Consider the following 55,978-nt stretch of genomic DNA (forward strand, 5'->3'; position numbering starts at 1 on the left):
AGACTGCGTTCCGCGCTGCTGGAGGAGTGCGCCGAACGGCCGCTGGAGGAGGTGGGCGTCGCCGCGCTGGTGCGGCGGGCCGGGGTGGGCCGGGCCACCTTCTATGTGCACTACCCCGACCTCGAGGCGCTCGCGGTGGACGCCTGCGCGGATGTCGTGCGCGAGGCCGTCGAGGCCCTGCACGCCTGGCAGGGGCGGCCCGACCCGGTACGGGCTCCGACCGCGCTGGCCGGGTTCTTCGGCTCGCTGACGCCGCATGCCGCCCTCTACCGCACCCTGCTGGCGCCGGGCGGCGGCGGACCGCTCGGCCGCGTACTGCACCGGGACCTGCGCGCCTACAGTCTGCGGGAGCGGGAACGGGCGGGCGCCGCGGACGCTCCCCTGGTCGCCTCGGCCGTCGCCGCGACCTTCGCGGGGGTCCTGGCGGACTGGCTGCACGGCGATCTCGACGGCACACCCGCCGAGATCGCCGACCAGGTGTGGCAGTTGCTGGTCGCGCTGCACGCCAGCCGCTGACCGCGCCCACCGCCCGCACCTGCGCAGCGGTGCGCGACGATCAGCGGGCAGCGGCAGGCGCCCCTCAGCGGGCCGCCTGGAACGTCCTGCGGTACGCCTGCGGCGAGACCCCGACGGCCGCGTGCAGGTGCTGGCGCAGCGATGCGCCGGTGGCGAAGCCCACCCGGCCGGCGATCCGGTCGACGGAGAGGTCACTGACCTCCAGCAGGTGGCGGGCGTGCACGACGCGCTGCTGGATCAGCCAGCGGCCGGGGCTGAGGCCCACCTCGTCGTGGAAGCGGCGGGCGAAGGTGCGCGGGCTCATCCGGGCGTGCGCGGCGAGGTCGGCGAGGGCGAGGGGGGCGTCGAGGCGCTCCAGGGCCCACGCGCGGGTGGCCGCCGTGCTCGCCGCACCGGACTCGGGGACGGGCTGTTCGATGTACTGGGCCTGGCCGCCGTCGCGGAACGGCGGGACGACACAGCGGCGGGCCACCTTGTTGGCGAGTTCGCTGCCGTGGTCCTTGCGGACGAGGTGCAGACAGATGTCGACGCCGGACGCGGCGCCCGCCGAGGTCAGTACACGGCCGTCGTCCACGAAGAGGACGTCCGGGTCCAGGTCCACCTGGGGGTGCATGCGGCGGAACAGGTCGGCGACGCGCCAGTGGGTGGTGGCCCGGCGGCCGTCGAGGAGGCCGGCCGCGGCCAGGACGAACGCGGCGGTGCAGATGGAGACGACGCGCGCGTCGGGGCGGATCAGGGCGAGCGCCCCGGCGACCCCGTCCGGCAGTTCGGCGGTGACCCGCTCGGGCGCCACGGGGGCGATGACGACCGTGTCGGCGGTGGCCAGCACCTCCGGGCCGTGCCGCACGCCGATCGTGTAGTCGGCGTTGGTGTGCACAGGACGGCCGTCGACCGTGCAGGTCAAGGTCTCGTAGTGGCCGTCGGCCGCCCCGAAGATGCGGCTGGGGATGCCGAGTTCGAACGGGTAGACGCCGTCGAGGGCGAGGACGACCACACGGTGCGTACGCTGCTCTGCCTGCATGGCACGATCTTATCGAAGATTGGCAATCTTGCCATTTTCCGCGGGGGTGCGGCCCGGCAGGCTGGTTCACCATGAGGACTGAGAACACCATGCGCGTCATCGGCCAGGACACCCTCGGCGGCCCCGAGGTATTGAAGGAAGTGGAGGTGGAGCGGCCCGCGCCGCGTCCGAACGAGGTACTGGTCCGGGTGCGCGCCGCCGGCGTCAACCCGACCGACTGGAAGCACCGCGCCACGGGCGGATTCCTGGGCGAGCCGCCCTTCGTCCTGGGCTGGGACGTCTCCGGGACCGTCGAGGCGGTCGGTGTCGGCGTCGCCGTCTTCGCGCCGGGTGACGAGGTCTTCGGCATGCTGCCCTACCCCTTCGGCCACGGCTCGCACGCCGAGTACGTCATCGCTCCGGTCCGCGCCCTGTGGCACAAGCCGGCCGGGATCGACCATGTCCAGGCGGGCGCCCTGCCGCTGGTCTCGCTGACCGCCTGGCAGGCGCTGGTGGAGACCGCGGGTCTCGAGGCGGGGCAGCGGGTCCTGATCCACGCGGCCGCGGGGGGCGTGGGCCATGTCGCCGTGCAGATCGCCAAGGCGCGCGGCGCGTATGTGATCGGCACGGCGAGCGCGGGCAAGCACGACTTCCTGCGCGAGCTCGGCGCCGACGAGGCGATCGACTACCGGGAGAGCGACTTCACCGAGGTCGTGAAGGACGTCGACGTGGTCCTGGACACGCTGGGCGGGGACACCTCGGTGCGGTCCCTGCGCGTGCTGCGGCCGGGCGGGACCGTGGTGTCGATCCTGCCGGTGGGGTCGGACGAGTTCGGCCGGGAGGCGGAGCGGCTCGGCGTCCGGGCGGTGCGGATGCTCGTGGACGCCGACAGGGCGGGGATGCGGGCGATCGCCGAGCTGGTCGAGGCCGGAAAGCTGCGCCCCACGATCGCGGGGACGTTCCCGCTGGCCGATGCCGCCGAGGCCCACAGGCTCGGCGACACCGGCCGGACCAGCGGGAAGCTGGTCCTGACGGTCGGCTGACGGACGTCAGAAGGTGAGCACGGGCTTGATGGTCTTGCCCGCGGTCATGTCCCGCACCGCCTGGTCGATGTCGGCGAACGGATAGGTGCCGATCAGGCGGTCCAGCGGGAGCCGCCCCGCCTTGACGAGCTCGACCAGGGCCGGGATGAAGGTCTGCGTCTCGCTGTCGCCGAGGGTGAGGCCGACGACCTGCTTGCCGCCCAGCAGCCCGTTGACGTCCAGGGCGACCTCGCTGCCGAAGGGCGGTGCGCCCACGACGACGAGGGTGCCGCGGGCGGCGAGCGCGTCGACGCCCTGGCGCAGGACGGCCGTGCTGCCCGTGGTCTCCACGATGCCGTCGGCGCCCTGTCCGCCGGTGATCTGCGCGACGGCCTCGCCCAGCGCGCTCTGGCCGGCGTCGACGGTGTGCGTGGCGCCCAGCTCCTTGGCCAGGGCGAGGCGTTCGGCGACCCGGTCGACCGCGATGATCGTGGTGGCCGGGGAGAGGGCGGCCGCCATGACCGCCGACAGGCCGACGGCTCCCGCGCCGAGGACGACGATCGCGGCGCCGGCCACCGGCTTCAGCACGTTCCAGACGGCGCCGACACCGGTCTGGACGCCACAGCCCAGCGGGGCGATCGACTCCAGCGGTACGTCCGGGTCGACCTTGACGAGGCTGCGCTCGTCGACCAGTGCCCGTTCGGCGAAGGAGGACTGGCCGAAGAAGTGGCCGCCGAGGGGCTCGCCGTCCCGGCTGATGGTGCTGGTGCCGTCTGCGCGGCGGCCGCCGATGAGGTTCATCGGGAGCCAGGTGGCGCAGTAGGCCGGGTGGCCGCCGTGGCAGTTGCGGCAGTCGCCGCAGGAGGTGAAGGACAGCACGACGTGGTCGCCGGGGGCCACGCCGGTGACGGCGGACCCGACCGACTCCACGACGCCCGCACCCTCGTGGCCGAGGACTCCGGGCAGCGGGAAGGGCAGTCCGCCGCTCGCCACACCCAGGTCGGTGTGGCACAGTCCGGCCGCCACCAGCCGGACCACCGCCTCGTGCGGGGCGGGGTCGTCGAGGACGACCTCGGACAGGGTGAAGGGGGCTCCGCCGGACTCGACGACGGCGGCGCGGGTGGTGATGGGCATCGTTCGAACTCCCGGGATGCGGCGCTCAGTCGAGCGAGACGACGACGGACTTGACCTTGGTGTACGAGTGGAGCGCCTCGGGGCCGTACTCGCGGCCGAAGCCGGAGTCCTTGACGCCGCCGAAGGGGACGGCCGGGTCGAGCATCGCCCAGTCGTTGACCCAGACGATGCCTGCCTGGAGGCGGTCGGCGACGCGGTGCGCGCGGGCCAGGTTGCCCGTCTGCACGCCCGAAGCCAGGCCGTACGGCGTCGAGTTGGCGAGCGCGACGGCCTCGTCCTCGTCGTCGAAGGGCTGGACCGTGAGGACGGGTCCGAAGATCTCCTCCTGCACGACGCGTGAGTCGTTCGCGAGGTCGGCGATCACGGTGGGCTTGTAGTAGTAGCCGCCGTCGAGGTCGAGGCGCTCGCCGCCGCAGACGATGCGGGCGCCCTCCTTGCGGGCCAGTTCGACGTACTCCTCGACCTTGCGCAGGTGCTTCTCCCCCGCCATCGGGCCGACGACGGTCTCCGGCTGCCGGGGGTCGCCGACCGGCACGCCGGGGACGGCCTCGGCGAGGATGCTCAGCAGGGTGCTGTAGACCGGGCGGGCCACCAGCAGACGCGGGCCGCCCATGCAGAACTGGCCGGTGTTGAAGACGAAGCCCTTGATGACCGCGCCGACGGCCTTCTCCAGGTCGGCGTCCTCGAAGACGAGGTGCGCGGCGTTCCCGCCGAGTTCCATGGTGACCGGCTTGAGGTTCTCGCCGGCGATGCTCGCGGCGTGCCGGCCGATCGCGGTGGAGCCGGTGAAGGCGATCTTGTCGACGCCGGGGTGCCGCAGCAGCGCCTCGCCCGCGACCGGACCGGCGCCGGTGACGACGTTGACCACGCCGTCGGGGACACCGGCCCGCTGGAACAGCCCGGCCATGTACAGCGCGCTGAGCGGGGTCTCGTCGGCGGGCTTGTGGACGACCGTGTTGCCGGCCGCGAGGGCCGGGGCGATCTTCGAGCCGGCCAGGATCAGCGGGAAGTTGAACGGGGTGATCGCGGCTACCACGCCGACCGGGCCCCGCTTGGTGTAGGCGAGGGCGTTCATCGGGGTGTCGCGGTTCGCGCCGTCCAGGGAGAAGGCCAGGGAGGCGAAGTACTCGTAGTCGTTGGCCGCGTTCGTGACGTCGACCGCGTGGGCCAGCGTGATCGGCTTGCCGACGTCCAGGCTTTCCAGCCGGGCGATCTCGTCGGCCTCCGCGCGGATCAGCTCCGCCACCCGGAGCAGGACGCGGCCGCGCTCCCGGCCGCTGAGTGCGGACCAGTGCCCGGCGTCGAAGGCCGCACGCGCGGCCCGTACGGCGGCGTCGACGTCGGCGGCGCCCGCCTCCGCGACGGTGGTGACGACCGCGCCCCGGGACGGATCGACCACCTCGGTCCGCGCTCCGTCCGCGGCCTCGCGCCACTGTCCCCCGATGAACAGTCGACCGGGGTCGATCTCGAAGGTGGTCATCACCACTCCTCAGCATCGTCGCCAAGATTTCAACAAACAGGATTCCTGTTGGTCCGCAGTCTCATTACAGACAGGTTTCCTGTCAATGGTCTACGCTCGGACTCATGGCCGGCACCCAGACAACCAAGGCAGCGTCCGCACCTCAGCCCCTCAAGGCACCGCCGTCCCTGCTCTACATGGTGAAGCAGGTGGAGCTGGTCGTGCGATCCCATCTGGACGAGCTGGTCAAGCCGTCGGGGATCACCGCCCTCCAGTACACCGCGCTCACCGTGCTGGAGCGGCACGACGGCCTGTCGGCCGCCCAGCTGGCCCGGGACTCCTTCGTGACCGCCCAGTCCATCGCCGACCTGGTGCGCTCCCTGGAGGGACGCGGCCTCATCCGCCGCGAGCGCAATCCCCGCAACCGGCGCGAGCTCCTGATCATGCTCACCGAGGAGGGGCGCGAGCTGCTCGACCGGCATGCCGGACCGGTGCGGGAGCTGGAGGAACGCATGGTGCGCGAGCTCACCGCGCACCAGACGGAGCAGTTGCGCACATCCCTCTCCAAGGCGTGGCACGCGCTCTCCTGAGCGCCCGGCGCACCCCTTCGCTCACGACGCGAAAAAACTCCGGCAGATTGGTTGTAATTTCGAAGACATATGTCAATCGAACATGCTGGAATTCACTCCATCGGGGGTAACTTTGCGGGGCGGGGAACTGCTGTCTGCTCCCCGGCCGTTGGAGGCTCCCGACCGGTGGAGCGGGTTGGAGGCGATGTCGTCGTGCTGGAGGAACCCGCGGCGGACACCCTGCATCTACGCGTCCGCGAGGACCGGGGGTACACGGTGCTGGAGTTCCGGGGCGAGATCGACATCGTCGCGGCGACCGAGATCGTCCCGCACCTCGACGACGCCACGGGCGGCCCCGCCCCGCGGATCGTGATCGACCTGACCGGGATCGACTTCTTCGACTGCTCCGGGCTGCGCCTGCTGTACCGGGCGCGCAGCCGCGTCCTCGACCACGGCGGGCATCTGCACCTCGTCTGCACCCACCGGCTCACCCTGCGGATCCTGCGGGCCACCGGGCTGTACCGGCTCCTGCCGCCCGCCGCGACGCTGGACGCGGCCCTGGACCAACCGGAAGCCGCCTCCGGCACGTTATGACGGCGCTCGACGCGCTACTCGACCCCCCCGTCCACCCACCGCGAGCCGTCCGCTCACCAGGTGCCGTCTACTCACCGCGTGCCGCGTCGAACAGGGCGCTGACCGACTCACCGTTGTGGATGCGGCGCACGGCCTCCGCGAGGGCGGGCGCGATGGACAGGATCCGCAGTTTGTCGGTGTGTTCCTCAGCGGGCACCGGCACCGTGTTGGTGCACACGATCTCCAGCACGTCGGGCTGCTCGCTGAGCCGCTTGAGGGCCCCGGCCGCGAACAGGCCGTGCGTGCAGGCCACGCGTATCGACCTCGGCTCGGACTCGCGCAGCCGGTCCAGCAGCTCCAGAACCGTGCTGCCCTTGGCGATCTCGTCGTCGAGGACGATGACATCCCGCCCAGCCACCTCGCCGATCACCGCGCTGATGCTGACCCGGTCGTCGGCGAACCGCTGCTTGGCCCCCGCCGCCACCTGGGCGCCGATCATCCGCGCGAAGGCGGCGGCCTCCTTGGCGTTGCCGAGGTCGGGCGAGACCACGGTGGTGCGGGTGAGGTCGTAGCGGCGGAAGTGGGCGGCCAGCTCGCGGTGGGCGTGCAGGTGGTCGACGGGCATCGAGAAGAAGCCGTGCACCTGCGGCGAGTGCAGGGTCATGGCGAGGACACGGTGGACGCCGGCCGCCGCCATCAGGTCCGCGACCAGCCTGCCGCCCAGCGAGATGCGGGGCGCGTCCTTCTTGTCGGAGCGGGCGTAGGAGTAGTGCGGCATGACGACCGTGATCCGGCCCGCCGACGCCCCACGGGCCGCGTCGCACATCAGCAGCAGCTCGACGAGGTGCTCCTGCACGGGCCTGACCAGGGGCTGCACCAGGAAGACGTCCCGCTCCCGGCAGTTCGCCTGGAGCTGGACCTCCAGACAGTCGTTGGCGAACCTGCTGAGCCGGGTGGGGCTCAGGGGCACACCGAGGTGGGTACAGACCTCGGCGGCCAGCTCGGGGTGGGCACTGCCGCTGAACACGGAGATGTCTCGCACGATCGGCTCCTCGCTGATCATGTCCGGCTGGGGCGGGAGTTCTCATGCTACGGACCAGGTCCGTCCTGCCCACTCCGAGGACCCGGCCGCCGAGCGGACGGCCCCGCGTGGCCGCACTGTCACAGGTTGTCAACGGCGCGGTCTGACAAGGCAATCGGCGGGCATCCGGACAGTAGGAAGGAGGGCCGTCCGCATGACGACTTCTCTCAAGCCCGAAACGCCCACCAAGCGCCTCCCCCGGCGCATGCCCGGCTGGGCCAAGGTGCTCACCGCCGTCGTGGTCGTGCTCGTCGTGATGTTCGCCGGGATCCGGCTGAGCCTGCTGCCGGGACTGCGCGACTTCTTCGGCACCGAGACCCATGACCGCTCGGGCCCCGCCCTGCTGGAGTCCATCCAGGACATGAGCCGCTACGACGCGGCCTCCGGCAACTTCCAGGTCGTCGTGGACCTGGAGAAGGACGCCAAGTACCTCCCCGACGCGATCCGCGGCACGCGCACCCTGTACGTCGGGGCGGGCACCGTGGACGCCTACGTCGACCTCGGCAAGGTCGGCGACAAGGACGTGACGGTCGACGGCGACCGCACCTCGGCCACGCTCCGGCTGCCGCACGCCCTGCTCGGCAAGCCGGCCCTCGACCCCGACCGCTCCTACGCGGTCTCCAAGCAGCGCGGTCTCTTCGACCGCCTCGGCGACCTCTTCTCGGACAACCCGGGCGGGGAGCAGGCCGTCCAGAAACTGGCGGTCAAGCACATCTCCGAGGCCGCGAAGGAGAGTGAACTGACCTCGCGCGCCGAGACCAACACCACCGACATGCTCAAGGGGCTGCTGCACTCCCTCGGCTTCGTGGACGTGAAGGTGACGTACGGCCCCTGAGCCCGCCGCGGAGGAACACCGACCGCGCACCGCATTCCTCCGCCGTTCCGGGGTAACCGCCCCACCACGCTGGGAAGTTGAAGACTGGAGGACCGGATGTCCCGTGCAGCCCTACGTCCGCTTGCCGTGTTCCGCCCGCGCGCCGGCCGGACCGAGGAGCCCGCACCGCCGAAGAACGGGACCAGGAGGTCCGACCCGAAGGCCGCCTCGTCGAAGAAGGCCGCACACACCGAACGCCGTCCGTTGCCGCTCCCCCTGCGGGCGCTGGCGATGCTGTTCGCCTTCGCCTTCATGGTGGCGTTCGCCGTCGTCCTCGCCCGGCTCACCCTGGAGCCGTCGCCCGCCTCCGCGGCGCTGGTGCACTCCAACCTGCGTCCGGGCGACTCGCTGCGCGCCTACCTCGACCAGCCCGAACTGCGCGACGCCGTGAAGCAGATCGGCGGGAACGTGCTGCTGGGTGTGCCCTTCGGCGTTCTGGTGCCGGTGGTCGCTCCGCAGGCGCGGGGGCTGCTGCGTGTGCTGCTGCTGACCGCGGGCGTCATGCTGCTGGTGGAGTTCGCCCAGGGCGCACTGGTCACCGGACGTGCCTTCGACATCGACGACGTCATCCTCAACACCACCGGCGCCCTGATCGGCTACCTGCTCCTGGGACGCAGGGTGAGCCGCGCGGTGCACGCAAGGCGACAGCGGGTGTGACGGGCGCGGGGACAGGAAGCCGGACCGCCGTCACCGCGGGGTCCAGGTGTACCTGTCCCCGCCCACCCAGCGCACGGTGTCGGGGTCGTCCAGGTCATGGACCGTGATGCCGAACGCGGCGGCTATCTCGAGGACGTCGGTGACGTCCCTCGCCTCGCCGACCACTTCGCGGTCGATTTCCACGATGCGGAACGGCGCCGGTGCCGGCTGTACCCCGAGCACCAGGATCCGCGGTTGGGGGATACGGAAGCCCGCGATTTCGCTCATGACATAGAGGGTAGAGCGGAATCAAAGGGTATGAATCATCGAATAGCGCACTTCCGCCACGGGTGGGGCCGGGAACGCTCCGGCCCCACCCGTGGTGCGGTCCGCCCGCCCATGGAGAACTCTGGAGCCAGGAGGTGGCGATGGATCCCGTCGAGGCGCTGGACCGGATCGCCTTCCTGCTGGAGCGTTCCCTGGCGCCGACCTACCGGGTGCGCGCCTTCCGTACCGCGGCCCGGGTGCTGGCCCCACTGCCCGCGGCGGAGATCGGGCAGCGGGCGGCCGCCGGGACGCTGGAGTCCCTGAAGGGAGTGGGCCCCAAGACCGCGCAGGTCGTGCGGGAGGCCCTCGCCGGGCAGGTCCCGTCCTACCTGGAGAAGCTGGAGGGCGAGGCCGGCCGGCCGCTGACGGACGGCGCGGGGGCCGGGCTGAGGGCCCTGCTGCGCGGCGACTGCCATGTCCACTCGGACTGGTCCGACGGCGGCAGTCCCATCGAGGAGATGGGCCGGGCGGCCGCCGCGCTCGGCCACGACTGGACCGTGCTGACCGACCACTCACCGCGCCTGACGGTGGCCCGCGGGCTCTCCCCCGAGCGGCTGCGCCGGCAACTGGAGGTGGTCGAGGAACTCAACGCGACCTGGGCGCCGTTCCGGCTGCTGACCGGCATCGAATGCGACATCCTCGACGACGGGTCGCTGGACCAGGAGCCGGAGCTGCTGGAGCGGCTCGACGTTGTGGTCGTCTCCGTCCATTCCAAACTGCGCATGGAGTCCCGGGCGATGACGCGCCGCATGGTCGCCGCGGTCCGCGATCCGCACGCCGACATCCTCGGCCACTGCACCGGGCGGCTCGTCACCGGGAAGGGCCGGCCCGAGTCGCAGTTCGACGCGGACGAGGTATTCGCCGCGTGTGCCGAGTCAGGCACCGCCGTGGAGATCAACAGCAGGCCCGAGCGGCTCGACCCGCCGCGCCGGCTGCTGCGCCGGGCCGTGGAGGCCGGCACGCTGTTCGCCGTCGACACCGACGCGCACGCGCCCGGTCAGCTGGACTGGCAGATCCTGGGCTGCGCGCGGGCCGAGGAGTGCGGGGTTCCGGCGGAACGGATCGTGACGGCCTGGGAGCTCGCGGACCTGCTGGCCTGGACGCGGGAGGGGCGGGTGCCCGCGGGCGTGGCGGGCGCCTGAGGTGGTACCCGAAGTGTTCGAGAGAAAGGAACCCGTGATGACACGCGCTGCCGTGTTCGACGTCGACGGCACCCTGGTCGACACCAACCACCTGCACGTGATCACCTGGTGGGAAGCCTTCCGGCAGGCGGGCCACAGGGTCCCGATGCACGCCGTGCACCGGGCGGTCGGACTGGGCTCCGACGACCTCGTCGCCCACCTGCTCGGCGACGACCGGGACAAGGACCAGGACGCCGAGCTCAGCGCCGCTCACAAGGCCCTGTACGGGCAGTACTTCGACCGGCTGCCCGCGCTGCGGGACGCCGGTCCGTTGCTGCGCACGCTGCACGACGTCGGCTGGACGGTCGTGCTGGCCACCTCCGCGAGCGGGGCCGAGCTGTCCGCCCTGCGGGCCGCCATCGACGCCGACGACGTCATCGCGGCGACGGCGAGCGCGGACGACGTCGAGGAGGGCAAGCCCGCCCCCGAGCCGGTGGAACACGCCCTGGAACTGGTCGGGGCGTCCGCCGGGCAGGCCGTTTTCGTCGGGGACACCGTGTGGGACATGAAGGCCGGCCGACGGGCCGGAGTGCGCTGCGTGGGTGTCCTGTGCGGCGGCATCCCGCGCGCCGACCTCATGGAGGCGGGCGCGGAAGCCGTCTACGCCGACCCCGCGGACCTCCTGTCCTCCCTGTCGGACAGCCCGCTCGCCTGAGGCACGGCGGCCGGGGACGTAACGGGGGACACGCCGTAGCCCGGGCCCGGCTGGGCACCCGCAGCGGATGACGTGGGCGAAGGCCGTACAACGCAGGACGACGCGTGCCCTGGGCAGGGCCATGCGGCACGAGACGAAGCAGGACACCGACGACCGGCCCGCACAGCGGGATCCGATCCCGCCCGACCGGACCACCGGCCGGTCGGCGGGCGCCGCCGGGCAGGGATCGGACACCGGTGGCCCGCCCGACGCGGGCACCACCGGACACGGCACGGACACCGGTGGCCCGCCCGACCCCCGGATCACCGACACCACCGGACACAACACGGACGCCACAGGCCCGGCCCCCGCCCGGGCCACCGACACCACCGGACACGGCACGGACACCGGTGGCCCGCCCGACACACGGGTCACCGGCACCACCGGACACGGCACGGACACCGGTGGCCCGTCCGCCCCCCGGATCACCGACACCACCGGACACAACACGGACGCCACAGGCCCGGCCCCCGCCCGGGCCACCGACACCACCGGACACGGCACGGACACCGGTGGCCCGCCCGACACACGGGTCACCGGCACCACCGGGCGGGAGCCGGTCCCGGGCGGTCCTGGCGGCGGGCGGGCCACCGACGCCGCCGGGCGAAACGCGGAAAGCACCGGGCGGAACGCACAAGGCACGGGCGGTTCCGTCGTCGCGGGGGCCGCTCTCGGTGTCGTCCGGGCCGCCGGACGGGACCTGGCCGGTGCCGGGCGGGCCGTGCGGGCGGCCTGGCGGGGCCCGGGGCGCGAGCGGGATCTGGTGGTGCAGTCGCTCAAGGCGGCCGGCGCCGCGCTGCTGGCCTGGGTCGTGGCGAAGAACCTGCTGGGCGACCCGATGGCGCTGATGGCGCCCTGGGTGGCGCTGGTGCTGGTCCAGGCCACCGTCTTCGGGTCGCTGCGGCAGGCCGGACAGCAGTGCACCGCGATCTGCGCGGGCACTCTGTGCGCCTCGGCGGCTCAGGCGGTCACCGGCGACCCGCTGGGCGCGCTCGCGCTGTCCGTGCCGCCGCTGATGCTGCTCGCGAACTGGCCCCGCTTCGGCGACCAGGGCATCTACGCGGCCACCACGGCCGTCTTCACGCTCGCCTCCGGCACGGTCACGCCGTCGGCGGTGGGGCACCGGGTGGGGCAGGCGGTGCTGGGGGCGGTGATCGGGGTCGCCGTCAACGCGCTCGTGCTGCCGCCGGTCCATCTGCGGGACGTGCGCGAGAACCTGACCGCGCTGGCGCGGGAGGTCGGCGAGGTGCTGCACGCGGTCGCCGCCGGCCTGCGGGACGGGGAGTGGGACGCGGCGACGACGGCCGAGTGGTCGCGCGCCGCCGCCCGGCTCGAACGGCGGCGCGACGGACTGCGCTCCGCACGGGACTGGAGCCGCGAGAGCCTGCGTCTGACCTCCGGCCCGCTGCGCGGACTGCGCCGGGGCCCGCTCGACGCCCCGCCGGAGGCCGAGGACGACCGCTGGAGCCGCGTGACGGCTCATGTCACGGCTCTCACCCGCACCCTCGCCGTCGCGGCGGACGGCGACCGGACGCCCGCTCCGCCGGAAGAGGCGGCCCTGAGGACCTACGCCCGGCTGCTGGATCTCGTCGGGGACGCCTGCCAGGCCGACGCGGCGGACCGGCCCCCGGAGCCGGACTCCCGGCGCGGGGCGGAGATGGAGGAGCTGCGGGGCCGACTGGAGGAGAGCCTGCGCGACCACGCCGGCGACGGCTCGCCGCACACCGCGGTGCTGGGAACCCTGTTGTTGCAGGTGGACAACCTGTGGGCGGAACTCATCCCGACCACGCCGAAGCGGTGACGCACCTCACCACGCGCGGTGGCGGACCCGGGAACACCCATAGGAAGTTCTCCGTTGAACCATTCGTGGGTGCGGACGGGACAGTGTCCCCGGGCCTCACCTTTTGCCCACAGGGACGATCGTCCGGCTGAAGCCCTGTGGAGCGTTCCGCCGAGAGGCGACCGCCGTCCGCGCCCACGCACAGGCCGCCCCGACCGTGATTCCCCCGTCCGGTCGGGGCTTTCCCCTGTCCCGGGCGCCCGGCCCCCGCTGCTTGACTTCGAGCGCACTCCAATCCGTAGCGTGCTGGACATGAGCGACACCGCACAGCACAAGATCGGCTCGGGCTTCGGGGCCACGAGCACCGCCGACGAGGTCCTGCGGGGCATCGACCTGACCGGGAAGCTGGCCGTCGTCACCGGCGGGTACTCCGGCCTCGGCCTGGAGACCACCCGGGCGCTGGCCGGGGCCGGGGCCCGGGTCGTCGTGCCGGCGCGCCGTCCGGACACCGCCCGCGAGAACCTCGCCGGTCTCGACGGCGTCGAGACGGACGACCTCGACCTCGGCGACCTGGAGAGCGTGCGCGCCTTCGCCGACCGGTTCCTCGCCTCGGGACGGGCCATCGACCTCGTCATCGACAGCGCCGGGATCATGGCCTGCCCGGAGACCCGCGTCGGCCCCGGCTGGGAGGCCCAGTTCGCCACCAACCACCTCGGTCACTTCGCCCTCGTCAACCGGCTCTGGCCGGCCATCGAGCCCGGCGGCGCCCGGATCGTCTCCGTGTCCTCGCGCGGCCACCACTTCTCGGGGATCCGCTGGGACGACGTCCACTGGAGCGAGGGCTACGACAAGTGGGAGGCGTACGGGCAGGCCAAGACCGCGAACGTGCTGTTCGCCGTCCACCTCGACGCACTCGCCCGGGACCGGGGTGTGCGCGCCTTCTCCCTCCACCCCGGGGGCATCCTCACTCCGCTCCAGCGGCATCTGCCGAAGCAGGAGATGGTGGACCGCGGGTGGATCGACGAGGACGGCAACGTCCTCGCGGTCGAGGGCTTCAAGACCCCGGAGCAGGGCGCGGCCACCCAGGTGTGGGCGGCGACCTCGCCGCAGCTGGCCGGTCTGGGCGGCGTCTACCTCGAGGACTGCGACATCGCCGAGCCCGCCCCGGCGGACGGCGAGCGGGTCGGCGTCAAGGACTGGGCGACGGACCCCGAGCAGGCGGCGCGGCTGTGGGAGCTGTCCGCCGAACTCACCGGGGTCGACGCGTTCGCCGCCCGGGGTCAGGCACGTCCGGCCCGGGTCACGCCCCCGCCGCGAACTTCCGCAGGTCCGAGGTGAGCCGGTCGGCGTGGGTGGCGAACAGGCCGTGACCGGCGTTCTCGTACACCTCGAGGGTGGCCCGCGGGGCGAGGGCTGCGGCGCGGCGGCCGGTCAGTTCCAGGGGCGCGGAGGTGTCGTGGGTGCCGTGCACGACGAGCACGGGCAGGTCCAGCGCGGGTAGTTCCGGGGCGACGTCGAGTGCGGCGATCAGCTCCCCTATGGCGACGCCGGCCCGTGCCGTCGAGCCGTGGCAGCGGCGGATCATGGTCTCGACGTACGCCTCGGAGAGCCCGTTGCCCGGCCGGTCCAGGGCGAAGAAGGCGTGGGCGCCGTCGGCGAAGAACGCCGAGCGGTCGCGCCGGAACGTCTCGACGCCGGCCAGCAGCAGTTCCGGGTCGACACCTTCGGGATGGTTCGCCGACCGTGCGGGTCCGGGCGTCATGCCGGCGACGAGCGCCACCCGGGCCACCCGGTCCGTGCCGTGCCGGGTCAGGCAGCGGACGATCTCGGCGGCGCCGACCGAGTGCCCGACGAGGGTCACGTCCCGCAGGTCGAGGTGGTCGAGGAGGCCGCGCACGTCGTCGGCGAGGCTGTCGAGGTCGAAGCCGCCCCACACGTCGTCGGAGCGCCCGTGGCCGCGCCGGTCGAAGCCCACGCAGCGGTGGCCCTCCCGCGCCAGCGGCAGCATCTGGTACTCCCACATCTCGGCGCCGAAGTAGAGGCTGTTCACGAAGACGAGCACCGGCCCGTCGGCGGGGCCGTGGTCGACATGGTGCAGCCGGGCGCCGTCGACGGGGCTCGTGAAGTACGGCATGGGTTGTCTCCTGCAATCTTCGGACGGACACGAAGGTCGGGTACGTCGTCCATGCTTGCGGCCCGGTCGCCGGGCGTCGATTACCTCCGGGGTCATGCCGCGTGCGCCGCTGCCTGCCGGGTACTCGGGCGGTCCTCTCCGCGCGTACCGCCGAAAGGAGACCAAGGTGAGCAGCGCAACGGGCAGCAAGGTCGTCGTCACGGGCGCCACGGGCAACGTCGGCACGAGTGTGGTGCGTCTGCTGTCGGAGGATCCGGACGTCGCCTCGGTGCGCGGTCTGGCCCGGCGGATCCCGGACCGGTCCGTGCCGAAGACCGAGTGGACCGCCGTCGACCTGGCCTCCGACGGGGACGATCTGGCGGGCGTGTTCGCGGGCGCCGACGCGGTGATCCATCTGGCCTGGGCGTTCCAGCCCACGCACGATCCGGCGACGACCTGGCGGACGAACGTGCTGGGCAGCATCCGGGTCTTCGAGGCGGTAGCCGCCGCGCAGGTGCCCGTGCTGGTCCACGCGTCCTCCGTGGGCGCGTACTCGCCGGGGCCGAAGGAGCGTGCGGTGGACGAGTCATGGCCCACGCACGGCTGGCCTGACGCCGCGTACTGCCGGGAGAAGGCCTACCTGGAACGGACCCTGGACACCTTCGAGCGGGACCACCCCCAGACCCGGGTGGTACGGATGCGGCCGGCGTTCCTGTTCAAGCGGGAGTCGGCGAGCGAGCAGCGGCGCATCTTCGGCGGAAGGTTCCTGCCCGGCCCGATCGCCCGGCCCGAGCTGCTGCCCTTCCTGCCGGACGTCCCGGGGCTGCGCGTGCAGGCCTTGCACACCGACGACGCGGCCGAGGCGTACCGGCTCGCCCTGCGCACGCCGGTGCGGGGCGCCTTCAACCTGGCCGCCGAGCCGACCGTGGACGCGGAGCTGCTCGGCGAGATGTTCGACGCCCGCCCGGTACGCCTGCCCCGGACCGCGGCCCGGTCGGCCATCGCCGCGGCCTGGGGCCTGCACCTGCTCCCGGCCTCACCGCACCTCTTCGACGCGGTGTTGCGGCTTCCCCTCATGGACTGCACCCGCGCCCGGGTCGAGCTGGGCTGGCAGCCGCTGCACACGGCGCCGGAGGTGCTGGAGGAGTTCCTGCTGGGTCTGCGCAACGGGGACGGCGAAGCCACGAAGCCGCTGCGCGGACGCAAGGTGGGCTGAGCGGACGGTCACCGGCCGCTCCCGTCGGCGAAGGGACCGCCTGACCACAGCGCGCCGTCCGCCTGAGCGCGGACGGCGCGCTGTCGTCAGGCGGCCGGGTCGTCTTCGGGCAGGGCGTGCGCCCGCTCGTCGAGTTCGTGCGTCGAGGTCGTGGCGTTGGGGCCCACCGTGTGCCTGGGGTCCTGCGCCGAGGCGGTCCCCGGCGGCGAAGACGCCGAAGCGGGTGCCGACGAGCCGGTCCCGGCGGCGAAGACGGCGAAGCGCGTGCCGGTTGCGGGCGAGGAGGGCGGCGCCGCAGGCGACGGCCGTGGCGCGCCGGTTGCGCAGGACCGCCGCTCCCGCCGCGCCGGCCGTCGTCAGCACGTGGGCGGTCCGCAGCGGCGTGCCCGCGTGGCCCTCCCGACAGGTCTCGGCGACGAGGCCGAGCCTTCGTTCCACGGCCTTCGCCGCCGCAAGGTCGGCCGGGGCCGCGGCGCGCGGGCGCGTCCTCGTGGCCGGGGGCCGCAGCCGGGGCCGCCCCGGACGCCGCGGCCGTGGCGGACGCCCTGAGCGGATCCGCTCGGCCATACCCGGGGAAAGCTCCTCAGGCCGACGGCTCGTCCGGCGCGGGATGGTCGGACTGACCGATGTCCGCGTGGGGCGCGCCCTGCCGGCCCGTTCCCGCCTCGTCGGTGTCGGGGACGTCCTGCGCTTCCTCCGAGATCTCCTCGGGCTGTTCGGAGTCGCCGATGTCCCAGGGGTCCTCCTCCTGGCCGGCCTGCTGGTCGGGCAGGTCGCGCGGGATCGGCGCGCTGCTCTCGCCGGTGCCTCCGGAGCGCTGTACGGCCACGACGTCCTCCCTTCGCCGTCGCACCGCACCGGGGCGGGCGACAATCCCGGGCGCCGCTCGCCCGGGCGGGAGGCGAGTACCTCTCCGGTGATCAGCGAAACGTGAACCCGGGGTCGGGTGTCCGGATCCCCGGATACCGTGCGGGCGGTACGGGCCTCGGGCGGAGGGCTCGGGCGGGGATCAGCGCGGGGCCCGGTCCTCCAGGACCGTTCGCCAGACGGGGGCCGGGCCGGCGGGGGCGGGCTCGGGGCGCCGGCCGCCGCGGGCGAAGAAGTCGGCGAGCGGGAGGATCGCCGCGCCGACGGTGACCGCGTCGGGGCCGAGCCGTCCCAGCTCGACGGTCACCTTCTGCGCGGGGTGGCGCAGGGCGTACGCGGTGGCGTGGCGGCGCACGGCGGGCAGGAAGCGGGCACCGAGCTGGAGTCCGGCCCAGCCGCCGATGAGGATGCGCTCGGGCTGGAAGAGGTTGATCAGGTCGGAGAGACCTGCGCCCAGGTACTCGGCGGCCTCCTCCAGGACCTCGAGCGCCACGGGGTCCGCGGTTCCGTCACCCTGCGGTGGGTAGGCGGCGCCCAGCATCGCCGTCAGCGCGGTCTCCTCGTCCACGCCCTCCGGCGGGCGGCCCCCCTGCTCGCGCCAGCGTTCCAGCAGCGCCTCGGCGCCCGCGTACGCCTCCAGGCAGCCCAGGGCGCCGCAGCGGCAGCGGCGGCCGCGCACCCGTACGGTCAGGTGCCCCCATTCGACGGCCCGGCCGTGCTCGACCTCGGGGGTGACGAGGCAGGCGCCGACGCCCGAGCCGAAGAGGACGACGACCGCGTTGTGCGCGCCGCGTCCGCCGCCGAACCACATCTCTGCCTGGCCGAGGGTCTTGGCGCCGTTGTCGATGAAGTACGGAACCGACTCGGGGAGGGTGGAGACCTCACGCAGGAGCGCCTCCACCGGGACGGCGTCCCAGCCGATCGTCTGGCCGTGCACGACGGCACCCTGCCCGGGGGTGTGTTCGATGATGCCGGGGACACCGATCCCCACTCCGAGCAGCTGTCCGGGGCCGATGCCGGCGGCGTCCAGGACCTCGGCGACGCCGTCGCGGATGTGTCCGACGATCCCGTCGACCTCGTACCGCCGCTGTTCCAACGGCCTTTCCACCCGGGCCAGTTCGGTGAGGGTGAGGTCGAACAGCTCGATCCTCACCCGGGTCTCGCCGACGTCCACGCCGATCATGTGACCGCTGGCCGGGACCACCCGCAGCAGGATGCGGGGGCGGCCGCCGTCGGAGTCGACGCTGCCGGCCTCCTCCACCAGTCCGTCGGCGACCAGGTCGGCGACGACGTTGCTCACCGAGCCGGAGCTCAGGCCGGTGGCCGGGCCCAGCTCGAAGCGGCTGAGGGGTCCGTCGAAGTAGAGCCGTTGCAGCACGGCCGTGCGGTTGGCCCGCCTGAGGTCGCGTACCGTGCGCCCGTTCCGCCCCGTCATGTCGCTCCCTTTCCGCACCGCACCCTGCCCGACCTGCAACATACCCCTGCGGACGGTCGGACCGCGACATTCCTCCAACCCTTAGTTCACGATGTGAGCTAAGAGACGCCCGCGGCTTCGATCTCGTCCAGCGCCGCGAGGAGTTCCGGGGCGACCGTCTCGCCCAGCCAGCGGTTGTGCTCGGCGCCGTACGCTCGGGGGATCGTCTCGGTCAGCATGATCAGGTAGAGGTAGGCGCGGTACAGGGCCAGTCGCAGCCGGGCGGACGCGTCGAACACGGCATGCCCCCCGACCCTGCGATAGCCCTCGAGGAACGGCTCGTCCTTCCTGATGTCACCCAGCAGCGCCAGGGAGACGAAGTCCGCGACGGGATCGCCCCAGAACATGCGCTCGCCGTCGACGAGGCCACCGATCCGGGCCTTCCCGTCGACGCGGTCGACCAGCACGTTGCCCGGCCACAGGTCGAAGTGGACGAGCGTGGCGACGGTGACCTCGTCGAGGGCGTCGTACGCGGCGCGGGCGACGGCGGCCACCTCGTCGGCGGGGCGGGGCAGGGGGGCGCCGTAGCGGCGGGCGTCGGCCAGTACGGCATCGAACATCGTGGTGAACGCGGTGCGCCAGTCCGGGGCGAGCGGGCCGAGAGCGCCGGAGGGGTAGCCGAAGCCCGGCCCGGTCACCCGGTGCAGACGAGCCACCTGCTCCCCCAGCTCCCCGCGCAGTCCGGCCTTCTCGTGTGCGGTCACGGAGTCGTCCCAGGGGGAGCCCGGACACACCGTCATCAGCAGCCACCGTCCGTCGAGGGCCACGACCACGGGGGCGGGCACCCCGGTCCCGGCCGCTCCACGGCAGAACTCCGCCTCCGCGACCAGCAGCCGCCTCTCGTGGCTCAGCCCCGGGGCGGTGGGCGCGACCTTCAGCACGTAGTGACCGCCGTCCGTGAGGCGGAGCTCCTCGACGGTGTTGTACGTGCCTCCGCCGAGCGGAGCGACCCGGGCCAGCCGGCCGGGCGGGATGCCCGCTGCCTCCAGTACGCGCCGTGCCCGTTCCCAGGAGTCCGTCACCCCGCCCGCCCCTTCCTCCGGTCGCGCCCCCGTCCTCGACGCGACGGCCGCCCCCACCGGTGCGTTCAGCGGCACTTCGGCCACCGTGCCGCCGACGCCCGGCCCTCAGTCCCGCTACAGGGTACGGAACGGCTCCGGGGAGCGGGCCGTGCGGACGCCGACGCAGCGCCCCCGCGTGGTCGAGCACCTGCCGTGCCGTCCATCCGCCGCACGGCGTCGCCGGGCCCCGCTGGGGGTCACCGACGTCCGCGGCCACCTCGCGCAGGCAGTCGTGCGCCCGGGCCAGGAGCGCGATGCCCTTCGCTCCGGTCCCGCCGGTCCCGCCGGTCGTCCGGCCCATGAGCCCGACCGGGCGCCTCGACCCCGTTCCCGATCACCGTGTCCGCCATGGTCTCCCCCTCCGGTGTCGCGCACCCGGTGTGCGCCCCGACCACTGAGAACAGTCCAGGGACGACTTGCGGACGGATACGTTCCGCAAGGGGCCGATCGACCCAACCGGCCGTCCGTCGCGGGCCGCGAGATGCTGAAGAAACGTTCGAGGCCGCGGGGAAGGGGAACTGGACTGTCGATGCAAGAAGTACGTGAACGTGCAGCGCCCCTGGTGCGGCTGGTGCAGCGCCATCGGGAACCCGTCGTGGTCCAGGCGCTGCGGGCCGCCGCGGCGGCGACCGTCGCCTATGTCATCGCCCTGCGCCTGAGCCCCGAAGCGCTACCGCTCACCGCGCCCCTGACGGCTCTGCTCGTCGTCCAGGTCACCCTGTACGCGACGCTCACCAACGGCATCCGCCGGGTGAACGCGGTGGTGGCCGGGGTGCTCGTGGCCATCGCCTTCAGTCTCCTGGTGGGACTGACCTGGTGGAGCCTCGCGCTGCTCATCGTCGCCTCGCTGGGCGTGGGGCATCTGGTGCGGGTCGACGAGTACGTCCCCGAGGTGGCGATCAGCGCCATGCTGGTGCTCGGCGTGACCACCGTCGGGGACACGGCCTGGGCGCGGGTGGTGGAGACGCTGATCGGCGCCTTCGTCGGCCTCGGCTGCAACCTGCTGCTGCCGCCCCCGGTGTGGGTGGAGGAGGCGGGCGAGTCGATCGAGGGGCTGGCCCGCCGACTGCGGCAGCTGATGCTGCGCATCGGCGAGGAGGCCGCCGGGCGCACGCGGGCGGAGCAGGCGGCCGCCCGGCTGCACGAGGCGCGCCGCCTGGACCACGACATCGTCGAGGTGGACGCTGCCCTGCGGCAGGCCGAGGACAGCCTGCGGCTCAATCCGCGGGTCCGGGAGGGGCTGCTGCACCGGGTGGTGCTGCGCACCGGCCTGGACACGCTGGAGATCTGCACGGTGGTGCTTCGGGTGCTCGCCAGGACCCTGACCGACCTGGCCAAGGAGCGCGAGCCGGATGCGCTGTTCCCGCCCGAGACCGGCCAGGTCCTGGAGCGGCTGCTCTCCGAGATCGCCGACGCGGTGGTGAGCTTCGCGGTGCTGGTGACCACGAGCGTCAGCCTCGACGCGGATGCCGCCGAGGCACGGCTCACCGCCGAGCTCCGGCAGGCCGCGGCCACCCGCGACAAGCTCGCCCAGCTGCTGCTGGAGCAGCTCCAGCACGACGCCCGCCAGTGGCAGCTGCACGGCGCGGTGCTGACCGAGGTGAACCGCATCATCGACGAGCTCGACACCGAGCACCGCACCCGTCGTCTCCTGGAGGACCTGGACCGGGTGTCGCGGGAGCAGAGCGACCGGATGCCACGGCTGACCCGGATGCGCGAGCGCCTGGGCGTCCAGGACGAGCTGTGGCGCAGCCGTACGGGGTTCGGCCGGCATTCCACCTGAGGGAACGACGTCGTCCCGATCGCCCGCGCCGCGCCTTGAGCGCCGGGCGCACCGGGCTGCCCACTGTGCCGACGGACCGCTTTTGCGTTCGACGGCCCGGCCGGGTCAAGGTGGCGGTCACGGCTGAGGCGCAGGACGACCTGAGGTGCGGGCATGGGCAGTGGGACGGAAGCGGCGCGACGGGGGTCCCCGCGGCCCGGTCAGAACCGGGAGCTCGGCGACGGCCGGAGCAGACGCCGCTTCGTCGGGATGCTCGGCGGCGCGGCCGTCGCGTCGGCCCTCGCCGGGTGCGGCGGCGGGGGCGGCCGCCCGGGGGCCGCCCGGGAGACACCGCAGCAGGGGCCGCAGGCCTCGCGGCCCGGACAGCCGTCGTCCTCGGCGTCCGCCTCCCCGCGCGCCACCCGGGGTTCCTCCGGTCCCCGCCCCCTCTACCTGGGCACCTACACCTCGGCCGAGGGCGGCGGGAAGGGGATCGGGGTCGCCTCGTACGACCCGGTCTCGGGGCGGATCACCGGCCGGGGCACGATCACCGGCGTCCAGGACCCGTCGTATCTCGCGGTGCACCCGGACGGCGCGACGCTGTACGCGGTGAACGAGCGCGAGCGGGGCGCCGTGACCGCGGTGCGGCTGTCCGACCACGCGGTGCTGGGCAGCAGGCCCACGGGCGGGGCGCACACCTGCCACCTGTCGGTCCATCCGGGCGGGCGGTGGCTGCTGAGCGCCGACTACGGCTCGGGCAGCGTGGCCGTGCACCCGATCGACGCCTCGGGGGCGCTCGGGGAGCGCACCGACACGGTGACGCACGACCGCCCGGCGCCCCGTCCGGGTCAGGAGGGGCCGCACGCCCACCAGTTCATCACGGCTCCGGACGGCGGCCATGTCCTCGCCGTCGACTTCGGTACGGACACGGTGTACAGCTACCGCCTGGACGAGAAGGCGGGGACGCTCACCGAGGTCGCCCAGGCGCACACCCGGGCGGGCGCAGGTCCGCGCCACCTCACGTTCCATCCCGGCGGCAGGTACGCCTACCTCGCCGACGAGGCCGACGACACGGTCTCGGTCTGCGCCTACGAGCCGTCGAGCGGCCGGCTGACGATCGGGCGGCCGCAGTCCTCGGGCGCGAAGGCGGACGTGAACTACCCGGCGCAGTTGGCCGTCACACCGGACGGCGCGTACGCCTTCCTCGCCAATCGCGGCGACAACACGCTCGCCCGTTACGCGGTGGAGGCGGAGGGGGCGCGGCTGCGGCTGCTCGGCACGGTGCCGGTGGAAGGCGACTTCCCGCGCCAGATCGCGCTGTCGCCGGACGGCCGCCTGCTGTTCGCCGCCAACCAGCGGTCCGGCACGGTCGGCGTCTTCGAGGTGGACGACACGAGCGGTGAACTGCGTCTCGCGGGCGAGCCGTTCGCGTCACCCGTCGCCGTCTGTGCGCTGCCGCTGTAGGGAGCGGGGGCAGGACGCGGCGGCCGCCTGGGTGAGCAGGACGTGCATCCGCTCGGTGAGCTGGCCGACGTCGTCGGCGGGTGCGTGAAAGGGCAGGCGTACGTCGCCGTGGGCGCGGGCGCGCTCGATGCGCAGCGTCAGTCCGTGCCGGTCGACGGCGAGCGGCTGGACGCGGACGGCGCCGTGCAGGCTGTCCCGTTCGACGAGCCGGGCGAGTCGCTCGACCGCGTCCGGGTGGGCGTCGGCGAGGTGCGTGAGCAGGTGCGCCTCGGCGGTGGTGAGCGGGTCGGGTGCGGCGGCGGCGAACTCGTCGAGGGCGACGACGACCGCGCCGGCGGGTTCCTTCAGCACCACGCGGGTGGTGTGGAAGGCGAGCCGGCCGTCCTCGGGGGTGAACCAGCCGGCGAGCCAGAGCCGGGCGCGGATGCGGCCGCGTACCGGAACGGGTGCGACGTCCGCGAACTCCAGCACGGCGGACGGCTCGCCCCGGGGCGCGCAGATCGCCGCCGTGAGCAGGGCGCTGTCCTCGGGCACGTGCAGGGTCACCCGGCCGTCCGCGTCGACGGTGTGCGCTCCGACGAACTCCTCGCGTCCGCCGTCGGCGGTCACCGTGCAGGACCACGAGGCCGCGAGCACCGAACGGGCCCGCTCGGCGGCGGCGGGCACGGCAGCCCAGCTTTGGCTGTCACCCATCCTAAACCTCCTTAGGTAAGCCTTGCCTAACCTATCGGAGATCTGCGGCCGCGCCAACCGCCGCGGGCGCCTGCGCCGATGATCCCGCCCGCCCGCTCCGAGCAGTCGGCAGTGCAGCCCGGCCGGCCTTCGCGGCGGCGGCGAAGGAGTCACCGCAGGTCGTTCGCCGCCTCGCCCGGGATCGCCCCGTCCGTCCTTCGGAGCAGAGGTCACCGCGGAGCGGAGATGACCCCGAGCAGCGCCCTCGCGCACAGCTCCCGCACCTGCTCCCGCGACAGGTCCGACCCGCGCAGCCACTCCAGACAGACCGCCGTCGTGAACGCCAGCCAGCCGCGCACCGCCAGCCGCACGTCGGGTCGCTCCTCGAAGACCGGGCCGAACTCGGGGTCGGCGCCGAGGGCCGCCAGCATCTGGCGCTCCTGCGCCGCGAGGGCCTGCCGGTAGACCTTGCGTACGGCCCGGTCGCCCGCCGCGTCCGCGCGGTGGAACGCGCGGTAGCCGTGCGCGTGGGTCTCCACGTACTCCAGGTAGGTGTCGAGGCCGGACACGAGCTGCTCGCGGACCGGGACCCCGGGGACCGCCGCCGTCATGCGCAGCATCCGCTCGCTCTCGCGTTCCACGACCGCCGCGAAGAAGTCCCGCTTGGTGGGGAAGTAGTGGTAGAGCAGCCCTCGGGACACGCCGGCGATCTCCGCGACCTGCTCGATCCAGACGTCGTCGTACGGGCTCTCCGAGAAGAGTCGCGCGCCGACCGAGAGCAGCTGCTCCCTGCGTTCCTCGGTACTGAGTCGGCGCCGGGTGCGCTCCCCCTGGTTCGCGGCCATGCCCGCACCTTACTTGACGCCGGTTCAACAGCGGCACCAGACTGAGGCGCGCTATTGAACCCACGTACAACATGCTCAAGCTGCCGCTGCATCAAGGGAGATCGCGTCATGGCGGAGACGACGGGGACGACCGGGCCGACGGGCCGACCGGCCGCGGCGAGGACGAAGGAGCCGGCGGCCGAAGACCTCCTGCCGAAGGGCTTCCGCAGCGCGGAGCTCGGCTGGCCCGCACTGGAGCGCATACCCCATCCGCCGCACCGGCTGCCCCTGCTCGGCGACCTCCTGGGTGCGAGCCGGCGCACGCCGCTCCAGGACTCCCTGCGGTACGGCAGGCAGCTGGGGCCGATCTTCCGCCGCAAGGTGTTCGACCGGGAGTTCGTCTTCGTGGGGGGCGCCGCACTGGCCGCCGACATGGCGGACGAGACGCGGTTCGCCAAGCATGTCGGGCTGGGCATCGCCAATCTGCGGCCCGTCGTCGGGGACGCGCTGTTCACGGCGTACAACCACGAGCCCAACTGGCAGCTGGCGCACGACGTCCTGGCCCCGGGGTTCAGCCGGGAGGCCATGGCGGCCTATCACCCGATGATGCTGGACGTGGCGGAGCGGCTCACCGGCCACTGGGACCGGGAGGTGGCCGCGGGACGGCCGGTGGACGTGCCGGGCGACATGACCAAGCTGACCCTGGAGACCATCGCGCGCACCGGCTTCGGACACGACTTCGGGTCCTTCGAACGGGCCCGGCCGCATCCCTTCGTGACGGCGATGGTGGGCACCCTCACCTACGCGCAGCGCCTCAACAGCGTGCCCTCGCCCGCCCTGCTGCGGCGGGCGTCGCGCCGCAACGACGCCGACATCGCCCACCTGAACCGCACGGTCGACGACCTGGTGCGGGCGCGTCGCGCCGGAGGCGGCGGGGACGGCGACCTGCTCGACCGGATGCTCGACACCGCACATCCGCGAACGGGTGAACGGCTGTCGGCGTTGAACGTGCGGCGCCAGGTCGTCACCTTCCTGGTCGCCGGGCACGAGACCACCTCGGGCGCCCTCTCCTTCGCCCTGCACTACCTCTCCCTGAACCCCCGCCTCGCGGCCCGCGCCCGCGCCGAGGTGGACCGGGTGTGGGGGGACACGGCCGTGCCGGGGTACGAGCAGGTCGCCAAGCTGCGGTACGTCCGCCGGGTCCTCGACGAGGCGCTGCGGCTGTGGCCGACGGCGCCCGCGTTCGCGCGCGAGGCGCGGGCGGACACCGTGCTGGGCGGGGAGCACCCGATGCGGCGGGGCGGCTGGGCGCTGGTCCTGACGGCCATGCTGCACCGGGACCCCGACGTCTGGGGGCCGGACGCCGAACGGTTCGACCCGGACCGCTTCGACGCGGCGGCGGTCCGCGCGCGTGCCCCGCACACCTACAAGCCGTTCGGCACGGGGGCGCGGGCCTGCATCGGACGGCAGTTCGCGCTGCACGAGGCCACGCTGGTGCTCGGGCTGCTGCTGCGCCGCTACGAACTGCGGCCGGACCCGGCGTACCAGCTACGGGTCACGGAACGGCTGACGCTGATGCCGGACGGGCTGCGGATGCACCTGGAACGGCGGACACCGGCGGCCGGCGGGCCCTCCGGCGCGGAGAGCGAGGCGCCGGCCTCAGAGCCGCGCTGTCCAGTGCGCGGGGCGGGCGACTGACTCCGGCAGCCTGGTGGCCGCGCTCCCCCGGGCCGCGTTCAGCTGCGGCTCGGTGAGGAAGAAGGCGCCGGTCAGGTCGGCGTCGGTGAGGTCGGTGTCGCGCAGGTCCGCGCCGATCAGGTCCGCGCCGCGCAGATCCGCTCCGGTGAGGTCGGCGGCGATCAGACAGGCGCCGCGGAGGTTCGCGCCCCGCAGATCCGCACCCCGCAGGCGGGCGCCGACCAGGTCGGCGCCCCGACGCTCCTTGCCGCGCCCGCGGACACCGGCCCGGACCAGTTCACTGGTCCTCAGGAGCAGCACGTTGACGTCCTGACGGTGGGCGGGGACGTCGAGGGCGGCCAGCTCGTCCGGGGTCAGCCGGGTGAGTTCCTCCGTCTTCGCCAAGGAGCTGCGCAGCTCGCCGTGGAGGGGGCGGGCGGCGGCGAGGCCGAGCGCCTCGGTGAGGTACCAGAGGAGTTCGTGGAGCTGCCGGACGACGGGGAAGACCTCGGACATCCGGCGGGCGTCCCCGGGCGGAGCCGTACGCGGGTCCCGGCCGCCGAAGGTGACCTGCGAGACCTTCTGCCCGGCGCCGAAGCAGTCGTACACCGTGCAGCCGGTGAAGCCGGACTGCCGCAGCCGTGCGTGGATGCCGCAGCGGTGGTCCTCGCCCAGGTTGGGGCACGGCCGGCCCGCGGGCTTGTCGATCGCGAAGTCCGCGGAGCGTGCGAAGGGCAGGGCCACACAGCACAGACCGAAGCAGTTCCCGCAGTCCCCGCGCAGTCCCGTCCGGTCCGCCGTCGTCTCTCCCATGCGGTCCACCCTACTGACCTGCCGCACCGCCGTCCGACCGGCTCCGCCGACGCGGCCGTACCCCGCCGGACCCGGCCCTTCGCCCTCGTGCCGCGCCGCCCCGGCCGGCCACGACGGCACCGGCCCGCCGCTGCGGCTCGGGCAGCGGTCGGCGAGCGGTCGGCGAAGGGGGCGTCACACCTCGTCGCGGGCGAGGGCGAGCAGCCGGTCCAGGACACGGGGGCCGCCGGCCCGGACGCCGTCGTGCTCGAACTCGTCGGTGACCCAGGTGCGCAGACCGCGGACGGCGCGGGCGGTGTGCAGCGAGTGGGCGGTGTCGACGTAGAGGTCGTCGTGGTAGACCGCCGCCGCCACCGGGACCTCGTTGGCGGCGAGACGCGCCGGGTCGTACAGCGGCGGCCAGTCGGTGCGGGCGGCGAGGAGTTCGGCGGTCTCGCGCAGCGGGCGCAGCGCGGGGTCGGTGTCGAACATCCAGGGGTGGACGGTCTCCCCGGTGAGCAGCAGCGGTCCGTCACCGGTGAGCGTCTTCGCCGCGTCGAACTGCGGGAACTCGGCGCGCACCCGTTCGGCGGCCCAGGCGGTGGGGCGGCCGCCCTGGCCGTAGGCCGCCTCGTGGACGAGGGCGTAGAGCGGGTGTCCGGCGAAGGAGAGGAGGCCCTGGATCTCCTCCTGGAAGGCATCGGACAGCTCCGGTCCCCGCGGGGTGGGGACGAACGCCTCTTCCAGGAGGTGGTGCAGGCGGTGGCTGCCCTCACCGCCGCCGAGGAGGATGCCGAGGGTCTGGAAGGCCTCGACGGTGAGGTGGTGGCCGTTCGGGAGGGTCACCTGGTGGTGGAGGAGGTGGTCGGCGATGCGGCGGGCGCGTTCGACGTCCTGCGGGTAGCGGGCGTAGTGCGCGGCGGCCTTGCGCTCCATGCGCGGGTAGGCGGCGCGGTAGACGTCGTCGGCGTGGGCGTCGAGGCTCGGCAGACCGCCGGTGATCAGAGCCGCGGCGAGGCCCTCGGGGGCGGTGGAGAGGTAGGTGACCGTACAGAAGCCGCCGAAGCTCTGGCCGAGCACCGTCCACGGGGCGCCGCCGGTGACCTCGCGGCGGATCAGCTCGCAGTCGCGGACGATCGAGTCGGCGCGGAAGTGCGCGAGGTAGCCGGCCTGCTCGGCCGGGCCACCGCGCAGCGGGAGCGTCTGACGGTTGGCGGGAGTGGAGTGGCCGGTGCCCCGCTGGTCGAGGAGGAGGACGCGGAACTCCTCCAGCGCGCGTCCGAGCCAGGCCGGGCGGCCGACGAAGCGGTTGGCGCCGAAGCCGGGGCCGCCCTGGAGATAGAGCAGCCAGGGCAGGTCCTGGTCCGCCTTCTCGCTCGCGACGACCTCACGGGCGTAGAGACCGATCGTCTCTCCGCCGGGGTCGGCGTGGTCGAGCGGCACGGTGAAGCGGCGGTCGGTGAGGACGACGCCGGGCTGGCGATAGCTGACGGACAACAGGGGCTCCCGGGACGATCGGTGTACGGACCGCGTCCCAGTTCAGCACATGTCAGGGCGGTGGCGGAGCCCGGGGGATCATGAACAGCTACTGAACGGGCACTCAGCGCGTTACTGAACCGCCGCTCAGCGCGCCGGCAGGCTGGACCTGCGCACCACCAGCTCCGGCTGGAGCACCACCCGCCGGTGCTCGTGCCGGCCGGCCCCCGGTCCGCCGCCTTCTTCCGTCTCCTCCAGCAGCATCCCGGCGGCCAGGGCGCCCATGGTGACGGCGGGCTGGCGTACCGAGGTGAGGGGGACGGCCGCGGCGGCCGCGAACTCGATGTCGTCGTAGCCGACGATGGCCAGGTCCTCGGGGACGTTGACCCCCGCCGCGTACATGGCCTGGAGCACGCCGAGCGCGAGCAGGTCGTTGGCGCAGAACACGGCGGTCGGACGGTCGGCCAGTCCCAGCAGCCGGGCACCCGCGTCCCGCCCGGCGGCCACGTCGAGCCGCTCGGTGGGCAGCTCGCGCAGGCACTCCGGGCCGAGGCCCGCCTCGGCGAGTGCGTTCAGGGCCCCGGTGCGGCGGTCGCGGACCTGGGTGAAGCCGGGCGGGCCGCTGACGTAGGCGATCGAGCGGTGTCCGGCGTCGATCAGATGCCGTACGGCGAGCGCGCCGCCCGCCTCGTCGTCCACGGAGACCGAGCACTCGGTGGTGCCCTCGGAGACCCGGTCGACGAGGACGAAGGGGATGCCGTGCCGGCGGAACGAGGCGATGTTGCGGCCGGTCGCGTCGGCGGGGGTGAGCAGCACGCCCCGCACCCGCTGCTCGGCGAAGAGCGACAGGTACTCGGCCTCCTCGCCCGCGCTCTCGGCGCTGTTGCAGACCATCACGCCGAGGCCGGCGTCGCGGGCGGCCCGCTCGGCGCCCCGGGCGACGTCCACGAAGAAGGGGTTGCCCATGTCGAGGACGAGCAGCCCCATGATCCGGCTGCGCCCCGCGCGCAGCTGACGGGCGGACTCGCTGCGGACGTAGCCGAGCCGGTCTATCGCCGACAGCACGCGCGCCCGGGTCTCGGTGGCGACGGTGTCGGGGCGGTTGATGACGTTGGAGACCGTGCCGACGGAGACTCCGGCGGCTCGGGCGACGTCCTTGATTCCCACCGGCTGGGCCATCAGGCGGGGACCTCCAGGTGAACGGGGTACGGCGGGGCGGCCTTCACATTACCGCCACCCCGCCGCGCCCCTGTCCGGGTACGGGTACGGGTCATGCGGGCAGTGCGAAGTCGACGACGTGGAGCGCCGAGGGCGTCGTCCCGCTCGACTTCTCCTGGTACATGAACGAGAGCGTGTTGTCGGCCTTGACGCGTGCTTCGTCGATCACGACCTCGCCGAAGGCGTTGAGGCCGCTGCCGTCGAACAGCACCGTCCAGTCCGTGTGGCCGGAGGCCTTCGAGGCGCCGGCGATCCGGCCGAAGGGGAAGATCGCGTAGGCGTTGTCGTACTTGTCCAGGACCAGCTTGGTGCGCTGGCTGGAGCCGAGGACGACGGGGATCTCCGTCTTCTGCCAGGTTCCGGAGGAGTTCTTGCGGAGGTGGAAGGCACGGCCGTTGGCGGTGCGGTCGGCGACGTAGTTCGTGGTGCACTGGCCGAAGCGGCCGGGGACGTAGCTGATGATCGCGTGCGGGAGGCCGGTGGAGTCGGTTGCCTGGCTCTCCTGGTTCATCAGGGAGTGGTCGGGGTTGAGCGCGTCCACGACGAGTCCGGCGTCCGTGACGGCGACCTTGTCGGAGCCGCCGGTGGCGCCGACGACGGTGCCCGCGTTGTTGCGCCAGGTGCGGCCGCGGTCGGTGGAGTACACGTAGCCGGTGTCGTGGTTGGTGATGCCGCCGCTGGAGCACATGACGGCGCCGTTCTGCTCGCGCCAGGTGAAGAAGGAGTGCAGCCGGCCGTTGACGTCGTAGTCGATGCCGTGCAGGTACATGTTGCGGGCGGTCGAGGAGCCGTGCTCACTGGTGTAGGTGCCGGTGGAGCCGGACCACTCGCCGAGGTTCGTCCAGGTGGAACCGTCGTACTCCGCGAGGGCGTTGCGGCCGTTGCCGGAGATGCCGGCCCGGTAGCTGAGCTGGAGCTTGCCCTCGGGGGTGGCGACGAACTGCGGGTAGGTGAACTGGGTGGTGAGCGCGAGGCCGTCGAGGGTGGTCTGCACGGCGCCGAAGACGGAGGACGTCCAGGAGGTGGTCGCCGGGTTGTCGAGCAGACCCGCGACCGACTTCACGTAGAAGAAGCCGTCGCTGTGGGAGTCCATGTTGAGGTGGAGCCGGCCGTCGACCTTGGAGACGCCCATGGAGATGACGTTGTGGGAGTCGCTGGCCTTGAGCTGGTGGGAGAGCGTGACGGTGGACCAGGTGGCGTCGCCGAGGACGCGGCGGGCGACGACCGCGTTCCCGGTGGAGGTGTACCAGGTGGCGTACTGGTAGCCCTTGTAGGTCAACAGGCCGTTCTTCTGGAACGAGTTGTTGTTGACCAGGCCGTCGTAGGAGACGAAGAACACCGCTGCGGCGTCGAGTCGGGTGGTGCCCTTCCTGGTGACCGAGGGGCCGGGGTCGGCGGCGCGGGCGGTGCCGGCGGCGAGGACGGGGGACGCCGCGGCGCTGAGGAGAGCGCCGGCCAGCAGGGTGCGTCGTCTCATCTCGGGGGACTCCATTGTCTGCGAGAGCGGGGAACGGGGGCGAGGGGGGAGGGAGTGCGGGGGGCGGGGTGTCAGGCGAGGTGGAAGACCTCGGTGAGGGGCTTCATCGCCTCGTCGGGGCGGGCTCCGTCGAGGGATTCGAAGAACGGCGCCATCTCCGCCTGCCAGCGGGCGTTGACGTCGGTGGCCTCCATGCCGGCCTGGGCGGCGGCGAAGTCCTCGGTCTCCAGGTAGCCGACGAGCAGGCCGTCGTCTCTCAGGAAGAGGGAGTAGTTGTGCCAGCCGGTGGCCGAGAGAGCTTCCAGCATCTCCGGCCACACGGCGTCATGGCGTTCGCGGTACTCGGCGAGCCGGTTCTGACGGACCTTGAGCAGGAAACAGACGCGCTGCATGAAGTACCGCTCCTTTGTGGGGGATCGAAGCGACCGGCGATCAGGGGCGACCGGTGACTAGAAGTTGAACTGGTCGATGTTCTTGGCGTCGAACACGGTCGGCTTGCCGAGGCTGATCACGCCGTCCTTGCCGATGGTGTAGGTGGTGGTGCCGGCCTTGAAGGTCTCGCCCTCCTTGCCGGTGATCTGGCCCGAGACCAGCGCCACGGCCGTCTGGGCGGCCAGCGCGCCGAGCTTCGCGGGGTCCCACAGCTCGAAGGCGTCGACGGTGCCGTTCTTGACGTAGGTGCGCATGTCGTTCGGGGTGCCGAGGCCGGTCAGCTTGACCTTGCCCTTGTACTTGGAGCCCGACAGGTACTGGGCGGCCGCCTTGATGCCGACGGTGGTCGGGGAGATGATCCCCTTCAGGTTCGGGTACTGCTGGAGCAGGCCCTGGGTCTGCTGGAAGGACTGCTGGGCGTCGTCGTTGCCGTAGGCCACCTTGACGAGCTTGACGTCCTTGTACTTGGCGTCCTTCAGCTCGTCCTTCATGAAGTCGATCCAGGTGTTCTGGTTCGTCGCGGTCTGCGCGGCCGACAGGATCGCGATCTCGCCCTTGTAGCCGATCTGCTCGGCGAGCAGCTGCACCTCGGTGCGGCCCAGGTCCTCGGCGGACGCCTGCGAGACGAAGGCGTTGCGGCACTCGGGGTTGGTGTCCGAGTCGTAGGTGACGACCTTGATCTTGTTGCTCATGGCCTGCTTGAGCGCGGTGCACAGGGCGCCCGGGTCCTGGGCGGACACGGCCATCGCGTCGACCTGCTGCTGGGTGAGGGTGTTGACGTACGACACCTGGCTGGAGGTGTCGGTGGCGCTGGAGGGGCCGACCTCCTTGTAGTTGGAGCCCAGCTCCTTCAGGGCCGCCTCGCCGCCCTTGTCGGAGGAGGTGAAGTACGGGTTGTTGACCTGCTTGGGCAGGAAGCCGACGGTCAGGCCCTTCTTGGTGGCCGCGTTCGGGTCGGCCTTGCCGGTCGCGGCGGCCGAGGCGCCGCCGCTCTTGACGTCCTCCTTGGTGGTGCCGCCGCAGGCGGTGGCCGCGAGGGCGAGGGAGGAGACGACGGCGAGCGTCGCACAGGCACGGCTCAGGGATGACTTGCGCATGAGGTCCTTCTTCGGAGAGGAGGGGTGAATCCTTCGAGGGGCGCGGGGAACCGCGCGGCCGGCCGCAGCGGGCCCGCAGCTTCGATCACGGCCTAGCCGGCGGAGCGTGCCGCCCTCGCGACGGTGATCTGCCGTGCGACCCGGGGGCCGAGCACGGAGACGACGAGCAGGACGCCGGTGACGACGATCTGCGACTGGGCGGAGACGTCCTGGAGGCTCATCACGTTCTGCGCCGCGCCGAGCAGGAAGACTCCCGCGACGGCGCCGCCGAGCGTGCCCTTGCCTCCGTCGAAGTCGATTCCGCCGAGCAGGACGGCCGCGATGACGGAGAGTTCGAGGCCGGTGGCGTTGTCGTAGCGGGCGCTGGCGTAGTGCAGGGCCCAGAAGATGCCGGTGAGGGAGGCCATCAGGCCGGTCACCGTGAACAGGATCAGCTTCTGCCGCTTGACCCGGACACCGGCGAACCGGGCGGCCTCCTCGCTGGCGCCGATCGCGAACAGCGAGCGGCCGAAGGGGGTGGCGTGCAGCACGACCACCGCGATCGCGAGCAGGACGACGAAGGGCAGGAAGGCCTGCGGGAGGAAGCTGTCCCCCACGCGGCCCGCTGCGAAGTCCAGGTACTGGGTGGGGAAGTCGGTGACCGCGTCGGAGCCGAGGACGATCTGCGCGATGCCCCGGTAGGCGGCGAGGGTACCGATGGTGACGGCGAGCGAGGGCAGGCCGAGCCGGGTCACGAGCAGGCCGTTGACCAGCCCGCACACCACGCCGAGCAGCAGACAGATCGGAATGATGGTCTCGATCGTCATGCCCTGGTTCCACAGGGCGCCCATCACCGCGCCGGACAGCCCGGCGGTGGAGGCGACGGACAGGTCGATCTCACCGGCGACGACCAGCAGGGTCATCGGCAGCGCGACGAGCGCGATGGGCAGGGTGTTGCCGATCAGGAACGACAGGTTGAGGGCGTTGCCGAAGCCGTCCACGAAGGTGAACGAGAACAGCAGCAGGACGATCAGGAGGGCGCCGACGGCACCGTCCCACCTGAGGGCGGACCAGCGGACGGCGCGGGTGAGCGGCTCAGGCATGGCCGGCGTCTCCCTTCTTGACGGTGGTCTTCACGGGTGCGTTGGTGGTGCGGGCCGCGGCGGACTTCTTCTTCAGGGCGGACGCCACCCGCAGGGCGACGACCCGGTCGACCGCGATGGCCAGCAGGAGCAGCACACCGTTGATGGCGAGCACCCAGACCGAGCTGACGCCGAGCGCGGGCAGGACGCTGTTGATGGAGGTGAGCAGCAGCGCGCCGAGGGCTGCGCCGTAGACGCTGCCGGAGCCGCCGGTGAAGACGACACCGCCGACGACGACCGCGCTGACGACGGTGAGTTCGTAGCCGGTGCCGGTCCCGGAGTCGACGTTTCCGAACCGGGCGAGGTACATCGCCCCGGCGAGACCGGCGAGGCCGCCGCAGAAGGTGTACGCGGCGAGGATCCGCTTGCGGACGGGGATGCCCGCGAGGCGGGCGGCCTCCGGGTTGGAGCCGAGCGCGTAGAGCTCGCGTCCGCTGCCGAAGTGCTTGAGGTAGTAGGCGGTGGCGATGAGCACGGCGAGCGCGATCAGCGCGAGCCACGGCACCGCCGAGAGTCCGCCGGAGCCGAAGTCGACGAACGAGTTCGGCAGGTCGGCCGCGGTGATCTGGCGGGAGCCGACCCAGATGGAGTCGATGCCGCGGATGATGTACAGCGTGCCGAGGGTGACGACCAGGGCGGGCACCTGGCCGAGGCTGACCAGCAGCCCGTTGAGCAGCCCGAAGCCGATGCCCAGCAGGACCGCGAGGACGATCGCGATCACCGGGTTGCCCCCGCCGTGCAGATAGGTGCCGGCCGCGAAGGCGCTGATTCCGAGGGTGGAGCCGACCGACAGGTCGACGTTGCGGGTGATGACGACCAGGGACTGGCCGGTGGCGACCAGCACGAGGATGGTCGCGTTCAGCAGCAGGTCCTTGATGCCCTGCTCGGACAGGAACTCGCTGTTGCCGGCCTGGGTGACGGCGATCATCACCAGGAAGACGACCAGGATGGCGAGTTCGCGCATCTTGAAGACACGGTCGACGAGCCGGGTGCCGCTGGACTTCGGCACCTCGGCGACGGGGGCCTCGTGGGAGGTGGTCACCGTCATGCGGCTGTCCTCCCGGTGGCTGCGGCCATCACGGTTTCCTCGGTGGCTTCGGTGCGGGGGATCTCGGCGGCGAGCCGGCCCTCGTGCATCACCAGCACGCGGTCGGCCATGCCGAGGATCTCGGGCAGGTCGGAGGAGATCATCAGGACGGCGACCCCGTCGGCGGCCAGCTCGCCGAGCAGCCGGTGCACCTCGGCCTTGGTCCCGACGTCGATGCCCCGGGTCGGCTCGTCGACGATGAGCACCTTGGGGCCGGTGGCCAGCCACTTGGCGAGGACGACCTTCTGCTGGTTGCCGCCGGACAGCGTGTTGACGGTGTCGGCGATCCGGGCGTACTTCACCTGGAGCCTGACCGCCCAGTCGAGGGAGCGGCTGCGCTCGGCGCCGCGGTCCATCAGGCCGCCCTTCACGGTCGTGCGCAGGCCGGTGAGGCCGATGTTGCGTTCGATGGACATGTCCATCACCAGGCCCTGGGCCCGGCGGTCCTCGGGGACCAGGGCGATGCCGGCCGCCATCGCGGTCGAGGGCGCGCCGTTCGTCAGGGCCCGGCCGTCGACGGCGACCTCTCCGGCGTCCCAGCGGTCGATACCGAAGACCGCGCGGGCGACCTCGGTGCGCCCGGCGCCGACGAGCCCGGCGAGGCCGACGATCTCGCCGCGCCTGACCTCGAAGGAGACGTCGGTGAAGACGCCCTCCCGGGTCAGCCGGCGGACGCTGAGGGCGACCTCGCCCGGTGTCACGTCCTGCTTGGGGTAGAGCTCGTCGAGGTCGCGGCCGACCATACGGCGGACCAGGTCGTCCTCGGTCATGTCCGCCAGCGGTTCGCTGGCGATCCACGCGCCGTCGCGCAGGGTGGTCACCCGCCCGCAGATCTCGAAGATCTCCTCCAGCCGGTGCGAGATGAACAGCACCGCCGCCCCCTGCTCGCGCAGGGTGCGGACGACGCCGAAGAGACGGGCGACCTCGCTGCCGGTGAGGGCGGCGGTCGGCTCGTCCATGATCAGGACCCGGGCGTCGAACGAGAGCGCCTTGGCGATCTCGACGATCTGCTGGTCCGCGATGGACAGGCCGCGCGCCGGGCGGTCGGGGTCGAGCTCGACGCCCAGGCGCTGCATCAGGGCGGCGGTGGCCGCGTGGGTGGCCTTGTGGTCGATGCGGCCGAGAGCCCGCCGGAGCTGCCGGCCCATGAAGATGTTCTCGGCGATCGACAGGTCGGGGAAGAGCGTGGGCTCCTGGTAGATCACGGCGATGCCGGCGTCGCGGGCGTCGCCGGGACCGTGGAAGACGACGGGCTCACCGTCGAGCAGTACCCGACCGGCGTCGGGTCGGTGCACTCCCGCGAGCGTCTTGATGAGTGTCGACTTGCCCGCGCCGTTCTCTCCGGCGAGTGCGTGTACCTCGCCGGGGAACAGCTCCAGGGAGACGCCCCGCAGGGCGCGAACGGCGCCGAAGGACTTGGCTACGTCCTTCAACGCCAGCACCGGGGCCGGTCCCGCGTCGGACGGGTGGGTCATGGATGGCTCCTCGACGACGCCCGGGACGTGCCCTCACGGCGTCGTGAAAGGTTTCAACTGGATTGCCGGGACGTTAGGCATCCGGGCCATGTCACGTCAATGGGTACGTCTCGAAAAGTTTTCGATAGTCGAAGGTCACGCACCGGTCACGAACAACGGAGCAGTCCGGAGGGGTTGACACTCTCCCCGCCGCCTCATAGCTTCCCGTTCTGAATCGTTTCATCCGGGAGTTGTTCCGGACCGATGTCACAGGAGCCGAAGTGACCGACCTCGCCGCGGTGAAGGCCGCGCTGAAGACCCAGGCCGTCGAGACGCCGTCGTGGGCGTACGGGAACTCAGGCACCCGTTTCAAGGTGTTCGCCCAGGAGGGCGTCCCGCGCACTCCGCAGGAGAAGCTGGACGACGCGGCGCAGGTGCACTCGTTCACCGGCGTGGCCCCGACCGTGGCGCTGCACATCCCGTGGGACAAGGTGGAGGACTACTCCGCACTCGCGAAACACGCCGAGGACCGCGGGGTGAAGCTGGGGGCGATCAACTCCAACACCTTCCAGGACGACGCCTACAAGCTGGGCAGCATCTGCCACCCGGACGCGGCGGTGCGGCGCAAGGCTCTCGGTCATCTGCTGGAGTGCGTCGACATCATGGACGCGACCGGCTCCGCCGATCTGAAGCTGTGGTTCGCCGACGGTACGAACTATCCCGGCCAGGACGACCTCCGCGCACGCCAGGACCGGCTCGCCGAGGGCCTGGCCGCGGTGTACGAGCGGCTCGGGGACGGGCAGCGGATGCTGCTGGAGTACAAGTTCTTCGAGCCCGCCTTCTACGCGACGGACGTCCCGGACTGGGGCACGGCGTACGCGCACTGCCTCAAGCTCGGTCCGAAAGCGCAGGTCGTGGTGGACACCGGGCACCACGCTCCCGGCACCAACATCGAGTTCATCGTCGCCACGCTGCTGCGGGAGGGCAAGCTCGGCGGCTTCGACTTCAACTCGCGGTTCTACGCCGACGACGACCTCATGGTGGGCGCCGCCGACCCCTTCCAGCTGTTCCGGATCATGTACGAAGTCGTGCGCGGCGGCGGCTTCACGTCCGAGGTCGCCTTCATGCTCGACCAGTGCCACAACATCGAGTCGAAGATCCCGGCGATCATCCGGTCCGTGATGAACGTGCAGGAGGCGACGGCGAAGGCGCTGCTGGTCGACCGGTCGGCGCTGGCCGCCGCGCAGGCCGGCGGGGACGTGCTGGAGGCGAACGCGGTGGTCATGGACGCGTACAACACGGATGTGCGTCCCCTGCTTCGCGAGGTGCGGGAGGAGATGGGGCTGGACCCCGAGCCTCTCGCCGCGTACCGGCGGTCCGGGTGGGCCGAGAAGATCGTCGCCTCGCGGGTGGGTGGGGAGCAGGCGGGCTGGGGGGCGTGAGCGTCCGCCCCGAACTGTTTCGTCGCGGGCCGCGAGCCCGCTGTGGCCGTTCGCGCAGTTCCCCGCGCCCCCTGGGAACGGCTCTCCCCCTCTCTCGAGTAAGGACTGGAAGTTCATGGCACCGCACCCCGAAGCCTCCGCCCTCCTGGCCCGGTCCCACCGGCTCGGCGCCGATCCCCGCAACACCAACTACGCCGGCGGGAACACCTCCGCCAAGGGCACCGACACCGATCCCGTGACCGGCGGGGACGTCGAGCTGATGTGGGTGAAGGGGTCCGGTGGGGACCTCGGCACCCTGACCGGAGCCGGACTGGCCGCCCTGCGACTGGACCGCCTGCGAGGGCTCGTCGACGTCTACCCGGGGGTCGACCGCGAGGACGAGATGGTCGCCGCGTTCGACTACTGCCTGCACGGCAAGGGCGGGGCGGCGCCGTCGATCGACACCGCCATGCACGGGCTCGTCGACGCCGCACACGTCGATCATCTGCACCCCGACTCCGGTATCGCGCTCGCCTGCGCGGCCGACGGGGAGAAGCTGACCGCCGAGTGCTTCGGGGACAGCGTGGCCTGGGTGCCCTGGCGGCGGCCCGGGTTCCAGCTGGGGCTGGACATCGCCGCGATCAAGGCGGCCAACCCGCAGGCGATCGGTGTGGTCCTCGGCGGCCACGGCATCACCGCCTGGGGCGACACCTCCGAGGAGTGCGAGCGCAACTCGCTGCACATCATCCGGACCGCGGAGGCGTTCCTCGCGGAGAAGGGGAAGGCCGATCCGTTCGGGCCGGTCCTCGAGGGCTACGAGGCGCTGCCCGAGGACGAGCGCCGGGAGCGCGCCGCCGCGCTCGCGCCGTACGTGCGGGCGATCGCCTCGCGGGACCGCCCCCAGGTGGGGCACTTCACCGACTCCGACGCCGTGCTCGACTTCGTGGCGCGGGCCGAGCACCCCCGGCTCGCCGCGCTCGGCACCTCCTGCCCCGACCACTTCCTGCGCACCAAGGTGCGGCCGCTGGTCCTGGACCTGCCGCCCACCGCTGCGGTGGAGGATGCGATCGCGCGGCTCGGGGAGCTGCACGCCGAGTACCGCGAGGAGTACGCCGCCTACTACCGGCGGCACGCCGACGCCGACTCCCCCGCCATGCGCGGCGCCGACCCGGCGATCGTGCTGGTGCCGGGCGTCGGCATGTTCTCCTTCGGCAAGGACAAGCAGACGGCGCGGGTGGCCGGCGAGTTCTACGTGAACGCGATCAACGTGATGCGGGGCGCGGAGGCGGTGTCCTCGTACGCGCCGATCGAGGAGTCGGAGAAGTTCCGCATCGAGTACTGGGCCCTGGAGGAGGCCAAGCTCCAGAGGATGCCCGCGCCCAAGCCGCTGGCCACCCGGGTGGCCCTGGTCACGGGCGCCGGCAGCGGGATCGGCAAGGCCATCGCCCGGCGGCTGGCCGCCGAGGGCGCGTGTGTCGTCGTCGCCGATCTGAACGCCGAGAACGCGGCCGCCGTCGCCGAGGAGCTGGGCGGGGCCGACAAGGCGGTCGCCGTCACCGTCGACGTGACCTCCGAGGAGCAGATCGCCGACGCCTTCCGGGCCGCCGCGCTCGCCTTCGGCGGGGTCGACCTCGTCGTCAACAACGCCGGGATCTCCATCTCCAAGCCGTTGCTGGAGACCTCGGCCCGTGACTGGGACCTTCAGCACGACATCATGGCCCGCGGATCGTTCCTCGTCTCGCGTGAGGCGGCCCGGGTGATGATCGCGCAGGAGCTGGGCGGCGACATCGTCTACATCGCCTCGAAGAACGCCGTCTTCGCCGGCCCGAACAACATCGCCTACTCGGCGACCAAGGCCGACCAGGCCCACCAGGTCCGGCTGCTGGCCGCCGAGCTCGGCGAGCACGGCATCCGCGTCAACGGCGTCAACCCGGACGGCGTGGTGCGCGGGTCCGGCATCTTCGCGGGCGGCTGGGGCGCCCAGCGGGCCGCGACCTACGGCATCGAGGAGGACAAGCTCGGCGAGTTCTACGCCCAGCGGACCATCCTCAAGCGGGAGGTGCTGCCGGAGCACGTGGCGAACGCCGTGTTCGCGCTCACCGGCGGCGAGCTCACCCACACCACCGGACTGCACGTCCCCGTCGACGCGGGTGTGGCGGCCGCGTTCCTCCGGTGACGGCCGTGCGGTCGTACGCGGCGGTCGACCTCGGCGCGTCCAGCGGGCGCGTCATGGTCGGCCGGGTGGGTCCGGACTCGCTGGAGCTGGTGGAGGCGCACCGCTTCCGCAACCGGCCGGTCCGGGTTCCGGAGGGCCTGCGCTGGGACGTGCTGTCCCTCTACGCGGGGGTGCTGGACGGGCTGCGCGCGGCCGGCCCGGTGGACTCCGTGGGCATCGACAGCTGGGCCGTGGACTACGGCCTGCTCGACGCCGACGGAGCCCTGCTCGGCAACCCGGTGCACTACCGGGACGCACGCACCGAGGGGGTCGCCGAGAAGGTGTGGGCGACCGTGCCGGCGGCCGAGCTGTATGCGGCCACGGGTGTGCAGTACGCGCCCTTCAACACCCTCTACCAGCTGACGGCGGCCCGCGACACACGACAGCTCGCCCATGCCCGGCGTCTGTTGCTGATCCCCGATCTGCTGGCGTACTGGCTGACGGGCGAGCAGGGCACCGAGCTGACCAACGCCTCCACCACCCAGCTGATCGATCCCCGGACGGGCGACTGGTCGTACGACGTGGCCGCACGCCTCGGCATCGACCTGGAGCTGTTCGCGCCCTTGCGGCGGCCCGGCGACCCGGCGGGGCTGCTGCGGGCCGAGGTGCTGGAGGAGACGGGGCTGACCGGGCCCGTGCCGGTGACGACGGTCGGCTCACACGACACCGCGTCCGCCGTGGCCGCCGTCCCGGCGACCGGCGAGCGGTTCGCCTACATCTGCACCGGCACCTGGTCGCTGGCCGGCCTGGAGCTGACGGCGCCCGTGCTCACCGAGGAGAGCCGGGCCGCCAACTTCACCAACGAGCTGGGGCTGGACAGCACGGTCCGCTACCTGCGCAACATCATGGGGCTCTGGCTGCTCCAGGAGTGCCTGCGGACCTGGGGCGACCCGGATCTGGGCGAGCTGCTGCGGGAAGCGGCGGCCGTGCCCGCGCTGCGCTCGGTCGTGGACGCCGGGGATGCCGTCTTCCTGGCGCCCGGACGGATGCCGGAGCGGATCGCCGAGGCGTGCCGGGCGTCCGGGCAGCCGGTGCCCGTCTCCCCCGCGGAGATCACGCGCTGCATCCTCGACTCGCTGGCCCTGGCCCACCGGCGGGCCGTGGAGGAGGCCCAGCGGCTGGCCGACCACCCCGTGGACGTCGTGCACATCGTCGGTGGCGGCACCCGCAACACGCTGCTGTGCCAGCTGACCGCGGACGCCTGCGGGCTGCCGGTGGTGGCCGGTCCCACGGAGGCCGCGGCGCTCGGCAACGTGCTCGTCCAGGCACGGGCGCACGGACCGGTCGGCGACCGTGCCGACCTGCGCCGGCTGCTCGCCCGCACGCAGCCCCTGACCCGCTACGAGCCGCAGGGCGACGCCGTGCGGTGGCACGAGGCGCAGGCCCGGCTCGCCGCGCGGTGAGCCGGGGTCTCCCCCGGACCGCTGCCCCGGACTACTCTGCACTCATCCGATGACCTAACCTCAAGGAGCCGCGATGCGTGTCGCACTGTTCCTGACCTGTGTCAACGACACGCTCTATCCGGACACCGGCCGCGCCGTGGTGAAACTGCTGACCAGGCTGGGGGTCGACGTCGACTTCCCGATGGCCCAGACCTGCTGCGGCCAGGCCCACTACAACACCGGCTACCGTCATGATGCCGAACCGCTGGCCCGCCATTTCTCCGATGTCTTCGGGGAGTACGAGGCGATCGTCACGCCCTCGGGCTCGTGCGGGGCGATGGTGCGGGAGCTGTATCCGCGCATGGGCGAACGAGCCCGGGCCGAGGGCCGCGGGGACACCCTCGCCGCCACCCTGGCGCCGGTCGTCCCGAAGACGTACGAGCTCACCGAGTTCCTCGTGGACGTGCTCGGGGTGACGGACGTCGGAGCGTACTACCCGCACAAGGTGACCTATCACCCGACATGTCACGGACTGCGCGGGCTGGGACTCGGGGAGCGGCCTCGCCGACTGCTCCAGGCGGTGAAGGGGCTGGAGCTGAGGGAGCTGCCCGGGGCCGACGAGTGCTGCGGTTTCGGCGGGACCTTCGCGCTGAAGAACTCCGACGTCTCGGCGGCGATGGGCGCCGACAAGGTGCGCAACGCCGAGTCGACGGGCGCCGAGGTGCTGTGCGCGGCGGACAACTCCTGCCTGATGCACATCGGAGGGACCATGACCCGGCTGGAGACGGCCATGCGGCCGGTCCACATCGCGGAGATCCTGGCGAGCACGGAGGAGGAACCGGCCGTATGAGCGGGACGTATCTGGGAATGCCGGCCTTCCCGAAGGCCGCGCACGAGGCGGTCGGCAACCGGACCCTGCGCGCCAATCTGCGCCACGCCACGCACACCATCCGGGCCAAGCGGGCGAACGCCGTGGCCGAGGTGTCCGACTGGGCGGAGCTGCGGGAGGCGGGAAAGCAGATCAAGGACCACACCCTGCGTCATCTGGACCGCTATCTGGTGCAGTTGGAGGAGTCGGTGACGGCGGCGGGCGGCACCGTGCACTGGGCCGCCGACGCGGACGAGGCCAACCGGATCGTGGCCGCTCTGGTCAAGGAGACCGGCGAGCCGGAGGTCGTCAAGGTCAAGTCCATGGCCACGCAGGAGATCGGGCTCAACGAGGCGCTGGAGGCGGAGGGCATCCGCGCCTACGAGACCGATCTCGCCGAACTCATCGTGCAGTTGGGCAAGGACCGGCCTTCGCACATCCTGGTCCCCGCCATCCACCGCAACCGGGGTGAGATCCGGGACATCTTCGCCCGCGAGATGAGCGAGTGGGGCCGGCCCGCCCCCGAGGGGCTCACCGACACGCCCGCCGAACTCGCGGAAGCGGCCCGCGTCCACCTCCGCGAGAAGTTCCTGCGCGCCAAGGTGGGGATCTCCGGCGCCAACTTCATGGTCGCCGAGACCGGCACCCTGGTGGTCGTCGAGTCCGAGGGCAACGGGCGGATGTGTCTCACCCTGCCCGAGACGCTGATCTCCGTCGTCGGCATCGAGAAGATCGTGCCGACCTGGCGTGACCTGGAGGTCTTCCTCCAGACGCTGCCGCGCTCCTCGACGGCCGAGCGCATGAACCCGTACACGTCGACCTGGACCGGCACGACCGACGGCGACGGCCCCCGCACCTTCCATCTGGTGCTGCTGGACAACGGCCGCTCCGACACCCTCGCCGACGAGGTCGGCCGGCAGGCCCTGCGCTGCATCCGCTGCTCCGCCTGTCTGAACGTGTGCCCGGTGTACGAGCGGGCCGGCGGCCATGCCTACGGCTCGGTCTACCCGGGCCCGATCGGCGCGATCCTCAGCCCGCAGCTCAGGGGCACCGGCAGCGAGATCGACGCCTCCCTGCCGTTCGCCTCGTCGCTGTGCGGGGCCTGCTACGAGGTGTGCCCGGTGGCCATCGACATCCCGGAGGTACTGGTGCACCTGCGGGAACGGGTCGTCCAGGGCGGCCCGGTGACGCGTGAGGGCAACAAGGTGGTGCTCAAGCCGGCCAAGGGGCATGCCGCGGAGCGCGCCGCGATGCGGGCGGCGCGCTGGGCGTTCGGCCGGCCCGGCGCGCTGCGTGCCGGGCAGCGGCTGGCGTCCCGCACGCGTCGGCTGCATCCCCGTACGCTGCCCGGTCCCGGCAGGGCGTGGAGCGGCTCGCGGGATCTGCCCGCGGTGCCCGCGGAGCCGTTCCGCGACTGGTGGCAGCGTACGAACGGCGGCACCACCGGCGAAGGAGCGGCGAAGTGAGCAGCAGGGAGCGGATTCTGGGCCGGGTGCGGCGCGCGCTGGCCGACGTGCCGCGGGAGGACGTGCCGTACGGGGATGCCGTCGCCCGCGGCTATCTGCGCGAGCACGGCGCCCGCGGCGTCGAGGAGACGGTCGAGCTGCTGGCGGAGAACCTGGCGGACTACCGGGCCGTGGTGCACCGGTGCGGTCAGGATGAACTGCCTTCCTTGCTGGCGCGGTTGCTCGCGGAGCGGAAGGCGGCGACGGTGCTCGTGCCGCCCGGCCTCGACGAGGCGTGGCTGGCCCGGACGGACGTCGCACGCGTGGCGGACCGGGCGCAGAGCGACGCGCACGAACTGGACCGGGTGGACAGCGTGGTCACGGCCTGCGCGGTGGCGGTCGCCGAGACGGGCACGATCGTGCTGGACGGCGGACCCGACCAGGGCCGGCGCCGGATCACCCTGGTCCCGGACCACCACGTCTGTGTGGTGCGGGTTCCCGAGCAGGTCGTGTCGTCCGTACCGCAGGCCCTCGAACGGCTGGACCCGGCCCGGCCGTTGACCTGGATCTCCGGCCCGTCGGCGACCAGTGACATCGAGCTGGACCGGGTGGAGGGGGTGCACGGCCCGCGCACCCTGGAGGTGATCCTGGTCGGCTGAGCGCCCCTGCTCGGAGTGCGTGGGGCTCCAGGGGGCCGGTCGCCGGGCCCTGCACCACCCGCCCGCGCACGTCGAACCGCGAGCCGTGGCACGGGCACTCCCAGGCCTGCTCGTCAGGAGTAGGTCATCGGGCAGCCGTACCGGAGGGAGTACTGCGCGGCGCGCAGGTACAGGGCCACGTAGAAGGCCGCGTCCAGGTCCTTCGTCCACGGCCCCGGCCACTCCTCGGCGGCCTTGGCCACCCCGCCCTCCATGAACCACAGGCTCAGTGCGAGGTTCTCGCCCGCCGGTATCGCGTCCAGGGGCAGGCCGATGACGCGGGCCAGCCGCCGGGCCAGGGCGAGGACCCGCGGCGCCCCGGCGACCGGCGTCTCGTCGCCGGCGTACGCGGTGGCGACGGGGAGCAGGATCTCCTCCTCCAACGGCAACGGCACCAGCACGGCCCAGTCGAGGAGGGCCGACAGCTCCGCGTCGGTCAGCTGCGCCGCGCACAGCGCGGTGAAGCCGTCCATGGAGGGACTGATCTTCTCCTCGAACCAGCCCGGCGCGTCCCGTACGGCGTCCTGCGGCTCGTACGCGGGCAGCCCGCGCCGCTCCAGCTCGGCGTTCAGCGCGGCGGCGACGTCCCCGTATCCGTCCTCGCCGGGCTGCGACCAGTCCTGCGCGGTGACGCTCACCAGATACATACCCATGATCGCAAGGTACCGCCCGCCACCGACAACGCCCCGACCACTGATGACACCGGGGTGAACAAGCGCTTAGATAGGTGATCGAGCACGCTCCAGAACCGAGACCGACCCGCCCGGAGGCCCCGTTGTTCACGTCCGTCGACGATGTCCGCGCCCGGCTCGCCGAGAGCGGTTATCTGGCCTCCCCCGCCGTCGCCACGACCGTCTTCCTCGCCGACCGGCTCGGCAAGCCACTGCTGGTGGAAGGCCCGGCCGGGGTCGGCAAGACGGAACTCGCCAAGGCCGTGGCACAGGTCGCGGGGGCCAGGCTCGTGCGGCTCCAGTGCTACGAGGGCGTCGACGAGTCGCGGGCGCTGTACGAGTGGAACCACGCGAAGCAACTGCTGCGCATCAGCGCGGGCCGGGACGAAACCTGGGACGAGGCCCGCACGGACATCTTCAGCGAGGAGTTCCTGCTCCCCCGCCCGCTGCTCACCGCCATCCGCGGCGACGAGCCGACCGTCCTGCTGATCGACGAGACCGACAAGGCCGATGTCGAGGTGGAGGGGCTGCTCCTGGAGGTGCTCAGCGACTTCCAGGTCACGGTTCCCGAACTGGGCACGATCACCGCGACGCGCCGTCCGTTCGTCGTGCTCACCTCCAACGCGAGCCGTGAGTTGTCGGAGGCGCTGCGCCGTCGCTGTCTCTTCCTCCACATCGACTTCCCCGAGGAGGAGCTGGAGCGGCGGATCGTCCGGCTGAAGGTGCCCGGCATCGAAGCGGCGCTGGCCGAGTCGGTGGTCCGGGTGATCGGCGCGCTGCGCGCGATGGACCTGCGCAAGGCGCCCTCCGTCGCCGAGACCATCGACTGGGCGCGCACCCTGCTCGCGCTGGGCGCCACCAGCCTCGACGAAGGCGTCGTCCGCGAGAGTCTGGGCGTGATCCTCAAGCACCAGGACGACATCCTCAAGGCCGGTGCGAAGCTCGACCTGGACGCCGTGTGAGCGCCGAGGTCGCCGACCGCCTGGTCGGCTTCGTCGCCGCGCTGCGGGCACACGGCCTGCGGGTCGGCACCGGCGAGACGGTGGACGCCGCCGAGGCGGCGGCGGCGCTGGGGTTCGCGGACCGCGCCCTGCTGCGCGAGGGGCTGGCCGCGACGCTGCTGCACGCGGCGGACCAACGGCGGGTGTTCGACACCGTCTTCGACCTGTACTTCCCGCACGGCGTCGGCGCGCCCGAGGGGGAGCCCGGCGACCGCGACGACCTGCGTGACCGGCTGGCCGCCGCGCTCGCCGACGACGATGCGGCAATGCTCGCCCGGCTCGCGATCGAGGCGGTCGACGGGCTGGGCGGGTACGGGAGTTCACCGGGCGCGGACGGCTGGTCCTCGTACCAGACGCTGGAACGGCTGCGTCCGCAGACGCTGCTGGCACGGGTGCGGGACGACATCCGTTCCCGGGGCGGCGCGGCCGGGTTCACCGACCGGCTCCTGGAGGACGAGATCAGGCGGCGCATCCAGGGCTTCCGTGCCCTGGTGGCCGGAGAGGCCCGGCGCCGGGTCGCCGAACGGCGGGGGCGGGACGAGATCGCCCGGCGGGCGGTGGCACCGACCGCGGACCGGGTCGACTTCCTGTACGCCGGGAAGGACCGGCTGGCCGAACTGCGGCGGACGGTACAGCCGTTGGCCCGCAAGCTCGCCACCCGCATGGCCGCGCGCCGCCGCCGGGCCTCCCGGGGCACGATCGACCTGCGGCGCACGCTGCGCGGCTCCCTGTCGACGGGCGGGGTCCCGATGCGGCCCGTGCTGCGTCGCCGGCGTCCGGCCCGCCCCGAACTGGTGCTGCTGTGCGATGTGTCGGGGTCCGTGTCCGGCTTCTCCGACTTCACGATGCTGCTGGTGCAGGCGCTGCACGACCAGTTCAGCAAGGTGCGGGTCTTCGCCTTCGTCAACCGGATCGACGAGGTGACCGGCCTGCTCGAACACGGCGCGGCGGACCCCGAGGGCCTCGGCGCCCGCATCCGGGCCGAGGCGAGCCTGACGGGCTACCACGGCAGCAGCGACTACGGCGTCGCCCTGGGCGAGTTCGCGCAACGGTACGGCGCGGCGGTCGGCCCGCGCAGCACGGTGTTCGTACTCGGCGACGCCCGGACCAACATGAGCGACCCCAACCTGGCCGCGCTGCGCCGGATCGCCGAACAGGCCCGCCACGTCCACTGGCTGAACCCGGAGCCGCGCTCCCTGTGGGGCACGGGGGACTCGGCCGCTCCCGAGTACGCCGAGCTGGTCGCGATGCACGAGTGCCGCAACGCACGCCAACTCGGTGCCCTGATCGGCCGGTTGCTTCCGGTCTAGCCGCGCTTTCCCGGAACTACTGGGCCTTTCCGTAGTCCTTGGCCATCGACCCGGCGAAATCGTAGACCACGCACTGTTCGTCACCCACCACCCAGGCGTCGTGACCGGGCGGGACGACGAAGACGTCTCCCGGCCCCAGTTCGCCCTCGCCGCCCTCGTCCATGGTGATGTGCATGCGGCCCTTGACCATGTACCCGTTGTGATGGATCTGGCAGGTGTCGGTGCCCGATACCGACGCCAGCGACTCCGACCACCGCCATCCGGGCTCGAAGGTCGCCACGGCGAAGTCGAGCCCCGTCATATGGACGGCCTCGATGTGGCCGCGGGGGAAATCGCGCCGCTCGTCCGGCTTCTCGAGCGCCTTCACTTCCATCATGACGCTCCTCCTTCCGGCCGTGCCTCACCACGGCCGGGGCCACACTCCCCGGCGGCCGTGGGCGTCGCCGGTCGGGAGCCGGACCCCATCCCTCCATCCTCCGCCCGTCCCTGGAGAGCCGCCAGCCGGAGGCGGCGACGTTCGGGGCCGGCCTAGGCGGCGCTCCCGCACAGTTCGGCGAAGCGAGTGGTGTCGATGTTGCCGCCGGAGACGATCACACCGACGCGCCGCGGAAGGCTCCCGGCCCGTCCGGCGAGGAGGGCGGCGAGCGGGGTGGCTCCGCTCGGCTCCACGACGATCTTCAGGCGTTCGAAGGCGAACCGCATGGCCGCGCGGATCTCGTCGTCGCGGACCAGGGCGATCTCGTCCACGAGCCGCCGGTTCACCGAGAAGGTCAGCTCTCCCGGCGTGTGCAGGGCCTGGCCGTCGGCGATGGTGCGCGGCACCGGGATCTCGACCCGCCGGCCCGCCTCCAGCGACCGCTTCGTGTCGTCGCCGGCCTCCGGTTCGACACCCACGATCCGGGTGTCCGGCCGCAGTCCCTTGACCGCGGTGGCGCTGCCGGCGATCAGCCCGCCGCCCCCGACCGGCACCAGCAGGGCGTCCAGATCGCCTGCCTCCTCGACGAGTTCGAGCGCGGCGGTGCCCTGGCCCGCCATGACGTGCGGATGCTCGTAGGGCGGGATCAGCGCCAGACCCCGGTCGGCGGCCAGCGCCTCGGCGATGGCCACCCGGTCACCGGCGTAGCGGTCGTACGTCACGATCTCGGCGCCGTAGCCCTCCGTCGCCGCCCGCTTGGAGCCGGGCGCGTCCTCGGGCATGACGATCACCGCGGTGGTCCCGAGTTCCCGCGCGGCCAGGGCGACGGCCTGCGCGTGGTTGCCCGAGGAGTACGCGGCGATGCCCCGGGCGAGCTGCTCCGGGGCCAGCCGGGAGGCCGCGTTGTAGGCGCCACGGAACTTGAACGCGCCGACGCGCTGGAAGTTCTCGCACTTCAGGTGGACCTCGGCGCCCACCAGTGCGTCCAGGGTGCGGGAGCGCAGTACGGGCGTGCGGTGCGCGACGCCCTTGAGCCGGGCGGCCGCGTCGCGCACGTCGTCGAGGGTGATCGGCGGAGGTGTGGTCGTCACGGGTGTGCTCCCTCGGGGTGGTCGTCGGGGCCGGCCTTACCGGCGGTGTCTTCGGCACCGCTCCGGTGGGTGGTTCTGGCCTGGGAGAGATAGCTGTAGGCGGAGGCCCGGGAGATGCCCAGGCGGGCGGCGACCTGCTCGATGGCGCGGCGCACGGCGAAGACGCCGCGTTCGTCCAGGCTGCGGAACAGGGCCAGGCGACGCGGCCGGTCGAGGGCGGCCCAGGTCTGGTCCTGACGTCGCAGACGGTCGTCGAGGAGGGCGTCGACGACGGAGTCGATGTCGTCGCCGAACGTCGTCACAGGCGCCTCGGCCCGTGCCCCGGCCGCCCCCGCGAGCGCGGCCAGCAGGCCCTGCACCCGCTCCAGCCCGGTGACGTCCACGTTGACGCACAGCGCTCCGAACACCGCGCCGGTGGAGTCGCGCAGCACCATCGTGGACGACTTCACCGTTCTTCCGGCACTGGTGCGGGTGACGTAGTTCAGCTCGTCGTCGGCGTCGTCGCCGCGGGCCAGGATGCGCATGCCGATCTCGCTCATCGCCCCGCCGACCGTCCGCCCCGTCACCGAGCCCGCGACGGCGACGACGGACCTATCCGGCCGCCGGTAGTCGTGCAGCACGACGTCGCAGACCGGCCCGAACGTCGCGGCGATCCCGTCGACGACGGGGGTGAGCGCACGCAGGATCACGTCCCGCTCGGCCTCCAGGGATTCCATACGACAATTAGACCACACGTCCAGAGGCTGGACGCAGAGTCCAGAAGCGGTCCCGTGTCCGACGCCTCCCTCGACACCTTCAGGGGAACCGCCGATCAGGGGTGGTGCTGTCAATTACGGTTTCCCTAGGATGTGTTGTCCGACGCGCCAGCCCGTGGCACGGCAGCGAACTGGGGGAAGAGATGCAGCCTGGCAGGCAGCTGTCCACGGCGATCGACGCGGGGGTGCCCACGGCCGCCCGTATGTACGACCACTACCTGGGCGGCAAGGACAACTACGCGGTCGACCGCGCGGCCTGCGAGGAACTCGACAAGGTCGTCCCGAGCACCCGCGCCCTCGCGCTGAACAACCGGCGTTTCCTGCAACGCGTCGTCAGGACCCTCGCGCAGGAGTTCGGGATCCGGCAGTTCCTCGACCACGGCTCCGGCCTGCCGACCCAGGACAACGTGCACCAGGTCGCCCAGCGCGTCGACTCCAGCGCGCGTGTCGTCTACGTCGACAACGACCCCATGGTGCTCGTGCACGGACGGGCACTGCTGGAGCAGGACCGGCGGACCACCGTCATCCACGCCGACCTGCGGGAGACGGAGGCGATCTTCGCGCACGAGGACACCCGACGGCTGATCGACTTCTCCCAGCCGGTGGCCGTGCTGTTCAACTCGGTCTTCCACTGCATCCCCGACAGCGAGACCGACGGGCCGCAGGCGGTGGTCCGCCGGGTGACCGAACGCCTCGCCCCCGGCAGCTTCCTGGTGATGTGTCAGCTGGTCAGCGAGGACCCCCAGGTCAGGGCGTTCGTCACCGACTTCATGGACAAGGCGACGCAGGGCCACTGGGGCCGGGTGCGCCAGGAGAAGGACGTCGCCGCGCTCTTCGAGGGCACCCAGATCCTCGATCCGGGACTGGTGGAGGTCTCCACCTGGCGGCCCGACACCGAGGTCACCCCGCGCCAACTCACCCAGGAGTGGATCGAGTTCGGCGGTGTCGGCCGCCTGTCCTGAGCCGTCTCACCTCACGGGGCGGCGGGATAGCGCCGCTCCGCCGTCTCCTTCAGCAGCGCCAGGGACTCACGCGGATCGAGCGCCTCGTCCGCCAGCCGGTCCAGCGCGACCCGGTACTCCTCCGTCTCGTCCCGGTCCTCCAGGAAGGTCGCGCTGCGGATCTGCTCCAGATAGACGACGTCGGGCAGATCGGCGCCGCCGAAGCGCAGGTAGGTGACCGGTATGGCCGGCGCCGAGGCGTGGGTGACGTCCAACGGCACCACCTGGAGCGCGACGTGGGGCAGCCCCGCCATCTCCACCAGGTGGTTCAGCTGCTCGCGCATCACGTCGCGGCCGCCCAGCACGCGCAGCAGCACCGACTCGTCGAGGACCGCCCAGAGCTGTGGGGCGTCCGTCCGCCGCAGCAGTTCGGTGCGCCGCGTCCGCAGCTCCACCCGGCGCTCGACCTCCCGCGGCGCCGCCGACGGCAGCCCCCGCTCCACGACGGCGCGCGCGTAGGCGGGTGTCTGCAACAGGCCGGGCACGTACTGGATCTCGAAGGTACGGATCGCCGTGGCCGCCTCCTGGAGCCCGACCAGCCGGTCGAACCACTCGGGCATCAGCCGTTTGTCGTACCGCTGCCACCAGCCGGGTTCGCCCGCCTGCCGCAGCAGTCGGATCAGTACCGAGGCCTCGTGGTCGTCGGCCTTGTACAACGACAGGAGCGCGCGGACGTCCGCCTCGACGGGCGGCCTGCGTCCCTTGCCCGCCTCGATGCGCGACAGCTTGGCCGGGCTGAATCCGAGGGAGCGCGCGGCCTGGTCCTGGGAGAGACCGGCGTCCTCCCGGATACCCGCCAGCTGAACGCCGACCAGCATTTTCAGCAAGGTCGGGGCGGGCTCGGCCCGGTTCAGATACGGTTCGAGGCGAGACACTCGAGGCGACTCGGCAGACATCCTGACTCCCCGTGGACCGGCAGACGACAGAGCGAAGTATCGCATCCGAAGCCCTCCGGCCGCACGCGGCACGGGAATTGGGTTCCCATGAAGTGCCCACGGAGCAGCTCGCGGCAGGGTGGCCGGCCCGCAAGGGCGCCGGCTCAGACCAGGTGGTCGAACTCGCCGTCCTTCGCCCCGGCCACGAACGCGGCCACCTCGGCCGGCGTGTACACCAGCGCCGGACCGTCGGGATCACGGGAGTTGCGCAGCGCGACTCCTCCCCCGTCCAGCGCCGCGACCTCGACGCAGTTGCCCTCGGCGTTGCTGTGACTGCTCTTGATCCAGCGGGCGCCCAGCGAGCTCGCCGGCACTCCGTTCGACACTGACGACACTGCAATCTCCCTCGCTCGTACGCGCAATTTCCCGTGAAATTGCACGAGGACCTCGTCAGCGTGGATAATAACCATGCCGTCAAACGCACTTCCGACCACGTCCTGACGTCGCCTCAGGGAGATGCACCGTGTCATCACCTGCGCAGTTCCGGAGCCACGAGTCCGTCCCCGTTCGCGACGCGCCCAGAACCGCCGCCCTGCATCTCATGGGCAGCGGGGCGGGATTCGCCCGGGCACGTGAGTTCACCCAGCGCACGCTCGACTGCTGGTCCCTGGGCCACTGCATCGACGACGCGGTCACCGTCATCACGGAACTGGCCGCCAACGCCGTCCTGCACGGGCTGCCGGACAGCTCGACGGACGAGTTCCATGTGCGGCTCAGACTCACCCTGCGCCGCTCCCATCTGGTGTGCGCGGTCACCGACCCGAGCGACAGCCTGCCCGTCTACCCGCACGGTGCGGACGACCTCCTCGAACACGGCCGCGGACTGCACATCGTCGAGGCCCTGTCCGAGCACTGGGGCTGGACCCGCCGCGCCCCCGTGGGCAAGACCGTCTGGGCCATGCTGGTGACCCGCCCCCCGTCCTGACCCCGACCCCCTCCCTGACATCTGACATGACTGCCACGAAGAGAACCGCACCGCTCAAGGACCTGGCCCACGTGCCCTGGCCCGAGATCAAGGACTCCACGGGCTCCGCCGCTGGCATCCCCTTCCTGCTCACCACGCTCGCCCGGGGGGACGCCGAGAGCGCCGAGTCCGCACTCGGCCAACTCCGCCGCCGCATCTGCCAGTTCGGCTTCGTCGTCGACCAGGCGACGGCGGCCACGGTGCCCTTCCTCTGGGAACTCGTGCGGCTCCCCCAGGTCACCTGCCGTGCGGACATCCTGCGGCTGCTCAAGAGCATCGCGGACACCCGGCAGTGGGAGATCACCGCCGCCGCGTACCCCAAGCTGCTGCACCACCCCGACAACTACGTGGCATGGGAACGGGCGGCCCACCACGCCGTGCACGCCCAGCGCGATGTCCTGCGCCAGCTCCTCGCCGAGCGGGACGCCGAGATAGTGCGGGCGACCACGGAACTCGCCGCGGCCCTGGCGGACTGAACCCGCGCCGGGGTATGCGGAACCGGTACCGCTCCTTCTGCCCACGGCCGCGCCCGACCGCTAGGTTTGACCGCATGAGCAACCTTGACCGCGCGCCCGTGCCGAGTGTCTGCGGCGGCCGTGGATTCGTCGTCGCCGAACCCGTCCGCGAACTGCTGAGCCCCCGGCACGTGAAGCTCGGCGAGGCGACCGAGGTGCGCCGGCTGCTGCCGAACCTCGGCCGCCGCATGATCGGGGCCTGGGCCTTCGTCGACCACTACGGCCCCGACGACATCGCCGACGAGCCCGGCATGCAGGTTCCGCCGCACCCGCACATGGGTCTGCAAACCGTCAGCTGGCTGCACGAGGGCGAGGTGCTCCACCGCGACTCGACCGGCAGCCTGCAAACGGTGCGCCCCAGGGAACTCGGACTGATGACCTCAGGTCGGGCGATCAGCCACTCCGAGGAGAGCCCGCGGTCGCACGCCCGGTATCTGCACGGCGCCCAGCTGTGGGTCGCACTGCCCGACGCCCACCGGCACACCGACCCCCGCTTCGAGCACCATGCCGGCCTGCCCACGGTCACGGCCCCCGGGCTCAAGGCCACCGTGCTCCTCGGCGACCTCGACGGCTCCGTCTCCCCCGGCACCTCGTACAGCCCTCTCGTGGGCGCCGACCTGACACTCGCCCGGGGCGCCGACGTCCGGCTGCCGCTGGAGCCCGACTTCGAGTACGGCGTGCTGTCGATGTCCGGCGAAGCGCATGTGGACGGGGTGCCCGTGCTGCCGGGCTCGATGCTCTACCTCGGGTGCGGCCGCACCGAGCTGCCCCTGCGGGCCGAGTCCGACGCGGGCCTGATGCTCCTGGGCGGCGAGCCGTTCGAGGAGGAGCTCGTCATGTGGTGGAACTTCGTCGCCCGCTCCCACGAGGAAATCGCCCGGGCTCGCGAGGACTGGATGAAGGGCGACCGTTTCGGCGAGGTGAAGGGCTACGACGGGGGGCCGCTGCCGGCCCCGGAGCTGCCGGCCACACCGCTCAAGCCACGGGGACGGGTGCGCTGATCGGGAATCCGCACGCTCCCCCGGACCCCGGCCACGGAGACGTCTGCTGAAGCGCGCCTCGGCGCCCGCGTCCGAACCGGTGGAACCGGCAGCGGGCGTGGGCGCTGATCATCCGGGAGACGTACTCCCCGAAGCCGGGAGGATCACGGGAATTGACCCATGATTTCGGCCTCCGAATGCACCCTGCCGCCGGTCGATCGACCCCCTAGAGTCGTAGTCATGACGACAGCGAAGAACGAGACGACGCAGACCACGGACCTCGCCCCGGTCCTCACCCGCGCCGCCGACGCCGAGACGACCCGCGACCCCAGCAGTGTCATGACGCTGCTCGCGGACTCCGACCACACCGGCGGGCGGCTCACCAGCTACCGGTCGACGTTCGCCGAAGGCGCGGTCGGAGCACCCGCCCATCTGCACACCAAGGCGTCCGAGGCGTTCTTCGTGATCGACGGCGCGCTCCAGGTGCTGGTGGGCGAGGAGGTCACCGTCCTGGAGACGGGCGACTTCCTCGTCGTGCCGCCGCACACCCCGCACGCCTTCGCCGCGGCGCCCGGCAGGACGGCCGACGTCCTGTTCGTCTTCACCCCGGGTGCCGGCCGCTTCGACTACCTGCGGCTCCTCGGCCGGGTGATGCGCGGCGAGGCCGACCCGCAGGAGATCAAGGACTCCTCGGAGCGGTTCGACAACCACTACGTCGACAGCCCGGCGTGGCGCGAGGCGCTCGCCGCCGGTCGCGGTTGAGGCCGCCCGCGGGCCGCCCCTGATCCCCCGTCGCCGGGCCCGGTCGCCGGAGCTCTCCGTCCCGCCCGCTCACGTCGGGCCGGACGGGCGCGCGGGGGCCATGGCCCAGCGGATGGTCCGGGTCAGGACATGTCCGGTGGGACGTACGGCGAGGTCCTCGACGACAGGCACCCGGGGCAGCCAGAGCATCCCGCGGGCCCAGGGCGGGAGCAGCACCACGGCGTTGGCCGCCAGGCCGCCGTAGAGGGGTCGCACCGCGAGGGGCAGGGGAGGCTGGAACAGCAGGAAGCGGGCGGCGGCCCGGGCCTCGGGTGTGGCCCGGAGTTCCGGCCGGTAGGCGGTCAGGCGCTCCGCCAGCTCGCGGCGGTCGCGTGGTGGGTCCTCCACCCCCAGCGCCTCGGCGACACGCGCGGTGTCGGCGACGTAGGCGTCGTAGCCGGCGGCGTCCAGCGGGTGGGCGCCGTAGCGTTCGTGTGCCCGCAGGAAGCTGTCCGTCTCGGCGGCGTGCACCCAGCCGAGCAGGTGCGGATCGGCGGCGTGGTACGGCACGCCCCCGGCCGTCGTCCCGCGGATGCGCTCGTGGATGCCACGGACGGTGTCGACCGCCCGCTGGGCGTCCGCGGCCGTGCCGTAGGTCGTCACGGCCAGGAAGGTGCTGGTGCGCTGAAGCCGGCCCCAGGGGTCGCCGCGATAGCCGGAGTGCCCGGCCACCGCCGCCATGGCGAGCGGGTGCAGGGACTGCAACAGCAGTGCGCTCAGCCCCCCGATGAACATCGAGGCGTCGCCGTGCACGGTGCGGATCGGGCGGTCCGGCCCGAACCAGCGCGGGCCCGGGGTGTCATGAATGCGGGCCCGTGTCGCCGGTCCGCCGGGGCCGGCGACACGGCGGAACAGGGCTCGGCCCAGTTGTTCACGGACTACGGTCAGCACCGTCGGCCTCCCTTCATCTGCTACCCAGTGTCCGCGATGCCCTCCCGCATGCGGGCACGGCCGCGGCGCAGTCCGGCGGAGGCGGCCGGTGCCCCACGCCGGGTAGTGGAATATTCAACCTCTGTACCCGGTTGTCGGCGTCGAAGGAGGCACGAGTGGACGCGACATACAGGAAGACCGACGAAGCCGCCTACTACGCGCAGGGAACGGCGGCCGAGCGGTGGGACCGGGCCCAGCTGTTCTTCGCCGCGAAGGAGTACACCGCCGCCGCGCGGGTGCTGGTCGGGCTGGTCGAGGAGGTGCCGGAGCAGACCGGACCACGGCTGCTGCTGGCCCGCGCCTACTACCACTCGGCCCAACTCCTCCGCGCCGAGGCCGAGTTGCGAGTGATCGTCGAGCGGGACCCGGTGGAGCACTACGCCCGGCTGATGCTGGGCCGCACCCTGGAGCGACAGGGACGGCACCAGGAGGCGGGACCGCACCTGCGGC

The 55,978-nt window shown here is 72.5% G+C and carries 55 protein-coding genes and 1 pseudogene (2 of these 56 running past the window's edge); 28 read left to right on the top strand and 28 right to left on the bottom strand.

What is annotated here, in order from left to right:
* A protein-coding gene (locus tag OHS71_RS04895; RefSeq protein ID WP_328477146.1) for a TetR/AcrR family transcriptional regulator crosses the window boundary here: on the top strand, positions 1-516 show its 3' portion. It extends 48 nt beyond the left edge of the window; the window shows 516 of its 564 coding nt (coding positions 49-564); the start codon falls outside the window, past its left edge; the stop codon is at positions 514-516.
* A 64-nt stretch (positions 517-580) separates the two neighbouring features.
* Here the strand turns inward: OHS71_RS04895 and OHS71_RS04900 are convergent, their stop codons facing one another.
* The gene (locus tag OHS71_RS04900; protein WP_328477148.1) at positions 581-1,537 is read right to left on the bottom strand and encodes a GlxA family transcriptional regulator; all 957 of its coding nucleotides are present in this window, start codon (positions 1,535-1,537) and stop codon (positions 581-583) included.
* A 71-nt stretch (positions 1,538-1,608) separates the two neighbouring features.
* Here OHS71_RS04900 and OHS71_RS04905 point away from each other — a divergent pair, with 71 nt between their 5' ends.
* Positions 1,609-2,559 (top strand): NADP-dependent oxidoreductase, encoded by a 951-nt coding sequence (locus tag OHS71_RS04905; protein ID WP_328477150.1) that lies wholly within the window; start codon positions 1,609-1,611, stop codon positions 2,557-2,559.
* A 6-nt stretch (positions 2,560-2,565) separates the two neighbouring features.
* Here the strand turns inward: OHS71_RS04905 and OHS71_RS04910 are convergent, their stop codons facing one another.
* Together OHS71_RS04910 and OHS71_RS04915 are read right to left on the bottom strand one after the other, a co-directional pair.
* Positions 2,566-3,672 carry an NAD(P)-dependent alcohol dehydrogenase gene (locus OHS71_RS04910; RefSeq protein WP_328477152.1) on the bottom strand — a complete coding sequence of 369 codons (1,107 nt, stop codon included), beginning with the start codon at positions 3,670-3,672 and terminating at the stop codon, positions 2,566-2,568.
* Between the two features lie 25 nt (positions 3,673-3,697).
* Positions 3,698-5,152 carry an aldehyde dehydrogenase family protein gene (locus OHS71_RS04915; protein ID WP_328477154.1) on the bottom strand — a complete coding sequence of 485 codons (1,455 nt, stop codon included), beginning with the start codon at positions 5,150-5,152 and terminating at the stop codon, positions 3,698-3,700.
* 104 nt (positions 5,153-5,256) lie between these two features.
* On the opposite strand from OHS71_RS04915, the gene OHS71_RS04920 reads away from it, so the two are divergent.
* Both OHS71_RS04920 and OHS71_RS04925 read left to right on the top strand, forming a co-directional pair.
* The gene (locus OHS71_RS04920) at positions 5,257-5,721 is read left to right on the top strand and encodes a MarR family winged helix-turn-helix transcriptional regulator (protein ID WP_328477156.1); all 465 of its coding nucleotides are present in this window, start codon (positions 5,257-5,259) and stop codon (positions 5,719-5,721) included.
* Between the two features lie 165 nt (positions 5,722-5,886).
* A complete protein-coding gene (locus OHS71_RS04925) occupies positions 5,887-6,294 on the top strand; it encodes an anti-sigma factor antagonist (RefSeq protein WP_328477158.1) in 408 nt (135 codons plus the stop codon).
* 67 nt (positions 6,295-6,361) lie between these two features.
* Here the strand turns inward: OHS71_RS04925 and OHS71_RS04930 are convergent, their stop codons facing one another.
* Positions 6,362-7,315 carry a ribose-phosphate diphosphokinase gene (locus OHS71_RS04930; protein WP_328477161.1) on the bottom strand — a complete coding sequence of 318 codons (954 nt, stop codon included), beginning with the start codon at positions 7,313-7,315 and terminating at the stop codon, positions 6,362-6,364.
* A gap of 193 nt (positions 7,316-7,508) precedes the next feature.
* Between OHS71_RS04930 and OHS71_RS04935 the strand changes: the two genes are divergently transcribed.
* Positions 7,509-8,189, top strand: coding sequence for a DUF4230 domain-containing protein (locus OHS71_RS04935; RefSeq protein ID WP_328477163.1), 681 nt, complete (start codon positions 7,509-7,511; stop codon positions 8,187-8,189).
* Between the two features lie 96 nt (positions 8,190-8,285).
* Positions 8,286-8,885 (top strand): VanZ family protein, encoded by a 600-nt coding sequence (locus OHS71_RS04940; RefSeq protein ID WP_328477165.1) that lies wholly within the window; start codon positions 8,286-8,288, stop codon positions 8,883-8,885.
* A 30-nt stretch (positions 8,886-8,915) separates the two neighbouring features.
* Here the strand turns inward: OHS71_RS04940 and OHS71_RS04945 are convergent, their stop codons facing one another.
* A complete protein-coding gene (locus OHS71_RS04945; protein ID WP_328477167.1) occupies positions 8,916-9,152 on the bottom strand; it encodes a hypothetical protein in 237 nt (78 codons plus the stop codon).
* A gap of 140 nt (positions 9,153-9,292) precedes the next feature.
* Here OHS71_RS04945 and OHS71_RS04950 point away from each other — a divergent pair, with 140 nt between their 5' ends.
* The 4 genes from OHS71_RS04950 (at position 9,293) to OHS71_RS04965 (ending at position 14,184) form a co-directional block, all read left to right on the top strand.
* Complete coding sequence (locus tag OHS71_RS04950) at positions 9,293-10,333, top strand: PHP domain-containing protein (RefSeq protein WP_328477169.1); 1,041 nt, start codon at positions 9,293-9,295, stop codon at positions 10,331-10,333.
* A 37-nt stretch (positions 10,334-10,370) separates the two neighbouring features.
* Positions 10,371-11,027: an HAD family hydrolase gene (locus OHS71_RS04955; RefSeq protein ID WP_328477171.1), complete on the top strand. Its 657-nt coding sequence runs from the start codon at positions 10,371-10,373 to the stop codon at positions 11,025-11,027.
* 739 nt (positions 11,028-11,766) lie between these two features.
* On the top strand, positions 11,767-12,867 hold the full coding sequence (locus tag OHS71_RS04960; RefSeq protein WP_328484397.1) for an FUSC family protein: 1,101 nt from the start codon (positions 11,767-11,769) through the stop codon (positions 12,865-12,867).
* Positions 12,868-13,158: 291 nt separating this feature from the next.
* Positions 13,159-14,184, top strand: coding sequence for an SDR family NAD(P)-dependent oxidoreductase (locus OHS71_RS04965; protein WP_328477173.1), 1,026 nt, complete (start codon positions 13,159-13,161; stop codon positions 14,182-14,184).
* On the opposite strand, the gene OHS71_RS04970 is transcribed toward OHS71_RS04965, so the two are convergent.
* The gene (locus OHS71_RS04970; protein ID WP_328477175.1) at positions 14,147-14,980 is read right to left on the bottom strand and encodes an alpha/beta fold hydrolase; all 834 of its coding nucleotides are present in this window, start codon (positions 14,978-14,980) and stop codon (positions 14,147-14,149) included. The genes OHS71_RS04965 and OHS71_RS04970 overlap by 38 nt on opposite strands.
* A 166-nt stretch (positions 14,981-15,146) precedes the next feature.
* Between OHS71_RS04970 and OHS71_RS04975 the strand changes: the two genes are divergently transcribed.
* Positions 15,147-16,175, top strand: a complete 1,029-nt coding sequence (locus tag OHS71_RS04975) for an SDR family oxidoreductase (protein WP_328477177.1) — start codon at positions 15,147-15,149, stop codon at positions 16,173-16,175.
* A 583-nt stretch (positions 16,176-16,758) separates the two neighbouring features.
* On the opposite strand, the gene OHS71_RS04980 is transcribed toward OHS71_RS04975, so the two are convergent.
* The 3 genes from OHS71_RS04980 to OHS71_RS04990 all read right to left on the bottom strand — a co-directional run bounded on the left by OHS71_RS04980 (position 16,759) and on the right by OHS71_RS04990 (position 19,538).
* Positions 16,759-17,004: a hypothetical protein gene (locus OHS71_RS04980; protein ID WP_328477179.1), complete on the bottom strand. Its 246-nt coding sequence runs from the start codon at positions 17,002-17,004 to the stop codon at positions 16,759-16,761.
* 180 nt (positions 17,005-17,184) lie between these two features.
* Entirely contained in the window at positions 17,185-18,477 is a 1,293-nt protein-coding gene (locus OHS71_RS04985) for an ROK family transcriptional regulator (RefSeq protein WP_328477181.1), read from the bottom strand.
* 98 nt (positions 18,478-18,575) lie between these two features.
* Positions 18,576-19,538, bottom strand: a complete 963-nt coding sequence (locus OHS71_RS04990; RefSeq protein WP_328477183.1) for a phosphotransferase family protein — start codon at positions 19,536-19,538, stop codon at positions 18,576-18,578.
* Positions 19,539-20,106: 568 nt separating this feature from the next.
* Between OHS71_RS04990 and OHS71_RS04995 the strand changes: the two genes are divergently transcribed.
* Together OHS71_RS04995 and OHS71_RS05000 are read left to right on the top strand one after the other, a co-directional pair.
* A complete protein-coding gene (locus OHS71_RS04995; protein ID WP_328477185.1) occupies positions 20,107-21,360 on the top strand; it encodes an FUSC family protein in 1,254 nt (417 codons plus the stop codon).
* Between the two features lie 153 nt (positions 21,361-21,513).
* Positions 21,514-22,803 carry a lactonase family protein gene (locus OHS71_RS05000; RefSeq protein WP_443046855.1) on the top strand — a complete coding sequence of 430 codons (1,290 nt, stop codon included), beginning with the start codon at positions 21,514-21,516 and terminating at the stop codon, positions 22,801-22,803.
* Here the strand turns inward: OHS71_RS05000 and OHS71_RS05005 are convergent.
* Positions 22,771-23,496 carry a DUF2470 domain-containing protein gene (locus OHS71_RS05005; protein ID WP_328477187.1) on the bottom strand — a complete coding sequence of 242 codons (726 nt, stop codon included), beginning with the start codon at positions 23,494-23,496 and terminating at the stop codon, positions 22,771-22,773. The genes OHS71_RS05000 and OHS71_RS05005 overlap by 33 nt on opposite strands.
* 209 nt (positions 23,497-23,705) lie before the next feature.
* Positions 23,706-24,320: a TetR/AcrR family transcriptional regulator gene (locus tag OHS71_RS05010; RefSeq protein ID WP_328477189.1), complete on the bottom strand. Its 615-nt coding sequence runs from the start codon at positions 24,318-24,320 to the stop codon at positions 23,706-23,708.
* Positions 24,321-24,428: 108 nt separating this feature from the next.
* Here OHS71_RS05010 and OHS71_RS05015 point away from each other — a divergent pair, with 108 nt between their 5' ends.
* On the top strand, positions 24,429-25,997 hold the full coding sequence (locus tag OHS71_RS05015) for a cytochrome P450 (protein WP_328477191.1): 1,569 nt from the start codon (positions 24,429-24,431) through the stop codon (positions 25,995-25,997).
* On the opposite strand, the gene OHS71_RS05020 is transcribed toward OHS71_RS05015, so the two are convergent.
* From OHS71_RS05020 to OHS71_RS05060, 9 genes are all read right to left on the bottom strand, one after another.
* A complete protein-coding gene (locus OHS71_RS05020) occupies positions 25,959-26,789 on the bottom strand; it encodes a pentapeptide repeat-containing protein (RefSeq protein WP_328477193.1) in 831 nt (276 codons plus the stop codon). The genes OHS71_RS05015 and OHS71_RS05020 overlap by 39 nt on opposite strands.
* Before the next feature lie 174 nt (positions 26,790-26,963).
* A complete protein-coding gene (locus OHS71_RS05025) occupies positions 26,964-28,265 on the bottom strand; it encodes an alpha/beta fold hydrolase (protein WP_328477195.1) in 1,302 nt (433 codons plus the stop codon).
* Between the two features lie 126 nt (positions 28,266-28,391).
* Positions 28,392-29,423 carry a LacI family DNA-binding transcriptional regulator gene (locus OHS71_RS05030; RefSeq protein ID WP_328477197.1) on the bottom strand — a complete coding sequence of 344 codons (1,032 nt, stop codon included), beginning with the start codon at positions 29,421-29,423 and terminating at the stop codon, positions 28,392-28,394.
* Between the two features lie 91 nt (positions 29,424-29,514).
* On the bottom strand, positions 29,515-30,939 hold the full coding sequence (locus OHS71_RS05035) for a BNR repeat-containing protein (RefSeq protein ID WP_328477199.1): 1,425 nt from the start codon (positions 30,937-30,939) through the stop codon (positions 29,515-29,517).
* A 71-nt stretch (positions 30,940-31,010) separates the two neighbouring features.
* Positions 31,011-31,331 (bottom strand): L-rhamnose mutarotase, encoded by a 321-nt coding sequence (locus OHS71_RS05040; protein ID WP_328477201.1) that lies wholly within the window; start codon positions 31,329-31,331, stop codon positions 31,011-31,013.
* A 57-nt stretch (positions 31,332-31,388) separates the two neighbouring features.
* A complete protein-coding gene (gene rhaS / locus OHS71_RS05045) occupies positions 31,389-32,468 on the bottom strand; it encodes a rhamnose ABC transporter substrate-binding protein (protein WP_328477203.1) in 1,080 nt (359 codons plus the stop codon).
* A gap of 92 nt (positions 32,469-32,560) precedes the next feature.
* Complete coding sequence (locus OHS71_RS05050) at positions 32,561-33,550, bottom strand: ABC transporter permease (protein ID WP_328477205.1); 990 nt, start codon at positions 33,548-33,550, stop codon at positions 32,561-32,563.
* A complete protein-coding gene (locus OHS71_RS05055) occupies positions 33,543-34,637 on the bottom strand; it encodes an ABC transporter permease (protein ID WP_328477207.1) in 1,095 nt (364 codons plus the stop codon). Before OHS71_RS05055 ends, OHS71_RS05050 begins: the two co-directional genes overlap by 8 nt.
* On the bottom strand, positions 34,634-36,151 hold the full coding sequence (locus OHS71_RS05060; RefSeq protein ID WP_328477209.1) for a sugar ABC transporter ATP-binding protein: 1,518 nt from the start codon (positions 36,149-36,151) through the stop codon (positions 34,634-34,636). Before OHS71_RS05060 ends, OHS71_RS05055 begins: the two co-directional genes overlap by 4 nt.
* Before the next feature lie 260 nt (positions 36,152-36,411).
* Here OHS71_RS05060 and rhaI point away from each other — a divergent pair, with 260 nt between their 5' ends.
* From rhaI to OHS71_RS05090, 6 genes are all read left to right on the top strand, one after another.
* On the top strand, positions 36,412-37,572 hold the full coding sequence (gene rhaI / locus OHS71_RS05065) for an L-rhamnose isomerase (RefSeq protein ID WP_328477211.1): 1,161 nt from the start codon (positions 36,412-36,414) through the stop codon (positions 37,570-37,572).
* Between the two features lie 115 nt (positions 37,573-37,687).
* Entirely contained in the window at positions 37,688-39,727 is a 2,040-nt protein-coding gene (locus OHS71_RS05070) for a bifunctional aldolase/short-chain dehydrogenase (protein WP_328477213.1), read from the top strand.
* A 5-nt stretch (positions 39,728-39,732) separates the two neighbouring features.
* Positions 39,733-41,169 (top strand): rhamnulokinase, encoded by a 1,437-nt coding sequence (locus OHS71_RS05075; RefSeq protein ID WP_328477215.1) that lies wholly within the window; start codon positions 39,733-39,735, stop codon positions 41,167-41,169.
* A 73-nt stretch (positions 41,170-41,242) separates the two neighbouring features.
* Entirely contained in the window at positions 41,243-41,998 is a 756-nt protein-coding gene (locus OHS71_RS05080; protein WP_328477217.1) for a (Fe-S)-binding protein, read from the top strand.
* Complete coding sequence (locus OHS71_RS05085) at positions 41,995-43,482, top strand: LutB/LldF family L-lactate oxidation iron-sulfur protein (protein ID WP_328477219.1); 1,488 nt, start codon at positions 41,995-41,997, stop codon at positions 43,480-43,482. The genes OHS71_RS05080 and OHS71_RS05085 overlap by 4 nt, the downstream gene beginning before the upstream one ends.
* Positions 43,479-44,120, top strand: coding sequence for a LutC/YkgG family protein (locus OHS71_RS05090; protein ID WP_328477221.1), 642 nt, complete (start codon positions 43,479-43,481; stop codon positions 44,118-44,120). Before OHS71_RS05085 ends, OHS71_RS05090 begins: the two co-directional genes overlap by 4 nt.
* 25 nt (positions 44,121-44,145) lie before the next feature.
* Here OHS71_RS05090 and OHS71_RS05095 read toward each other — a convergent pair.
* Positions 44,146-44,232, bottom strand: a pseudogene (locus OHS71_RS05095) (ubiquinol-cytochrome c reductase iron-sulfur subunit); the annotation flags it as partial.
* 1 nt (position 44,233) lies between these two features.
* Positions 44,234-44,812, bottom strand: coding sequence for a hypothetical protein (locus tag OHS71_RS05100; protein WP_328477223.1), 579 nt, complete (start codon positions 44,810-44,812; stop codon positions 44,234-44,236).
* Positions 44,813-44,934: 122 nt separating this feature from the next.
* Between OHS71_RS05100 and OHS71_RS05105 the strand changes: the two genes are divergently transcribed.
* Positions 44,935-45,792, top strand: a complete 858-nt coding sequence (locus tag OHS71_RS05105; protein WP_328477225.1) for an AAA family ATPase — start codon at positions 44,935-44,937, stop codon at positions 45,790-45,792.
* Complete coding sequence (locus OHS71_RS05110; RefSeq protein ID WP_328477227.1) at positions 45,789-47,141, top strand: vWA domain-containing protein; 1,353 nt, start codon at positions 45,789-45,791, stop codon at positions 47,139-47,141. Before OHS71_RS05105 ends, OHS71_RS05110 begins: the two co-directional genes overlap by 4 nt.
* A 16-nt stretch (positions 47,142-47,157) precedes the next feature.
* On the opposite strand, the gene OHS71_RS05115 is transcribed toward OHS71_RS05110, so the two are convergent.
* The 3 genes from OHS71_RS05115 to OHS71_RS05125 form a co-directional block, all read right to left on the bottom strand.
* Entirely contained in the window at positions 47,158-47,517 is a 360-nt protein-coding gene (locus OHS71_RS05115; RefSeq protein WP_328477229.1) for a cupin domain-containing protein, read from the bottom strand.
* Positions 47,518-47,669: 152 nt separating this feature from the next.
* Positions 47,670-48,647, bottom strand: coding sequence for a pyridoxal-phosphate dependent enzyme (locus OHS71_RS05120; protein WP_328477231.1), 978 nt, complete (start codon positions 48,645-48,647; stop codon positions 47,670-47,672).
* Positions 48,644-49,363, bottom strand: a complete 720-nt coding sequence (locus OHS71_RS05125; protein WP_328477233.1) for a helix-turn-helix transcriptional regulator — start codon at positions 49,361-49,363, stop codon at positions 48,644-48,646. The genes OHS71_RS05120 and OHS71_RS05125 overlap by 4 nt, the downstream gene beginning before the upstream one ends.
* Positions 49,364-49,545: 182 nt before the next feature.
* Here OHS71_RS05125 and OHS71_RS05130 point away from each other — a divergent pair, with 182 nt between their 5' ends.
* The gene (locus OHS71_RS05130) at positions 49,546-50,364 is read left to right on the top strand and encodes an SAM-dependent methyltransferase (protein WP_328477235.1); all 819 of its coding nucleotides are present in this window, start codon (positions 49,546-49,548) and stop codon (positions 50,362-50,364) included.
* 11 nt (positions 50,365-50,375) lie between these two features.
* Here OHS71_RS05130 and OHS71_RS05135 read toward each other — a convergent pair whose 3' ends face one another.
* Both OHS71_RS05135 and OHS71_RS05140 read right to left on the bottom strand, forming a co-directional pair.
* Positions 50,376-51,299: a helix-turn-helix domain-containing protein gene (locus OHS71_RS05135; protein ID WP_328477237.1), complete on the bottom strand. Its 924-nt coding sequence runs from the start codon at positions 51,297-51,299 to the stop codon at positions 50,376-50,378.
* A 143-nt stretch (positions 51,300-51,442) separates the two neighbouring features.
* Positions 51,443-51,673: a DUF397 domain-containing protein gene (locus tag OHS71_RS05140; protein ID WP_328477239.1), complete on the bottom strand. Its 231-nt coding sequence runs from the start codon at positions 51,671-51,673 to the stop codon at positions 51,443-51,445.
* 128 nt (positions 51,674-51,801) lie between these two features.
* On the opposite strand from OHS71_RS05140, the gene OHS71_RS05145 reads away from it, so the two are divergent.
* The 4 genes from OHS71_RS05145 to OHS71_RS05160 all read left to right on the top strand — a co-directional run bounded on the left by OHS71_RS05145 (position 51,802) and on the right by OHS71_RS05160 (position 54,559).
* Positions 51,802-52,263: an ATP-binding protein gene (locus OHS71_RS05145; protein WP_328477241.1), complete on the top strand. Its 462-nt coding sequence runs from the start codon at positions 51,802-51,804 to the stop codon at positions 52,261-52,263.
* Positions 52,264-52,289: 26 nt separating this feature from the next.
* Entirely contained in the window at positions 52,290-52,778 is a 489-nt protein-coding gene (locus OHS71_RS05150) for a hypothetical protein (RefSeq protein ID WP_328477243.1), read from the top strand.
* A 74-nt stretch (positions 52,779-52,852) separates the two neighbouring features.
* Entirely contained in the window at positions 52,853-53,818 is a 966-nt protein-coding gene (locus OHS71_RS05155; protein WP_328477244.1) for a pirin family protein, read from the top strand.
* 219 nt (positions 53,819-54,037) lie between these two features.
* Positions 54,038-54,559: a cupin domain-containing protein gene (locus tag OHS71_RS05160; protein ID WP_328477246.1), complete on the top strand. Its 522-nt coding sequence runs from the start codon at positions 54,038-54,040 to the stop codon at positions 54,557-54,559.
* A 69-nt stretch (positions 54,560-54,628) separates the two neighbouring features.
* Here the strand turns inward: OHS71_RS05160 and OHS71_RS05165 are convergent, their stop codons facing one another.
* Positions 54,629-55,489, bottom strand: a complete 861-nt coding sequence (locus tag OHS71_RS05165; protein WP_328477248.1) for an oxygenase MpaB family protein — start codon at positions 55,487-55,489, stop codon at positions 54,629-54,631.
* 155 nt (positions 55,490-55,644) lie between these two features.
* Here OHS71_RS05165 and OHS71_RS05170 point away from each other — a divergent pair, with 155 nt between their 5' ends.
* Positions 55,645-55,978, top strand: the 5' portion of a protein-coding gene (locus OHS71_RS05170; RefSeq protein WP_328477250.1) for a tetratricopeptide repeat protein. The gene runs 38 nt beyond the window's last position; the window shows 334 of its 372 coding nt (coding positions 1-334); the start codon lies at positions 55,645-55,647; its stop codon lies beyond the right edge, outside the window.

Source organism: Streptomyces sp. NBC_00377, from assembly GCF_036075115.1.
GTDB lineage: Bacteria > Actinomycetota > Actinomycetes > Streptomycetales > Streptomycetaceae > Streptomyces.

Bases quoted from the DNA above. Each gene is read 5' to 3' on its own strand.
- OHS71_RS04965 (WP_328477173.1), top strand. From the start codon at position 13,159: ATGAGCGACACCGCACAGCACAAGATCGGCTCGGGCTTCGGGGCCACG.
- OHS71_RS04920 (WP_328477156.1), top strand. From the start codon at position 5,257: ATGGCCGGCACCCAGACAACCAAGGCAGCGTCCGCACCTCAGCCCCTC.
- OHS71_RS04950 (WP_328477169.1), top strand. From the start codon at position 9,293: ATGGATCCCGTCGAGGCGCTGGACCGGATCGCCTTCCTGCTGGAGCGT.
- OHS71_RS05160 (WP_328477246.1), top strand. From the start codon at position 54,038: ATGACGACAGCGAAGAACGAGACGACGCAGACCACGGACCTCGCCCCG.
- OHS71_RS05115 (WP_328477229.1), bottom strand. From the start codon at position 47,517: ATGATGGAAGTGAAGGCGCTCGAGAAGCCGGACGAGCGGCGCGATTTC.
- OHS71_RS04915 (WP_328477154.1), bottom strand. From the start codon at position 5,152: ATGACCACCTTCGAGATCGACCCCGGTCGACTGTTCATCGGGGGACAG.
- OHS71_RS05080 (WP_328477217.1), top strand. From the start codon at position 41,243: ATGCGTGTCGCACTGTTCCTGACCTGTGTCAACGACACGCTCTATCCG.
- OHS71_RS05000 (WP_443046855.1), top strand. From the start codon at position 21,514: ATGGGCAGTGGGACGGAAGCGGCGCGACGGGGGTCCCCGCGGCCCGGT.
- OHS71_RS05135 (WP_328477237.1), bottom strand. From the start codon at position 51,299: ATGTCTGCCGAGTCGCCTCGAGTGTCTCGCCTCGAACCGTATCTGAAC.
- OHS71_RS05125 (WP_328477233.1), bottom strand. From the start codon at position 49,363: ATGGAATCCCTGGAGGCCGAGCGGGACGTGATCCTGCGTGCGCTCACC.
- OHS71_RS04900 (WP_328477148.1), bottom strand. From the start codon at position 1,537: ATGCAGGCAGAGCAGCGTACGCACCGTGTGGTCGTCCTCGCCCTCGAC.
- OHS71_RS04955 (WP_328477171.1), top strand. From the start codon at position 10,371: ATGACACGCGCTGCCGTGTTCGACGTCGACGGCACCCTGGTCGACACC.
- OHS71_RS04905 (WP_328477150.1), top strand. From the start codon at position 1,609: ATGAGGACTGAGAACACCATGCGCGTCATCGGCCAGGACACCCTCGGC.
- OHS71_RS05020 (WP_328477193.1), bottom strand. From the start codon at position 26,789: ATGGGAGAGACGACGGCGGACCGGACGGGACTGCGCGGGGACTGCGGG.
- OHS71_RS05040 (WP_328477201.1), bottom strand. From the start codon at position 31,331: ATGCAGCGCGTCTGTTTCCTGCTCAAGGTCCGTCAGAACCGGCTCGCC.
- OHS71_RS04945 (WP_328477167.1), bottom strand. From the start codon at position 9,152: ATGAGCGAAATCGCGGGCTTCCGTATCCCCCAACCGCGGATCCTGGTG.
- OHS71_RS05060 (WP_328477209.1), bottom strand. From the start codon at position 36,151: ATGACCCACCCGTCCGACGCGGGACCGGCCCCGGTGCTGGCGTTGAAG.
- OHS71_RS05055 (WP_328477207.1), bottom strand. From the start codon at position 34,637: ATGACGGTGACCACCTCCCACGAGGCCCCCGTCGCCGAGGTGCCGAAG.
- OHS71_RS04910 (WP_328477152.1), bottom strand. From the start codon at position 3,672: ATGCCCATCACCACCCGCGCCGCCGTCGTCGAGTCCGGCGGAGCCCCC.
- OHS71_RS05010 (WP_328477189.1), bottom strand. From the start codon at position 24,320: ATGGCCGCGAACCAGGGGGAGCGCACCCGGCGCCGACTCAGTACCGAG.
- OHS71_RS04935 (WP_328477163.1), top strand. From the start codon at position 7,509: ATGACGACTTCTCTCAAGCCCGAAACGCCCACCAAGCGCCTCCCCCGG.
- OHS71_RS05015 (WP_328477191.1), top strand. From the start codon at position 24,429: ATGGCGGAGACGACGGGGACGACCGGGCCGACGGGCCGACCGGCCGCG.
- OHS71_RS05085 (WP_328477219.1), top strand. From the start codon at position 41,995: ATGAGCGGGACGTATCTGGGAATGCCGGCCTTCCCGAAGGCCGCGCAC.
- OHS71_RS04985 (WP_328477181.1), bottom strand. From the start codon at position 18,477: ATGACGGGGCGGAACGGGCGCACGGTACGCGACCTCAGGCGGGCCAAC.
- OHS71_RS05035 (WP_328477199.1), bottom strand. From the start codon at position 30,939: ATGAGACGACGCACCCTGCTGGCCGGCGCTCTCCTCAGCGCCGCGGCG.
- OHS71_RS05005 (WP_328477187.1), bottom strand. From the start codon at position 23,496: ATGGGTGACAGCCAAAGCTGGGCTGCCGTGCCCGCCGCCGCCGAGCGG.
- OHS71_RS05130 (WP_328477235.1), top strand. From the start codon at position 49,546: ATGCAGCCTGGCAGGCAGCTGTCCACGGCGATCGACGCGGGGGTGCCC.
- OHS71_RS05100 (WP_328477223.1), bottom strand. From the start codon at position 44,812: ATGGGTATGTATCTGGTGAGCGTCACCGCGCAGGACTGGTCGCAGCCC.
- OHS71_RS04995 (WP_328477185.1), top strand. From the start codon at position 20,107: ATGCAAGAAGTACGTGAACGTGCAGCGCCCCTGGTGCGGCTGGTGCAG.
- OHS71_RS05030 (WP_328477197.1), bottom strand. From the start codon at position 29,423: ATGGCCCAGCCGGTGGGAATCAAGGACGTCGCCCGAGCCGCCGGAGTC.
- OHS71_RS05050 (WP_328477205.1), bottom strand. From the start codon at position 33,550: ATGCCTGAGCCGCTCACCCGCGCCGTCCGCTGGTCCGCCCTCAGGTGG.
- OHS71_RS05070 (WP_328477213.1), top strand. From the start codon at position 37,688: ATGGCACCGCACCCCGAAGCCTCCGCCCTCCTGGCCCGGTCCCACCGG.
- OHS71_RS05155 (WP_328477244.1), top strand. From the start codon at position 52,853: ATGAGCAACCTTGACCGCGCGCCCGTGCCGAGTGTCTGCGGCGGCCGT.
- OHS71_RS04970 (WP_328477175.1), bottom strand. From the start codon at position 14,980: ATGCCGTACTTCACGAGCCCCGTCGACGGCGCCCGGCTGCACCATGTC.
- rhaS (WP_328477203.1), bottom strand. From the start codon at position 32,468: ATGCGCAAGTCATCCCTGAGCCGTGCCTGTGCGACGCTCGCCGTCGTC.
- OHS71_RS04940 (WP_328477165.1), top strand. From the start codon at position 8,286: ATGTCCCGTGCAGCCCTACGTCCGCTTGCCGTGTTCCGCCCGCGCGCC.
- OHS71_RS05150 (WP_328477243.1), top strand. From the start codon at position 52,290: ATGACTGCCACGAAGAGAACCGCACCGCTCAAGGACCTGGCCCACGTG.